Below are 57,671 nucleotides of genomic sequence, written 5' to 3'. Positions count from 1 at the left end.
GAGGACAACCGGTTCATCATCGCCCGCATCCCGCTGGTGACCGGCGCGGACGGCCTGCCCGAGGTGACCGCCGCCGACGGCGACCGCACCGCCGCCGTGCTGGGCGGGCGCCAGGACTCCCTCACCGACCTGCTCGCCGGCGACCCGCACATCGCGCCGTTCCTGCAGATCCCCAGCAAGGACAACGGGATCGACATCGAGGGCATCGCCGCCCACGGCGAGCGCCTCTACGTCGGCTTCCGCGGCCCGGTGCTGCGCGGCTGGGCGGTCGTGGTGGAGATCCATCCCGAGACCGACCCCGACGACCCGCGCCGGCTGCGGCTGCGGCCGATCGGCGACGACGGCGAGCGCTACCGCACCCACTTCCTGGACCTGGGCGGCCTGGGCGTGCGCGATCTGTGCCCGCACGGCGACGACCTGCTCATCCTCACCGGCCCGAGCATGGACCTGGACGGCCCGGTCCGGGTGGTCCGCTGGCCCGGCGCCGTCACCGTCGACGCCGCCGGCATCGTCCCCGCCGAGGACCTGCAGGTGGTCGGCCCCCTCCCGTACGGGGACGGCGACGACCACGCCGAGGGCATCGCGGTCCTGGACGAGACCGACCACGACGGCCGCCCCAAGCTCCTGGTCGTGTACGACAGCCCCGCCGAGGACCGGCTGACGTCGGGGGGCGGCGTGCTGGCCGACGTGGTGTCGTTCGAGAAGTGACGGTCCCGGCCACCCGAGTAAGGGCTTGCTTTCACTCTGTGCTTGGATGGACGCCCCACCAGGCCGAGAGTGAGGCAACGCGCGCATGATCGAGTGGTCCGACGAAGATCTGATGATCCGGGACGCCGTACGCGGCTGGATCGAGGCCGAGGTCCGGCCCCAGTCCGAGCGGCTGGAGTCCGGCGAGCTGCCCCCGTACGACCTCATCCGGAGCCTCTACAAGACCTTCGGCATGGACGAGCTGGCGCGCTCGTCCTTCCAGTCCCGCCTGGAGCGCGAGGAGGCCGGGACCGGAGCCGGCGGCCAGGACGGCGAGGACGAGGACGGCGGGGCGCGCGGCGGCAACGCGGCGATGTCCATGCTGCCGGTCATCGAGCTGTGCAAGGTCGCGCCGGGGATGGTGTCGGCGATGGGCGTCAGCCTCGGGCTGGCCGCCGGCACCATCACCAAGCGCGGCAACGCCGAGCAGAAGCGCCGCTGGGCGCTGGACCTGCTCACCTTCGACAAGATCGGCGCGTGGGCGATCACCGAGCCCAACTCCGGCTCCGACGCGTTCGGCGGCATGCAGGCCACCGCCCGCCGGTCCGGCGACGGCTACGTGCTCAACGGCAGCAAGACGTTCATCACCAACGGCCCGTACGCCGACACGATCGTCTTCTACTGCAAGCTCGACGACGGCTCCCAGCCGCGCGACCGGGAGATCCTGACGTTCGTGCTGGACCGGGGCATGCCGGGGCTGGACCAGAGCAAGCCGCTGCGCAAGATGGGCCTGCACTCCTCCCCCACCGGCGAGCTGTTCCTCAACGACGTCCAGGCGGGCCCCGACCGGCTGCTGAGCTCCGGTTCCGGCAGCGGCAAGGAGTCGGCCAAGCAGAACTTCGTCACCGAGCGCGCCGGCGTCGCGGCGATGTCGCTGGGCGTCATCGAGGAGTGCCTGGCGCTGTCGGTCGACTACGCCAAGAAGCGCGAGCTGTGGGGCCAGCGCATCGGCGACTTCCAGCTCATCCAGCTCAAGCTGGCCAAGATGGAGGTCGCGCGGCTGAACGTGCAGAACCTGGTGTTCCGCCACATCGAGATGCAGCGCGCGGGCCGTACGCCCACCCTGGCCGAGGCGTCGGCGATGAAGCTGTACGCGGCGCAGGCGGCCTCCGAGGTCGCGATGGAGGCCGTCCAGCTGTTCGGCGGCAACGGCTACATGTCGGAGTACCGCGTGGAGCAGCTGGCCCGCGACGCCAAGTCGTTCCAGATCTACGCCGGCACCGACGAGATCCAGGTGACCCACATCGCCCGGGACCTGCTCGCCCGCTGAGTTCGCGCACGATCCCCTGGCACGGGAGAATCGACCCGAACTTCCGGTGTCCGCGGGCCGTCCAACAAGCGGAGGGCGGGTGGAAACGATCACCCGTTCTCCGCTCGGCGGCTCTTCTGGACAGGCGACGACGGGATCTGGATACTCACAGCTATGGACGGTCAGCCCGCGTTTCCGGTGAGAGCGTCCGATATGGAACGCGACCGTGTGCTGCGCGCGCTCAGCGACCGGGTGGCCGAGGGCCGGATGTCGCACGAGACGTTCGAGCGGCGGGTCGATCTGGTGCTGCGCGCCCAGAGCCAGTCCGAGCTGGCCGACATCGTGCACGACCTGCCGCCCACCAACCGGGTGGTCGGCCGGCTGACCGGGCTGATCTCCTCGGTGTCGCAGGTGACCGCGCGGTTCGAGGCGGCCTGGCGGGCGCCGCGGCTGCCCCGCTTCATGCTGCCGCCACCCGGGCTGACCCGGATCGTGGTGGGCCGCGCCCCGGGCTGCCAGTTCATCCTCACCGATCTGACCGTCTCGCGGTTCCACGCCGAGATCTACCGCTCCGACGAGGAGTGGATGATGTCGGATCTGGGCTCGATGAACGGCACCCGGCTCAACGGCTGGCGGCTCACCGGGCCGACCCGCGTCCGCCCCGGCGACGAGGTCGGCTTCGGCAACTCCACCTTCATCGTCGCCGCCTCCTGACCCTCGCGCGGCTGCTTTCATGGCGGTGTGGCAGATGATCGAAAAGCGAGCACCTGGGCCGCGGCGGCGATCCGGCGGCTCACCGCCGAACGCGACGCGCACGGCCCCACTCCCCTGATCCCCTTCCCCCTGCACGGCGACCTGGGCGTCACGCTCCTGTTCAAGGACGAGTCGGCGCATCCCACCGGCAGCCTCAAGCACCGTACGGCGCGGGCCCTGTTCCGGCACGCGATCGCCTCGGGCCGCATCACCGAGGGCGCCACCGTGGTGGAGGCGACCGGCGGCAACGCGGCGGTGGCGCAGGCGTACATGGCGCGGCTGCTGGACCTGCCGTACGTGGCGGTGATGCCGGGCCGCGAGGATCCGGCCAGGGCCGCGCCGATCGAGGCGCTGGGCGGGGAGTGCCGGTTCGTCACCCCGCCCCTGGCGATCTACGACGAGGCGCGCCGGCTGGCCGCCGATCGCGGCGGTTGCCACCTCGACCAGTTCACCTGGGCCGAGCGCGCGATCGACTGGCGCGGCGACGATCTGGCCGGCGAGCTGTTCGCGCAGGTCCCCGATCCGGCCTGGGTGGTCGTGGGCGCCGGTACGGGCGCGACGGCGGCGAGCCTGGGGCGGCACATCCGCTGCCACGGCCTCGGCGCGCGGCTGGCGGTCGTCGATCCGGAGAACTCGGCGTACCTGCCCGGGTGGGCGACGGGTGCCCACGACTACGCCACCGGGATGCCGACGCGGATCGAGGGCATCGGGCGCCCCCGCATGGAGCCCGGCTTCCTGCCGTCGCTGATCGATCTGATGCTGGCCGTACCCGACGCCGCCAGTGTCGCCGGAGCGCGGGCGATGCGCGCCGCGACGGGCCTGCCGGTCGGCGGATCGACGGGCGCCAACCTGTGGGGCGCGCTGCGCCTGGCCGCCCGGCCGGCCGAGGACGGCGTGCGGGGCACCATCGTGTCCCTGGTGGCCGACGCGGCCGATCGGCACCTGTCCACCGTCCACGACGGCGCCTGGGCCGAGGGCAAGGGCCTGGACCCCGCCCCGCACGCGGCGGCCATCGAGGGGTTCCTGGCCACCGGCGAGTGGAACGGTCCTTCTCGGTAGAGTCGCAACCGCGCGCCAGGACAGCGCCAGTGAACGGGCCAGTGAACGGGGAGGAACATCGTGCTCATCGGGTTCGCCGTGCCGGTGTCGGGGGGCTGGTCCACGCCGGCCAACCAGGTGCAGGTCGCCCAGCAGGCCGAGGAGCTCGGCTACCACTCGATCTGGACGCTGCAGCGCCTGCTGAATCCGGCCGGTGACAGCGGCATGCCGTACCGGGCCGTCCCGGATCCGCTGGTGACGCTGGCCTACCTGGCGGGCCTGACCGACCGGGTGCGGCTGGGCGTGGCGATCGTGAACGTGCCGTTCTACTCGCCGGCGCTGCTGGCCAAGCAGGCCGCCACGCTCGACCATGTCGCCTCGGGGCGGCTGGACCTGGGGCTCGGGCTGGGCTGGATGCCCGAGGAGTTCGCGGCGGCGGGCGCGCCGATGGAGCGCCGGGGCGCCAGGGCCGAGGAGTTCATCGCCGCGATGCGGTCGCTGTGGGCGGGGGCGGGCGAGGGGTTCGACGGCGAGTTCTACCGGTGGCCGCCGGTGGTGATGGAGCCGGCGCCGCTGCAATCGCCCGAGCCGCCGATCCTGCTGGGCGGGGCGGCCGAGCCCGCGCTGCGCCGCGCGGGGCGGCTGGCGGCCGGCTGGGTCAGCGCCAGCCGCGCCGATCCGTCCTCGCTCGGCACGTCGATCGCGATCGTCCGGGAGGAGGCGGAGAAGGCCGGGCGCGACCCGGCCGCGCTGCGCTTCGTGTGCCGGGCGGCGGTCCGGGTCCGGGAGGCGGCGCGGCGGGACCGGCGCCCGCTCACCGGGTCGCACGACGAGATCCGCGCCGACTTCGACGACCTCGCCGCGCAGGGCGTGACCGAGCTGTTCGTGGACCTCAACTTCGACCCGGAGATCAGCGGGGCGGACGCGGACCCGTGGGACGCGCTGCACCGCGCCCGCGAGGCCCTGCACGCCTTCGCCCCCGGCGCCTGAACGGGCGCCGGACGGGATCCGGACGGGTGCGGAGACACCGCTCCCCCGCGGGCCGGGCCCGCGGGGGAGCCGGATCGTTATCCAGCTGTCGGGCTATCCAGGTCGTGCTTTTCCAGGTGTTCCTTACAGGCGGGTCGTTCCTTACAGGGCCGGACGGCGGTTCTCCCAGGGGGTGCTGAGAACGACGGTGGTGCGGGTCGCGACGTTGGCCGCCGCGCGGATCTGCTGGAGCAGGTCCTCCAGCTCGTTGGGGGAGGTCACCCTCACCTTGAGGATGTAGCTCTCCTCCCCCGCCACCGAATGGCAGGCCTCGATCGCGGCCACGCCGGCCAGCCGCTCGGGTGCGTCGTCCGGAGCGGACGGGTCGATCGGTTTGATCGACACGAACGCGGTGAGCGGCAACCCGATCTGCTCGTTGTCCAGCAGTGCCGTGAACCCCTTGATGACGCCGCGCTTCTGCAGCCGCCGCACTCGCTGGTGCACGGCCGACACCGACAGGCCGGTCTCCTTGGCCAGATCGGTGAAGCTCATCCGGCCGTCGTCGGCCAGCAACGCCATGATCTGACGATCGATCTCCTCCACCCGGGAAATCTAGCGTGTCGGCGGGGCCCGTGCAGGGGCAAGGGCGATCACGGCGGAGCCTTCTTCGCGCCGCGGGCGCGGTGCCCTGCTCAGCCGGAGCGGCCGGGCGCCCGGCCGCCGCGCGGCGGGCCGCAACTGCCGCGCACGACCAGCTCGGCGGGCAGCAGCACCGGGCCGCCCCGGCCGCGGCGCGCACGGTCGCGCAGCAGCAGCTCGCAGGCCCGGTAGCCGATGTCGTGGCCGGGGCGGGCGACGGCGGTGAGGGGCGGGTCGCACAGCTCGGCCCAGGGCACGTCGTCGACCATCGCGATGGACACGTCGGCGGGGACGCGCAGGTCCAGCTCGCGGGCCACCAGGACGGCCGCCTCGCCGAGCAGGTGCCCGGCGGCCAGCACGGCGGTCACGTCCCCGCGCCGCTGCAGCAGGCCGGCGGCGGCGGCGTAGGCGCTGTCGCGTTCGGGACGGGCCGCCACGATGAGGTCCTCGTCGGTGGAGGCGCCCATGGCCTGCAGGGTGTCGCGGAACGCGCGCTCCCGTACACCGGCGGGGACGCCGGGGGCGGCGGCACCGAGGAAGGCGATGCGGCGGTGGCCGAGGCCGACCAGGTACTCGGTGAGGGTGCGCACGCCGGAGCGGTCGTCGGCCAGGACGGCGGGGATCTCGGGCAGGCCCGGCAGCACCCGGTCGGCGAACACGACGCCGGCCCCGGGGCCGGTGCCGGCGGCCCTGCGCCAGCCGGCGGCGTCGCCGGCGGGCAGCGCGATGACGCCGGCGACGCGCTGCTCGGCGAGCCGTTCCACGATCTCGGCCTCGCGGGCGGGGTCGCCGCCGGTGGTGTCCAGGATGACGTGCTCGCCGAGGCTGCGCGCGCAGGTCAGCACCCCGGCGATCAGCTCGGCGCAGAACGGGTCGGTGACGTCGGGGACGATCAGGCCGATGCCCGAGGCGCGCTGGAGCTTGAGCCCGCGGCCCAGGGCGCTGGGGCGGTAGTCCAGCTCCCGGGCCGCGGCCAGCACGCGTTCGCGGGTGGCCGCGCTGACCGAACCGGTGCCGGTGAAGGCCCGCGACACGGTGGCGATGCCCACCCCGGCCGCCGCCGCCACGTCCTTGATCGTCGCCGCTCGCCCGTTCGCCATCGTCTCCCGCCTCCGCCCGGCCGCCGTCCGGCGGCCGCCCGCCACCTTTTCACGATCTTCCATTTCCTGGAAACGTTTCCATGATGTTGACTCCATCCACTAGGTAAAACGCCTGGTGGGCGGTCAGGCGTTGGAAACGTTTCCACTTCAAGGGGTTCGAGATGGCCGAGATCGTGCTGGAGCAGGTCGACAAGGTGTACGGCGGCGGCGTCAAGGCCGTGGACGGCCTGGACCTGGAGATCCGCGACGGCGAGTTCATGGTGCTGGTCGGCCCGTCGGGCTGCGGCAAGTCGACCGCGCTGCGGATGATCGCGGGGCTGGAGGAGATCAGCGGCGGCAAGATCTCCATCGGCGACCGGGTGGTGAACGACCTGGCGCCCAAGGACCGCGACATCGCGATGGTGTTCCAGAACTACGCCCTGTACCCGCACATGACCGTCGAGCAGAACCTGGCGTTCGGGCTGAAGCTGCGCGGGGTGTCCAAGGAGGAGCGCGGCAAGAAGGTCCGCGAGGCCGCCAAGATGCTCGGCCTGGAGCAGTACCTGTCGCGCAAGCCGGCCGCGCTGTCGGGCGGGCAGCGGCAGCGGGTCGCGATGGGCCGCGCGATCGTCCGCGAGCCGCAGGCGTTCCTGATGGACGAGCCGCTGTCGAACCTGGACGCCAAGCTGCGCGTGTCGATGCGCGCCTCGCTCAGCCAGTTGCACGAGCGCCTCAAGGTCACCACCGTGTACGTCACGCACGACCAGGTCGAGGCGATGACGCTGGGCAGCCGGGTCTGCGTGCTGCGCGAGGGCAAGCTGCAGCAGGTCGACACCCCGCAGCGGCTGTTCGACAACCCGGTCAACCTGTTCGTCGCCGGGTTCATCGGCTCGCCGTCGATGAACTTCGTCTCGGCCGAACTGGTGCGCGACGACGACGGCGCCCGCGTCTCGTTCGCCGGCCACACGCTGCCGGTGCCCGACGACCTGGTGGCGGCCAAGCCGGGCCTGGAGGGCTACTTCGGCCGCTCGCTGATCCTGGGCGTGCGGCCCTCGGACTTCGAGGACGCCGCGCACGCCAAGCCCGACTGGGCGCCGATGCCGGCCACCTGCACGGTGACCGAGGAGCTGGGCAGCGAGATCAACGTGATCTTCACGATCGACGCCCCGCCGGTGGAGCACAAGGACACCGCCGACCTGGCCGAGGACGCCTCCGAGGGCGACCAGGAGATGGCGATCCCGCTGGCCGAGAACAAGGCGCTGTGGACGGCCCGCGTCAACGCCCGCTCGCACGTGCGGCCCGGCCAGGACATCGAGCTGGCGGTCGACACCCGCCGGCTGCACTTCTTCGACCCCGACAGCGGCCTGGCGATCGGCGCCCTGGCCTCCGCCTCGGATCCGGCCCCGGCTCCGGCCGACGGCGGGATCACCGGGTCCGGCCGGGTCCAGAAGGGCTGATCCGGTGCGGTGGTCCCCGGGCCGGGGCGAGGCCCGGGGATCACCGCGCGGTCACTTGACCGAGCCGGCTAGCACGCCCTGCACGAAGTAGCGCTGGAACGCGAAGAACACCGCCAGCGGGATGAGCAGCGACAGGAACGCGCCCGGCGCCAGCACGTCGATGTTGCCGGTGAACTGCCGCATCTGCGACTGCAGCCACTTGGTCATCGGCTGCGAGGCGGTGTCGGCGAACACCAGCGCGACCAGCAGGTCGTTCCACACCCACAGGAACTGGAAGATGCCCAGCGAGGCGATCGCCGGGCCGCCCAGCGGGAAGATCACCCGCCGGAAGATCGTCCACTCCGAGCCGCCGTCCATCCGCGCCGCCTCCAGCAGGTCGCGCGGGATGGCGGCGAAGAAGTTGCGCAGCAGGAAGATGGCGAACGGCAGCCCGAACGCCACGTGGAACAGCACCACGCCGGTGACCGAGCCGAACATCTGGAAGCCGCCGAAGTCGATCCGCCCGTACAGCTCGGCGACCGGGATCAGCGCCACCTGGACCGGTACCACCAGCAGCGCCACGACCAGCAGGAACAGCCAGTCGCGGCCGGGGAACTCCAGCCACGCGAACGCGTACGCGGCCAGTGAGGCGATCGCCACCACCAGCAGCGTGGACGGCACCGTGATCAGCACGGTGTTCCAGAACGAGGCGACGAAGTCGGGCTTGTCCAGCAGCGCCGTGTACGCCTGGCCGGTCAGCTGGGTCGGCGCGGTGAACACCTGCCACCAGCCGCCGGCGTTGTTGTCCTCGTTGGAGCGCAGCGAGGCCATCAGCAGGCCGAACGTGGGGACCAGCCAGAACAGCGCCACCACGGCCAGCATCGCCTGCGCCACGCCGCCGCCGAGCCGTCCGATCACCCGCGCGGCCACGCTCCGCCGGGGCGCGCCCGCCGCGCCCGCCGCGTCCTTCGCGCCCGCCTTCTTTTCCGTACGGGTGGGCTCGCGCTCGGCGCTGTCCGGCGCGGTGTCCGGTGAACTCATGACCGCTCCTGCCGCAGGCGCCGGATGTTGAACAGCATGGCGGGCACCACCAGCAGGAACAGCAGCACCGCGATCGCGCTGCCCGAGCCCTGGTCGTTGCCGCCGCCGAACGACTCGGTCCACATCCGCAGGGCCAGCACGCTGGCGTTCGGATCGCCGCCGCCGATGATGAACACCAGGTCGAAGACCTTCAGCACGTTGATGACCAGGGTCACCAGCACCACCATCAGCACCGGTGCCAGCAGCGGGATCGTCACCCGCCGGAACACCTGCCATTCGGTGCCGCCGTCGACCCGCGCCGCCTCCAGCGCGTCGCGGGGGATGGCGGCCAGCCCGGCGGCGATCAGCACCATCGCGAACCCCGCCCACACCCACAGGTAGGACCCGATGATGGCCGGCGTGATCAGCGTGCCGCCCAGCCACTCCGCGCCGCCGTAGGCGGCGGTGAAGGTCTCGGGGGGCACCGTGACGGTGAACGTCCCGGCCCGCAGCCCGGAGATCGTGAACGTGCCGTCCGCGCGGGTGGTGGCCTCCCCGGCGACGATGTCGCCCTGCTTGGCCTGGACGGTGACGCCCGGCAGGCCGGACTCACCGGCGTTGGGCTGGTTCAGTGCCCCGCCGCCGCCCTTGGTGAAGTCGAACCACACGGTGCCGGTCACCTCGCCGGCCTTGGCGGCCGGTGGCGCCGCCGCGGGCTCGGCGTCCTTGGGCAGGTGCTCGGCCTTGACCCGCACCAGGGGGACCAGCGCGCTCTGCCCGGCGGCCACGGGGGCGGTGACGGTGACGGCGCCGCCTTCGGCGCGGACCGGCTGCTTGTCCCCGGTGCGGGGGCCCGCGCCCGGGTAGCTGGCGTCCGCGGCGAAGGTGTCGTGGACGGCGACCATCGCGGCGTTGGCCACGCCCTTGTCGGGGTCCTGCTCGTACACCAGCCGGAAGATCACCCCGGAGGCCAGGAACGAGATCGCCATCGGCATGAACACCACCAGCTTGAACACCGTGGCCCAGCGGACCCGCTCGGTGAGCACGGCGAAGATCAGGCCGACGATGGTGACCAGGCTCGGCGCCACCACCACCCAGATCGCGGTGTTGCGGACCGCGACCAGGTTGTCGTGGCCCTGGAACACCCCGATGTAGTTGTCCAGGCCGGCGAAGCCGCCGGAGGCGTCGAAGAAGCTGCGGATCACCGAGTAGACGATCGGATAGACCACCAGGAAGCCCAGCAGCAGCAGGGCCGGCAGCAGGAACAGCACCGCGAACCAGGACGGCGGGGCGATCCCGCCCCGCCCCCGGCCGGTGCGGGCGGGACGGGCGGGCTCGCCGCCCGCCGCGGCGGAGGCGCCGCCGGCCGGACCGGCCGGCGGCACCTCGTCGTCGTGATCGACCTTCATTCGGGGGTTCCGGCCCTAACTCTTGTAGGCCTTCGCGGCCTCGGCCTCCAGCTTGGCCTGGGTGCCCTTGACATCGGAGGGCTTCTGCACGAAGCCGCGCAGCGCCTCCCACATGCCCTTGCCGGGCGTGCCGCCGAACGCGGCCGGGGTCAAGTCCGACATGTCGTAGCGGGCGGCGTCGCCGGCCTGCTGGAGCTGGGCGATGAGCTGCTTGGCGACCGGGTCGGCGTAGGCCTCCGGGGGGACGCCCTTGTTCGGCGACAGGTAGCCGCCCAGGCCCGCCCAGATCTTGCCGGCCTCGGGCGAGGCCAGGAACTTCATCAGCTCCATCGCGCCCTTGCCGTCCTTCAGCGCGACCGCGATGTCACCGCCCAGCATCGCCGGGGCGGTGTCGCCCGCCTTGGGGAAGGCGAACACCTTGGCGTCGGTGCCGACCTTGGACTTGGTGGTGCCGATGTTGGCGGCGGCGAAGTCGCCGCCGTAGACCATCGCGGCCTTCTGCTGGCCGAACACCTCGGTCACCGAGGCGTCGAACTTGGTCTTGGTGGCCTGCGAGACGCCACCGGCGAACAGGTCCGGCTTGCCCCAGATCTCCGCCAGGGTCTCCAGCGCCTTGGCCACCGACGGGTCGGTCCACTTGATCTCGTGCTCGGCCAGCTGGTCGTACTTGTCCGGCCCGGCCTGCGACAGGTAGACGTTCTCGAACCAGTCGGTGAGCGTCCAGGCGTCCTGCGGGCCGGCGGCCAGCGTGAACGGGGTGGTGCCCGAGTCCCGTACGGTCCCGGCCGCCTTCACCAGGTCCGCCCAGGTCGCCGGGGGCTGCACGCCGGCGTCGGAGAACACCTGCGGCCGGTACCACATGATGGACTTGTAGGCGGCCTTGATCAGCACGCCGTAGGTCTTGCCCTCGGCCGAGCCGAGCTCCTTCCAGTACGGCGTGAAGTTCGCGTCGATCTGCTGGGTCACGTCGGTGCCCAGCGCCTTCAGCGAGCCCTTGGCCGCGTACTGCTTCATCAGGCCCGGCTGCGGCAGGATCGCCACGTCCGGCGGCTGGTTGGCCTGCAGCCGCGGGCCGAGGAAGGCGTCGGTGTTCTCGCCGGTGGACGCGTACGCGACCGTCGCGCCGGTCTTCTTCTCGAACGCCTTGAGGACCTCGCGGAAGTTCTTCTCCTCCGGCCCGGTCCACTTGGCGGCGACCTCGACCTTGACGCCCTTGAGCGCGCCGCCGCCCGGCAGGGTCTCGTCTCCCCCGCCGTCGTCGCCGCCGCAGCCGGCCGCCGACACCAGCAGCCCCGCCGCCACGGCGGTGCTCAACACTCGCCTGCTGACCCTCATCCCTCATCCTCCCTGGACGATCCGGCGCCGTCCGATCCCCAGATCGACGCGCCGGTCTCGATATCGAAGAAATGCAGCCGGCCGGTATCGACCCGGACCTCCACCGGGTCGCCGACCTTGACTCGGGTGCGCGGGCTGAACCGCGCGACCAGGTCCGTACGGGGCGCGTCCAGGACGCCGAGCACGTCGGTGCCGGCGTCGCGGGCGAGTTCCCGGGTGTCCTCGGTGACGACGCGCTCGGCCTCGACCGCGAAGTGCACCAGCACGTCCGAGCCCATCGCCTCGACCAGGTCGGCGGTGGCCGCCAGCCGGGCGCCGCCGCCCGCCTCGGCCAGTTCGGCGTCCTCCATGTCCTCGGGGCGGATCCCGACGACGACGTCGCGGCCGAGGTAGGGGGCCAGCGCGGGCCGGTCCCGCAGCGCGCCGGCCGGCAGCTCCAGCGTCTGGCCGCCGACCTCCAGGCGCGCGGCGCCGGCGTCGCCGGCCAGCCGGGCCTGGAGCAGGTTCATGGCGGGCGAGCCGATGAAGCCGGCCACGAACAGGTTCGCGGGCCGGTCGTACAGCTCCTGCGGGGGCGCGACCTGCTGCAGCTCGCCCTTCTTCATCACCGCGACGCGGTCGCCGAGCGTCATCGCCTCGGTCTGGTCGTGGGTGACGTAGACGGTGGTGACGCCGAGGTCGCGCTGGATGCGGGCGATCTCGGCGCGCATCTGGACGCGCAGTTTGGCGTCCAGGTTCGACAGCGGCTCGTCCATCAGGAACGCCTGCGGCTCGCGGACGATCGCGCGGCCCATCGCGACCCGCTGCCGCTGCCCGCCCGACAGGTTGCGGGGCTTGCGGTCCAGGTGGTCGGTGAGGCCCAGGATCCGGGCGGCGTGCTCGACCTTCTCCCGGATCTCCTTCTTGGGCATCCGGCGCAGCGACAGCCCGAAGCCGATGTTGTCGCGTACCGACAGGTGCGGGTAGAGCGCGTAGCTCTGGAACACCATCGCCACGTCCCGGTCGCGGGCGGGCACCCGGTTGACCACGCGGCCGCCGATCACGACCTCGCCCTCGGAGATCTCCTCCAGGCCCGCGACCATCCGCAGCGCGGTGGTCTTGCCGCATCCCGAGGGACCGACCAGGACCAGGAACTCCCCGTCGGCGACCGACAGGCTCAGGTCGGTCACGGCCCGGGTGCCGTCGGGATAGACCTTCCCGACACTGGTGAGGGCCACCTCTGCCACACCGTCTCCTTTCGCCCGAACGCCGCGCGCGCAACCTTCGGAACATGCGTGGGCAACCCCTGCGGGACAATGCCTAGGTTCGTACAGGGCGGGGCGACCGGGCCGCAATAGGGCCCCGCCGGGTGGCCCAAACGGTGTACATATCGTTATCCAGACGTACATAAGGAACGAATGCAGCGGCGGGGGGGGGGGGCGGGGGCCCCCCCCCCCCGCTGCGGGTCGCGCGTCAGTGCACGAACGAGTGCGGACGCGTCAGTGCACCGTCAGTGCACGATGACCGTCTCCCGGGTGGTGAGGTTCAGCCGCTCGGCCCCCGTCTCGGTGCACACCACGATGTCCTCGATCCGCGCGCCGTGCGGCCCCGGGTAGATGCCCGGCTCGACCGAGAACGCCATCCCCGGCTCCAGCGGCTCGGTGTTGCCCGCCACGATGTAGGGCTCCTCGTGCGTCTCCAGCCCGATGCCGTGCCCGGTCCGGTGGAAGAAGTGCTCGCCGTACCCGGCCGCCTCGATGATGCCGCGGCCCGCGGCGTCCACGGCCTCGGGCGTGGCCCCGGGCCGTACCGCCGCGCACGAGGCCTCCTGCGCCTCGCGCAGCACGTCGTAGTACGCGACGTAGTCGGCCGGGGGCGTGCCCACGCAGTAGTTGCGGGTGGAGTCGGAGCAGTAGCCGCTCGGCATCGTCCCGCCGATGTCGACCACCACCGGCTCGCCGGCCCGGACGGGGCGCTCGGACGGCTCGGCGTGCGGGTTGGCGCCGTTGGGCCCCGCGCCGACGATGACGAAGTCCACGCTCGCGTGCCCCTCGGCGATGATCGCGTCGGCGATGTCGCGCGCGACCTCCCGCTCGGTCCGGCCCGGCTTCAGGAACTCCGGGACGCGGCGGTGCACCCGGTCGATCGCCGCGCCCGCCTCGCGCAGCGCCGCCACCTCGGCGGCGCTCTTGCGCATCCGCAGCCCGCGCATCACCTGCCCGGCCGCGACCTGCTCGGCGCCCGGCATCGCGGCACGGAACCGCAGCGCCATCGCCGCCCACATCCGGTCGGCCACCGCCACCTTCGCCGCGTCCCCCGGCAGCCGCGCCGCCACCAGCGCGAACGGGTCGTCGGTCTCGTCCCAGGGCACCAGCTCCACGCCGAGCGCGCCGGCCGGCGACTCCTTCGCCGCGGGCAGCTCCAGGCGCGGCACCACCAGGAACGGCTCGCCCGCCGCCGGCACGACCAGGCAGGTCAGCCGTTCCAGCTGCAGCGCGTCGTAGCCGGTGACGTACCGCAGATCCGGCCCCGGCGTCAGCAGCAGCGCGCCGAGCCCCGCCGCTCCGGCCGCCTCCCGTACCTGCGTGAGGCGCTCGCGCGGATACAACGACTCTGTCACGTCCGTCTCCATCCCTGTTCGTCTCCACCCCGCCGGCCGCCCGGCCGGTCGGCCCGGCCCGCCCGCACCGCGTACGGGACCAGCATCGCAAGGGCGGGCCGGCGGTGTCGCACCGGCGTGCGACGATGTGGGAATGAGCGGGCTGATGCTGCTGGACACGCCGTCGCTGTACTTCCGCGCCTTCTTCGGGGTGCCCGAATCGGTCAAGGCGCCCGACGGGACGCCGGTGAACGCCGTCCGGGGGCTGATCGACATGATCGCGCGGCTGGTCCAGGACCGCCGGCCCGAGCGGCTGGTGTGCTGCATGGACGCCGACTGGCGGCCGGCGTTCCGGGTGCAGGCGCTGCCCTCGTACAAGGCCCACCGGGTCGCCGAGACCGGCGGCGACCAGACACCGGACGCGCTGGAGGCGCAGCTGCCGGTGATCGACGCGGTGCTGAAGGCGTTCGGGCTGGCCGTCGTGGGAGCGGCGGGGTACGAGGCCGACGACGTCATCGGCACCCTGGCCGTACGCGGCGCGCCCCAGGGGCCGGTCGACATCGTGACCGGCGACCGCGACCTGTTCCAGCTCGTCGACGAGCGCGGCCCGGTGCTGGTGCTGTACACCGCGCGCGGCATCCGCAACCTGCAGGTGATGGGCGAGAAGGAGGTCGCGGACAAGTACGGCATCCCCGGCCGCGGCTACGCCGACTACGCCACGCTGCGCGGCGACCCCAGCGACGGGCTGCCCGGCGTTCCGGGCGTGGGCGACAAGACCGCTGCGGCGCTGGTGACCAGGTTCGGGTCGCTGGAGGGCATCCTGGCCGCGCTGGAGGCCGGCACGACCGAGGGGTTCCCCGCCGGCGCGCGCCGCCGGATGGAGGCCGCGCACGACTACCTCGCGGTGGCCGAGACCGTGGTCAGGGTGGTCACCGACATCGGCGACCCGGCGCTGCGCGACCTGGACGACCGGCTGCCCGCGACGCCGCGCGATCCCGAGGCCCTGATCGCGCTGGCCGACGAGTGGAACCTCACCGGCCCCGTCAACCGGCTGCTGAACGCGCTCGCCCCGTCCTGACCCCGGAGCTGACCCGAAGGTAAGGCCGGCGGCGCCCAATGTGTCAGATGACGCAGACAGCGCGTGCCCGCGGGAGCACCATCGTGATCAATGACGGGGTTTCCTGGGAGATGTGGACAGCAGCACGCACACATGGCCGCCGGAGCATCGCGGGCCGCCCGCTGAAGGCGGCCCGCGGTCGCCGGCGCACGAGCGGGCCGGTGCCCGCGGCACTGGGCCTCACCGCCCCACTCCCCCCAAATGCCGCGGGCACCGGTTCCCCGACGACCCTTCCGGCGGGGCGCTTGCCATACCGGCGCGCCGCCTGTCCACTGGAGTCACCCTCACTCAGGCCCCAGAGCCCGCCCGCCGGGCGGGCCCAGGAAACGGACCTCCCGTGACCGAACGGATCTCCCCGCCGCGCGACGGCGTGCCCAACGGGCGCCGCGACGGTTTCTGGGACGCCCTCGACCAGGTTCAGCGCGACGCCCTGCGGCAGGTCGCGCGGCGGCGCCATTACCCCGCCAAGAAGCCGCTGTGCTACCAGGGCGAGGAGTCGGACCACATCGTCATCATCGAGGAGGGCTGGGCGAAGGTGACCTCCTCCACCGAGGACGGCCACGACGTGGTGCTGGCCGTGCGCGGCCCCGGCGATCTGGTCTGCGAGAGCGCGGTGCTGGGCAGCCGGCAGCGGTCGGCGACCGTCACCGCGCTGAACCCGATCCGGGCGCTGGTGGTGCCCGCCGCCCGCTTCACCGGCTTCCTGGACGCGCACGCCACGGTCTGGCGGCTGGTCAGCGGGACGTTCGTGCGCCGCCTCGACGACGCCGACCAGCGGCTGCAGGCGCACGTGTCGGCCAAGGGCGACCAGCGGCTGGCCCAGCTGCTGGCGGGCCTGGCCGAGCTGTCGGCCCGGCACGCACCGCCCGAGCCCGACGGCAGCATCGAGATCGCCCCGCCGCTGTCGCAGGAGGAGCTGGGCAGCTGCATGGACGCCTCGCGCGAGACCGTCGCCCGCGCGCTCAACAGCCTGCGCGCGCTCGGCCTGGTCCGTACCGGCTGGCGGCGGATCATCGTGGAGGACCTGCCCGGCCTGCGCGAGTACGCGCAGGGCCGGCCGGAATCGTGACCGGCCGACCCCTTTACATTGTAGATCAGTAGCGCGTGCGGTCAGCGGCGGGTGGTGCGGCGGCGCGACCAGCCGCGGCTGCGCCAGTCGGTCCCGCCGCCGATGCCGGCCAGGTGCAGGGCGAGCAGCAGCAGGCCGACGGTGATGAGCGTCTGGTAGTCGAACGGGTCGGACGCCACGTCGGCCAGGTCGAACAGCAGCGCCAGGCCGAAGACGACGGCCGCGACGATCGCGAGCATGGAACCTCCTAGGTCGGGTGTCCCCGGGTCGCAGCAGCGATGTCCGCGCAGCCGCCCGGCAAACGCCCGCCGGTTATGGCGCGCGAAAACCGCATGCGGGCGGATGTCCGAAACCGGTACGGTCGTTCCGTCCGATCAGGAGGAAACGTGCCGAAGCTCAACCAGATCATCGCCGTCGAGAAGGGCGTGAAGGCCAAGTCGCTGCGCGACCTGACCGACGCCCACCACGGCCTGCAGAAGCAGCCCCTGCTGTCGGGCATCTCCCGTACCTACCAGCCCAGGGACGAAGACGGCGAGCAGCTGCCGCCCGAGTCGACGCGGGTCCAGGTCAAGACCGAGGAGGTACTGCGGCGGACCGCCGCCACGCTGACCCGGCTGTTCGACGTGACCGCGACCAAGGACTGGACCAACTGCGTCGCCCGCGCCGACGTCACCGTCGACGGCCGGACCCTGCTGCGCGACGTGCCGGTCACCTACCTGCTGTTCCTGGAGAAGCAGCTGGTCGACCTGCACACCCTGGTCAAGAAGCTGCCGGTCCTGGACGCCGCCGAGTCGTGGGTGTTCGACGCCTCCAGCGACGGCTGGAAGACCGAGCCGGTCCGCACGGTCAAGACCAAGAAGGTGCCGTTCAACCACGTCAAGGCCGAGGCGACCGACAAGCACCCGGCCCAGGTCGAGGTGTTCTACGAGGACGTCGCGGTCGGCTACTGGACGACGGTCAAGTTCTCCGGCGCGCTGCCCGCGCGGCGCGTCAACGAGCTGCTGGACCGCGTCGACCGGCTGCAGCAGGCGGTCAAGTTCGCCCGCGAGGAGGCCAACGCCACCGAGGTGGACGAGCGGAGCGTCGGCGAGGTGGTCTTCGGCTACCTTTTCGAGTAAAGTCACAGACTCCCCGCCCGAGCAGCGGGGAAATACGCGCTCAAAAAGCGCGGAACCTGAAACTGAAACGTCAGACTGAACCGCACGGTTTCATGGGGGTTCGAGTCCCTCCCCCGGCACCACACGCCGGGGTGGCCCAACGGTAGAGGCGGCCGTGTTCAAGCTCAGACTATCGCTCCAGATTCAGTATTCACCGCCGATCGCCGGATCGCCCGGGTACGGGCGTTGATCCCCGCAGTGCCGGTTCAACTCCGGCCCGCGCCTCTCCATGGCGCGGTAGCTCAACCGTAGAGCACGGGGACATGAGGACTGACCCGTACCCTTAAAAGTGCCGGCGTGCGCACGTGGGCGGTAACCAAGGGGCCCGGAGGCCGGGTAAAGCCTCCGGGCCCCACCTTTTTCTCCGCGTTCTCCCGCATTCCCTCGTGTTCCCCGCGCCTCGTCCCGTCCCACCCGCTCCCACCTGGGACGCCGCGCCGGGTGATGCATCATATAAAGCCGCGGGCCGCGCTTTGAATCCGCCCGGACGCGGGGACATTCCCATTATCGCCGCAATTGGACGGGCGGCCGGATTCACCTTCCGTTCCCTTCCTGCACGCCGAACCCCTTTCTTTCGGCCGCCTCGTTCAGCGGATGCGCCAACGCGCGCCCACTCCCCGCCCCCGCTGTTCGAGCGCTCCCGAAAGGCTCCCTGCATTGGCACGTCGCATCACCCCTGCCGCAATGGCGGGGGCCCTCATGCTGCTCTTCACCCTCTTCGCCACCGCGCCCGCACCCGCCCGCGCCTCCACGGCTCCGGCGCCGGCCGAGGCGCGGGTCGTCGCCGAGACCGCCGCGGGCCCGCGCGCGATCGACCTCACCGTCCGGTCTCCGGCGCTGGGCCGCCAGGAGAAGGTCCGCCTGCTGCTGCCCTCCGGCTGGTCGCGCGACGCCGCACGCACCTGGCCGGTGCTGTGGCTGCTGCACGGCGGCGCCGACGACTACACCGCGTGGACGCGCGAGACCGACGTCGAGCGGCTCACCGCCGGTTCCGGCGTGCTGGTCGTGATGCCCAACGGCGGCCGCTGCGGCAACTACTCCGACTGGTGGAACTACGGCGACGGCGGCTCACCCGCCTGGGAGGCCTTCCACATGGGCGAGGTCCGGCGGATCCTGGAGCGCGGCTACCGGGCCGGGCCGCGGCGCGCGATCGCCGGCAACTCCATGGGCGGCCTGGGCACCATGCTGTACGCGGCCAGGTTCCCCGGAACGTTCCGTGCGGCGGCGGCGTTCAGCGGCTACCTGCACACCCGCTACGGGCACCGGCCGGGCGACGACTCGATCGGGTGGGGGCCTTCCCTGGTCTGCCCGGGCACCGACTGGCGCCGCGTGTGGGGCGACCCCGACGACCAGGCGGCGATCTGGCACGCGCACAACCCCTACGACGTGGCCGGGAGGCTGAAGGGCGTGCGCCTGTGGGTCGCCTCGGGGAACGGGCGCGCCGGGTCCCTGGGCGGGATGCCGTTCACCGATCCCGTCGAGTCGGGCACCTACGACCATGCCCGGGCGTTCACCGGCCGGCTGCAGAGCCTGGGCATCCCCGTGACGGCGCGCTTCTACGACGGGCAGCACGACTGGCCGTACTGGCAGCGGGAACTGCACCGCGCCTACCCGGCGCTGCTGGAGGCCCTGAACGGCTGAACCGCGGGCCGGAAGATCCCGTACAGCAGGCAGACCGCATCTCCCGCCCGCGGAGGGGAGGCTCCTTTGGGGTCAGGTCCACGATGACCGGGCCGGACGGCACCGGCGATCTCTGGGAGCGGCTGCTGCCCGCGCTGGAGGCCCCCTGCCCGGCCTGCGAGGGCACGGGAACGGTGTACTCCGGTGACTGGCGGGCGTGGCACGAGCGGGCCGGTGAGCTGGTCCGGGTCGCGCAGGCCGCCCGCCGGGCCACCGACCTGCACCTGGCCCGCGCGGCCCTCGCCCGGCCGGTCCCGCACGGTGCCCGGCCGAACGCTACCCAGCAGAACGGTGCGCAGCCGAACGGTGCCCAGCCGACGGTCCCCGAGGGCATCCCGCAGATCTCCCAGGACCCCGATGCCGCCCAGGGATCCTCCGGCGCCGCGCGGGAGATCGGGACGCCGGCGATCGTCACGGTGATCGACCGCGCCATCGGCGATCACATGAGGTCGCGCCCGGACGGTCCCGAGCGGGTCCGGTGCGCGACCTGCGGCGGCTGCGGCCGGACGCTGACGGCGGCCGGGGCCGGGCTGACGGAGTTCCTGGCGCGGCACGGGCTCGCTCCGGGCGAGCCGTGCCCGCCGGCCGTGAACGCGCACGGCGGCGGCGCCGTACAGCCGGACGAGGATCCCGTACCCGACACTCCGCGAGGGCGACGTGAGCATTGACGGCAGGCCGGGCCCGGCGCTCATGACGACCCCCCGCGCGCCCGGCGGGCGGCCGCTGACGCCGTGGCCGGCGGCGGCCGGCGCGGGCGTGCTGGTGCTGGCGCTGGTGCTGCGGTTCGGCGGCGCGCTGGGCGGGGAGGCCGTGCCGGGACTGACCCGGGCGGGCGCGATGACCAAGAGCGGGCTGGCCCTGGCCGAGTTCGCCGCGACCATGTGCGGGGCCGTGACCGTCGGGTGGCTGCTGCTGGCGGCGGTGTTCCTGCCGGGCCGGGCACCTGCGGCACTGGTACGGCGCCACCTGCGCGCGGCGGCCCTGTGGGCGACGGCGTGGGCGCTGGCGATGCTGATGGTGATCATGTTCTCGGCGGCGGACCTGTTCGGTGTCCCGGTGACCACGGGCGTCACGGGCAACATGCTGCGGACCTTCCTGCTGGAACTGCCCCAGGGGCGGGCGCTGCTGATGGTCGCGGCGGCGGCCGTGCTGGTGGCGGTGGCGTCGCGGCCGGTGTCCACGCCGGGCGGCGCCGGGTACGTGCTGGTCCTGGCCCTGGCGGGAATGCTGCCGCCGGTGTTCACCGGGCACGCCACCGGTACCTCGCATCACACGGCAGCCGTCTACAGCCTCGCCGCGCACATCGTCGGCGCCGCCCTGTGGGTCGGGGGGCTGGTGGTCCTGCTGGCCGCCGCCCGCGACGCCCGCGCCCTGGACGGGTGGCTGCCCGCCGTCGTGACCCGCTACAGCCGCCTGGCGGCGGTGTGCCTGGCCCTGGTCGCCGCCAGCGGGCTCGTGAACGCCTGGATCCGGCTGGACGGCCTGGACCTCGGGTCCCGGTACGGGGCACTGGTAGCGGCCAAGACGGCGGCGCTGGCGGCGATCGGCGGCCTGGGCTGGTGGCACCGGCGGGCGAGCATCCCGGCGCTGCGCGAGCATCCCGGGCGGCCGGGGCGGCGGGCCTTCGTCAGGATCGCCACCGTCGAGGTCGTGGTGATGGCCGCGACGATGGCGCTGGCCACGGGCCTGTCCCGGACGCCGCCCCCGGAGGTCTCCCAGGGGACGCTCGATCTGGTGACGCTGCGGCTGGGGTTCCCGCTGCCCGGCCCGTTCAGCTGGACCTCGGCCCTGACCGGCTGGTCGGCCGATCCGCTGTTCGTGAGCCTGATCGTGGCCTGCGCGGCCCTGTACGCCACCGGGGTGGCCCGCCTGCGCCGCGGCGGGTCCCGGTGGCCCATGGGCCGTGTCATCGCCTGGTACGCGGGCCTGGCAGCCCTGCTGGTGGTCACGTGCGGGGGCCTGGCCCGATACAGCATGGTGCTGTTCAGCGCGCATGTCGTCCAGCACCTGGTGGTGAGCCTGCTGGTGCCCGCCCTGCTGCTGCTGGGGGCACCGGTCACGCTCACGCTGCGGGCCCTGCCCCGGGACAGTGCCGGCGGCGGCCGTACGGTCCGCGAGCTGCTGGTGGCGGCGCTGCGGAGCCGGGCGCTGCGGGTGGCGTGCCATCCGCTGGTCGCGCCGGCGGTGTTCGTCGCCGGGCTGTACGGGTTCTACCTGACGCCGCTGTTCGAGGCGTCGCTGCGCAACCACGCCCTGCACGCGTTCAGCATGGCGGTGTTCATGGCGTCGGCCGGGTGCTACCTGTGGCCGATCATCGGGCGGGATCCGCTGCCGGGGCGCCCGCCGCTGGGCGCGCGGTTCCTGCTGGCGGCGTGCGTGGTGCCGTTCCACGCCCTGTTCGGCGCCGTGATCATGGGCTGGGGCGGGGTGCTGGCCGGGGACTGGTTCACCGGGCTCGGCCGTACCTGGGGTGCCACCGCGCTGCGGGACCAGCGGGCGGGCGGCGGGCTGGCCTGGGCGCTCGGCGAGGCCGCCGCCCTGGTGATCATCATGGCGCTGGCGCACCGCTGGATCCGCGACGACCCGCCCGCCGCCCGCCGCGCCGACGCCGACGCGGCCCCGGCGCGCGAGCCGCGGGCGCGCGCCGGGACCGCCGGCGTCGGGTGACCCCGTGTCAGGGCCCGTATCAGGTGACCGGTGTCAGGTGACCGGTGTCAGGTGACCGGTGTCAGGTGACCGGGTCTCAGGTGACGGAGGTGTAGGCGACGACGCCGCGGCGCATCGAGTCCATGGCGCGGCGGGCGGTCTTGCGGATGTGGCTGTTGGGCGGGGCGGCGTCGGCGACCTGCCCGAGCAGGTCCAGCAGCTGCTTGACGGCCCGGACGAAGTCGCCGGCGGTCATCCCGGTCTCCAGCAGCACCTCGTCCAGGTCCTGGCCCTTGGCCCACTGGAACGCCGTCCACGCGAACCCCAGGTCGGGCTCGCGCAGGAACGACACCCGGTTGTCCCTCTCGACGCCGTCCAGCTCGCCCCACAGTCCCACCATCGCCGCCAGGGCGTCGCGGGTGGGCCCGGTGGGCGTCATCGGCGGGGTGGCGTCGTCGGGCTGCCGCGACTCGAACACCAGCGCCGACACGCACGCGGCCAGCTCGGCGTGGTCCAGCCGCTCCCAGATCCCCGCGCGCAGGCTCTCGGCGGTCAGCAGGTCCAGCTCGTTGTAGATGCGGCCCAGCCGGCGGCCCTCCTCGGTGACGGTGTCGCCGGACAGGTAGCCGAGCTGGTCCAGGACGGCGCAGACCCGGTCGAACGTCCGCGCGATGACCTGCGAGCGGCCCTCCACGCGCCGCCGCAGCTGGTCGGTCTCGCGCTCGAGCCGGAAGAACCGCTCGGCCCAGCGGGCGTGGTCCTCGCGCTTGTCGCAGCCGTGCACCGGATGCGAGCGCAGCTCGGCGCGCAGCCGGGTGACCTCGCCGTCGTCGACGATGGGGGTGTCGCGCCCGCCGCGCCGCTCCCGGGCGTCGTCGGGCACCTTGTTGCGCAGCGTGGCGGCCAGGTCGCGGCGGTCCTGCGGGTTGCGGGGACTGAACGACTTGGGAATCCGGATCCGCTCGATCGGCTCCACCGGGCGCGGGAAGTCCTGGATCGACAGCCGCTGCACCGACCGGCTGATCGTCAGCACCAGCGGGGCCGCGCCGTCGGACCGGCGCCCCAGGCCCGGGTCCAGCACCACCGCGACACCCGACCGGCGCCCCGACGGGATCAGGATGACGTCCCCGGGCCGCAGGTGCTCCAGGGAGCGGGCGGCCTCGGCGCGCCGCGACGTGGACCGCTCGCGCGCCAGCTCGGCCTCGCGGTCCGACAGGCGCCGCCGCAGCGCCGCGTACTCCATGAAGTCGCCCAGATGGCAGTCGGCGGCCTTGGCGTACCCGGCCAGGGCCTCCTCGTTCTTGCGGACCTGCCGGGCCAGGCCGACCACGGCACGGTCGGCCTGGAACTGCGCGAACGACTGCTCCAGCAGGTTGCGGGCCCGCTCGATACCGACGGCGCCGACCAGGTTGACCGCCATGTTGTACGACGGCCGGAAGCTGGAGTTCAGCGGGTAGGTGCGGGTGCCGGCCAGCCCCGCGACCGAGTTCGGGTCGACGTTGGGGCTCCAGATGACGACCGCGTGCCCCTCCACGTCGATACCGCGCCGCCCGGCCCGCCCCGTCAGCTGCGTGTACTCCCCCGGCGTGAGATCGACATGGGCCTCGCCGTTCCACTTGTCGAGCTTTTCGATCAGGACGGTCCGGGCCGGCATGTTGATGCCCAGCGCCAGCGTCTCGGTCGCGAACACCGCCTTGGTCAGCCCGCGGGTGAACAGCTCCTCCACGATCTCCTTGAACGTGGGCAGCATCCCCGCGTGGTGGGCGGCGATGCCGCGTTCCAGCCCGGCCAGGAAGTCGTCATAGCCCAGGATCCGCAGGTCGTCGCGGGCCATGTCGGCCGTGCGCAACTCGGCGTGCGCGCGGATCTCCTCGGCCTCCTCCTTGGAGGTCAGCCGCAGCCCCGCGGTCAGGCACTGCAGCACCGCCGCGTCGCAGCCCGCCCGGCTGAACACGAACGTGATCGCCGGCAGCAGCCCGGCCCGCTCCAGCCGCTCGATCACGTCGGGCCGGTACGGCGGCCGGAACCGCTGCGGCCGCGGCGCGCGGCGCCGGCCCGTACGGCGGCCCTGGTTGACCTTGTTCCGCCGGACCTCCTCCACCGCCATCCGCTGCAACTGCGGATTGATCTTCGCCTGCCGGTCGCCGCCCTTGCCGGTGTCGACGAACAGGTCGTACAGCCGCGTCCCGACCAGCATGTGCTGGTACAGCGGCACCGGCCGGTGCTCGTCGACGATCACGGCGGTGTCGCCGCGGACCTCCTGCAGCCACTCGCCGAACTCCTCGGCGTTGCTGACCGTCGCCGACAGCGCCGCGATCCGGACCGACTCCGGAACGTGGATGATCACCTCTTCCCAGACGGCGCCGCGGAACCGGTCGGCCAGGTAGTGCACCTCGTCCATCACCACGAACGCCAGGCCGGCCAGGGTCTGCGACCCCGCGTACAGCATGTTGCGCAGCACCTCGGTCGTCATCACGACGATCGGGGCCTCGCCGTTGACGCTGTTGTCACCGGTGAGCAGCCCGACCTTGCCGGGGCCGTAGCGGCGGACCAGATCGGCGTACTTCTGGTTCGACAGCGCCTTGATCGGCGTGGTGTAGAAGCACTTGCCGCCGCCGGTGAGGGCCAGATGGACGGCGAACTCCCCCACCACCGTCTTGCCGGAGCCGGTGGGCGCGGCGACCAGCACGCCGCTGCCGCCCTCCAGCGCCCGGCAGGCCTCGATCTGGAACGGATCCAGCGCGAAGTCGTAGAGGGACTGGAAGTCCAGCAGGGCGGGGCCGTTGCCGTCGGTGCGCTGCCGGAAGGCCGCGTACCGCTGCGCCGGGGAGTCGGCGGCCGACTGCGTGTCGGGGGTGGTCATACATCGAGCCTCGGTTCGGACCGGCCCGATACCGAATTCGGGCCCCTACTTCTCCGGCCGGGCGTCGCCGTCGGGCCCGTCCTTCGCCGGCCCGTCCTTCACCAGCCGGTCCTCGTGCAACTCCTCGTCCAGCCGGTCGTGCCGCGAGCCCTTCTCCAGCTCGGCGTCGATGGCCTCCAGATCCAGCGGAGACGCCTCGTCGTCGGCCAGGCCCGCGTACGGGTCGGGGCGGCGGGAGCGGCGCCGGTCGTTGAAGAACGCCAGCAGCGCCGCCAGCTCGAACAGCAGCACCGTCGGCAGCGCCAGCGCCAGCATCGTGAACGGATCCGCGCTCGGCGTGGCCACCGCCGAGAACACGAAGATCCCGAAAATGATCATCCGCTGCGACTTGCGGATCTTCGCCGAGCTGAGCACCCCGGCCATGTTCAAGATCACCACGAACAGCGGCAGCTCGAACGTCAGCCCGAACACCAGCAGCATCGCCAGCACGTAACCCAGGTAGTGGTCCACCGTGATCAGCGCGGCCACATCGTCCGGCACGAACCCCAGGAAGATCGACAGGCCCTTGTCGACGGTCACGTACGCCAGCGCGGTGCCCACGAAGAACAGCGGGATCGCCGCACCCATGAACACATACGTCCAGCGCCGCTCCTTGCGGTACAGCCCCGGCGTGACGAACGCCCACAGCTGGTACAGCCAGATCGGCGAGGACACCACCAGCCCCAGGATGAACGCGATCTTCAGCCGCAGGAAGAACGAGGAGAAGATCCCGTTGACCACCAGCGAGCAGCTGCCGTTGAGGTCCTTGGAGGCCGGCAGCGCGCAGTAGGGCTCCTTGAGGAAGTCCCAGACCGGGCTGAAGAACAGCCAGCCGACGACGGTGCCGACCAGCAGCGCCCCCATCGCCACGATCAGCCGGTTGCGCAGCTCGCGCAGATGGTCCATCAGGGGCATGCGGCCATCGGGATCGGCGGCCTGCCGCGTCATCAGCTTCATGTTGGGCACTCTGAGGTCTGCTCTGGCCGGTCCGTTTCGGGAGGGGGCGGGCTGGATCAGGTGGTCTTGCGGGCGTTGTAGTCGGCGACCGGCACACCCTCGATGGGCTGACCGGACGGCAGCGCACCCTGGCGCGGAGCCGCGCTGCGGGACTGGTCCCGGCCGGCGGCCTCACCCTCGAGCCGGGCGGCCTCCTCGCGCAGCCGGGCGGCACGCTCGCGCGCGTCGTCGGCCGGGGCCTGCGCCGCCGCGGGCGCCGCGCCCTTGCCCGCTTCGGCGTCCTCGTCCTTGTCGTCGTCGCGCAGGCCCTTGGTCTCGGCCTTCAGGATGCGGGCCGACTTGCCCAGCGACCGCGCCAGCTGCGGCAGCTTGGCAGATCCGAAGATCAGAAGCACGGCCACAAGGATGATGAGCATCTCGGGGGTCCCGATGTTCGGCATAGCGAGTCCTCTTCAGCAGCGTGGTACTTACGACGATCGTACGCCGTCGTCCGGCTCCTGCGCCTCACGGGCTTCCTGGAGGTTTCGGAGTTCATCGCGCAGCGCGGAATGTTGGGGACCCAGACGCCGCCGGGCCCGCTCCAGTTCACGCCCCAGCCGCCGCACGCCCAGATACACCCGGAACGAGCACACCGCCAGAACGGCCAGGCCGGCAAAGCCCAGCACGACCGAAACCCCACCCCACGCCACGACCGTCACGGTAGCCGAAAACCTCAAACCGTGTCGTACTGCGCCAGCGCGCGCGCCGCGTCCGCACGGACCGTCCCGGCCAGCTCGGCCGGCGCGGTGATCCGCCCCTGATCGCCCAGCCGCAGCGCCAGACCCCGCACCCACCGCGTGTCAGGGGTCCGCAACTCGATCCGCAGCCGCCCCTCCCCCAGCTCACGCACGCTCTCGCACGGGTAGTAGTCGGCCACCCAGCGGCCCTGCGCGGTCAGCTCGAACGTCACCAGGACGTCATCGGGCGAGGGCAGGAACAGCCCCGCGTCGACATCGCGCGGCTCGGCTTCCGCCGGCACCTCCGCGGGCGTCTCCAGCACGCTCAGCCGCGTGATCCGGTCCAGGCGGAACAGCCGCACCGCCTCCGCCCGCCGGCACCACCCCTCCAGGTAGGTGTTGCCCTCCACCACCAGCAGCCGCATCGGATCGACATCGCGCTCGGTGTTCTCGTCCCGCGCCGGCACGTAGTACGACAGATGCACCCGCCGCCCCGCGCCGATCGCCCCGCGCAGCAGGCCCAGCGTCTCACCGCGCGCGTCGACCTCCACCGCCACCTGGCTGCTGACCGCCGCCGCGGCCCCCGCCGCCGCCTCCAGCTTGGCGATCACACGGCTCAGCGCGTCCCGGTCCTGCAGATCGGGGATCCCCGCCAGCATCCGCAGCGCCACCAGCAGCGCGCTCGCCTCGTCCACCTTCAGCCGCAGCGGCCGCGCGATCGACTCGGCCTCCGTCACGATGATCTCGCCGCCCTCGTAGGACAGGTCGATCGGGCAGTACGGGTCCGGCGCCCGCAACTCCACGCACCACAGCAGATTGAGATCGTCGATCAGCTGCTTCTCCGACACCCCGAACGCCGCCGCCGCCTGGTCCAGCGCCACCGAATCGCGGCTCACCACGTACGGCACCAGCGCCAGCAGCCGCCCCAGCCGCTCGGTCGACGTCGACGAAGGCCCCTTGGCCTTACCGGCCGCGGCCTTGCCCGCCGCCGCCCTGTCACCCGTCCTGGCGTTCGTCACGTCGTCCTCACGGGAGTCGTCGTCTCGTCATCGCGCCCACCATCGGGAACGGTCGCCAAGATCGCCTTCAGCTGCTGGATGACCGCCTCCCGCAGATCCGGCGGATCCAGCACCACCACATCATCGGCGAACCGCGCCAGATACGGCGCGAAACGGTCCACATCACGGAACGTCAGCGTCGCCGCGTCCCAGCCCGCCTCACCCGACGCCCGCACATCCTTCGCCCAGCGCCGCAGCCCCTGCGCCGCACCGGCCCGCAACCGCACCGCCGCCGGACGCGGCTCCGTCACCGGATCGCCCATGTCGAACGCCAGCCGCCGCACGTCCACACCCTCCGGCACCGCCACCGAACCCACCGGCCCCACCGCACGCACATCCCCGGTGATACGGCTCAGCCGGAACACCCGCGTCTCACCCCGGTCACGGTCATGCCCCACCACGTACCACCGCCCGCGGCGGCTCACCACCCCCCACGGCTCCAGATGGCGCCGCGCCACCGACGTCCGCCCCACACCCTGGTAGTCGAACGTCACCGGACGGCCGTCCCGGACCGCCTCCCACAACGCCGGGAACGACGGATCCTCGGCCCCCACCCGCGGCTCGATGCCCACCGCCGTGTTCGCGTCCGTCTCCACCCCCGCCGCACGCAGCTTCAACAGCGCACCCGAGGCCGCGTCCGCCATGCTGGCCCGCTGCCACACCCGCGCCGCCAGCCCCAGCACCGCCGCCTCGTCGGGCGTCAGATGCAGCTCGGGAAGCTCGTAGGCCTGCGGCGGGATCCGGTAACCGATCTCCTCACCGCCACCGCCCTGCTGGTCGCTGCCCACCTCCAGCGGCACACCCAGCTCGCGCAGCTCCTCCTTGTCCCGCTCGAACATCCGCTTGAACGCCTCGTCGGAATCGGGATAGCCCGGCACCGCCCGCCGGATCTGCTCCGCCGTCAGATAACGCCGCGTGGCCAGCAGGCACACCACCAGGTTGAGCAGGCGCTCGGTCTTACGCCGCGACACTTCGCCACCACCTCTCCGTCGGGTGAAACCTCGCCACCGGCGGACGCCGGCGCCGCCCGTCCCCGCCTCCCCCGGCTCAGGACGCTACCGTTTCCTGGTGATCCGATGGCGCAAAGGCACCGTGGAAAGCGTCCGCCGGGAATGGCCGGGGGCGGTCGAACTGGACGTCACGATCGGGGGTGACGGCCCGCACCGGGCCCTGGCCTACCCCGCACTCGTGGGACGTCCCGAACCGGGCGACACCGTCCTGCTCAACACTACGGCCTTGGCGATGGGCCTCGGGACGGGCGGCTACGCGATGGTCGTCGCCGTCCCCGACCGGCTCCCGCCCGACCCCACCGGCCCCGGACACCTGGTCAAGGCCCGCTACACCCCCCTGCAGGCCACCGTCCTCGGCGCCGACGAGCAGGACTCCCCCCACCACGCCCTCCTGCGCGACGCCGACTCCCTGCACGGCACCCCCGTGATCGTCGCCGACCTGCACTCCGCGCTCCCGCCCATCCTCGCCGGCCTGCTCGCCGCCCGCCCCGGCACCCGCACCGTGTACGTGATGCCCGACGGCGGCGCCCTGCCCTCCTGGTTCTCGATGTCGATCGCCCGGCTCAAGGACGCCGGCGCCCTCACCGCCACCGTCACCACCGGCCAGGCCTTCGGCGGCGACCTCGAAGCCGTCACCGTCCACACCGGCCTGCTCGCCGCACACCTCGTCCTGAACGCCGACGTCATCGTCCTCGCCCAAGGACCCGGCAACCTCGGCACCGGCACCCGCTGGGGCTTCTCCGGAGTCACCGCGGGCGAAGCGGTCAACGCCGCCGCCGTCCTGTCAGGACGCCCCGTCGGCTCCCTCCGCGTCAGCGAAGGCGACCTGCGCGAACGCCACATCGGCGTCTCCCACCACAGCCTTACCGCCTACGGCCGCGTCGCGCTCGCCCGCGCCCAGATCGTCGTCCCCGAACTCGGCGGCGAATTCGGCACCCGCGTCGCCGCCGAAGCCGCCCCCCTCGGCGACCGCCACGACCTCGTCCCCGTCACCGTCGACGGACTCCACGAGGAACTCCGCGCGGCCGAGAAGGACTGGGGCCTGCGGCTGTCCACCATGGGACGACGGCTGGACCAGGACCTGCCCTACTTCCTCACCGCGGCCGCCGCCGGACGCCACGCCGCCACCCTCCTTTGAGCCCGAGGGGCTCTCTTGGGGGCTTCAGGAGTCTCTTGGAGCGTCATGGGGCCACAGGGAGCCGCTTGGGGGCTCAATCGCTTCGGGGTGTTCAGTGGGCGCCGAGGACGTCCACGACGAACACCAGCGTGTCATCGCCCTTGATCCCCGCCTGCGCCAGCCCCTTCTCGCCGTACCCGAGCGCCGGCGGCACCACCAGCAGCAGCCGGCTCCCGACCTTCTGCCCCACCAGCGCCTGATCCCAGCCCTTCATCACCTGACCGGTCCCGATCGTCGCCGCGAACGGCCGGCCCGCCTTGTACGAGGAGTCGAACGCCTTCCCGTCCCGCCAGAACAGACCCACGTACTGCAGCGCCAGCAACTGCCCCGAACGCACCTGCGCGCCCTCGCCCTGCACCAGCGTCCGGACCTCCGGCTTCGCCGGCGCCGCCACCCGAGGCACCGTCACCGACGGCCCCTTGCCCGGCTGCACCGCCCCCACCTTCGGCAGCTTCGGATCGTTCAGCGGCTGAGCCTTGCCCTTCGCCGCCGCCGACTTGGGATAGACCGCCCGCACGTCCAGCACGTACACCAGCGTGTCCCCCGCGCCCACCTGCAAATGGGCCGCGCCCTTGTCGCCGTACCCGTCCTTCGGCGGAATCTCGGCCACCACCCGGTCACCGGCCCGCGCACCCGCCAGCGCCTTGTCCAGCCCCCGAACCAGCCGCCCACTCGGGAACGCGCCCGCCTTGCCCGACTTGTAGCTGCTCGCCAGCAGCTTGTTACCGTCCTTGTTCCACCGGTAACCCACATAATCGGCGATCACCAGATCGCCCTTGGCCGCCTCCGGCCCCTTCCCCTCGGTGACCGTCTCGACCGCCAGCTCCTTGCCCGGCGCCTCCTTGGGGAACGACACCTCCGGACGCGAGCCGAACTCCCCCTTCACCGCCACCTCGATGCCACCCGAACCCGAACAGGCACCGGTCAGCAGCAGCGGAACGGCCAGCACCAGCGCCGCGGGCAGCGCGGAGAACGCGGGGAATCGACGGCTCATACGGGTCCTTCGGGGGAGAGACGAGCGGAACCGAACGCTCACACTACCGCCTCGTACCCGCCAGTAGCCCCCCATCCACCGGGGAACTCACCGAACACGTCACCCGCCGACCCCGCAGCGTCACCACACCCGGCCGCATCCCGCCGCGGCGCCGTTCCGGACTGCCCCAGCCCCGTCACAGCCCTGCCCTGCCCGGCCCGGCCCGGCCCCGGAGCGTCACCACTCCGGGACCGGGCCTCAGGTCCAGGCGCCGGGCATCACATCCCGGAGATCAGCTTGTCCACCCGCTCATCCACCGAACGGAACGGGTCCTTGCACAGCACCGTCCGCTGCGCCTGATCGTTCAACTTCAGATGCACCCAGTCCACCGTGAAATCACGACGCTTCTCCTGCGCCCGCCGGATGAACTCACCCCGCAACCGCGCCCGCGTCGTCTGCGGCGGCACCGACTTCGCCTCGAAGATCTTCAGATCCTGCGCCACCCGCTCCACCGACCCCCGCTTCTCCAGCAGGTAGTACAGCCCACGCGTGCGATGCACATCGTGATACGCCAGATCCAGCTGCGCCACCCGCGGCGACGACAGCGGCAGATCGTACTTGCGCCGGTACCGCTCGATCAGCTTGTACTTGGTCACCCAGTCGATCTCCCGCGCCACCAGATCCAGATCGCCCGTCTCCACCGCCCGCAGCGTCCGCTCCCACAACTCCAGCACCCGCATCGTGATCGCGTCACCGCCACGCCGGTCCACGAAGTCCTTGGCCTTGCCGAAGTACTCCTTCTGGATCTCCAGCGAGCTGGCCTCGCGGCCGTTGGCCAGCCGCACCTTCCGCCGGCCCGTCATGTCATGACTGACCTCCCGGATCGCCCGGATCGGGTTCTCCAGCGTCAGATCACGCATCACCACCCCGGCCTCGATCATCCGCAGCACCAGATCGGTCGCCCCGACCTTCAGCAGCATCGTGGTCTCACTCATGTTCGAATCGCCCACGATCACATGCAGCCGCCGGAACCGCTCCGCATCCGCATGCGGCTCGTCCCGCGTATTGATGATCGGCCGCGACCGCGTCGTCGCCGACGACACACCCTCCCAGATGTGCTCCGCCCGCTGCGACACGCAGTACACCGCACCACGCGGCGTCTGCAGCACCTTGCCCGCCCCGCAGATGATCTGCCGCGTCACCAGATACGGGATCAGCACATCGGCCAGCCGGCCGAACTCCCCGTGCCGCCCCACCAGATAGTTCTCATGACAGCCGTAGGAGTTCCCCGCGGAGTCGGTGTTGTTCTTGAACAGGTAGATGTCGCCCGCGATGCCCTCTTCGCGCAGCCTGCGCTCGGCATCGACCAGCAGCCCCTCCAGGATCCGCTCGCCCGCCTTGTCATGCGTCACCAGATCCACCACGCTGTCGCACTCCGGCGTGGCGTACTCCGGATGGCTGCCCACGTCCAGATACAGACGCGCGCCGTTACGCAGGAAGACGTTGCTGCTCCGCCCCCACGACACCACCCGACGGAACAGATAGCGCGCCACCTCATCAGGTGACAACCGCCGCTGCCCGCGGAAGGTACAGGTGACGCCGTACTCGTTCTCAAGCCCGAAAATACGCCTGTCCACACCGCGACCCTATGCGCCCGGGCACCGACTTGGCAGTCTCTGAAGCCCCTCGTTTCACTGGAACCGGAGAGACCAACATCGCGCGCCCCGCAACGTGTACCACCGCCACACCCGCCACCCGCACACCGGAGGACACAAGCCGAAGGGGCCCGCCGGATCCCGGCAGGCCCCCACCAAGCCCCTGCTGCTCCGAACTCCGGCTACTCGGACTCGTCCGCTGAACTCGCGCCGCCGGCACCGCCCGCGGGCCCCGACTCCTCCACCTCGACCTCGGACTCGGCCTCCGCCTCGTTCAGCAACCGCCCGATCCGCGACGCCGCAAGCGCCTTGAACAGACGATGCTCCCGATTACGGTCCAGCACCGCCACCTCGAGCGACTTCGCCTCCAGATGCCGATCCGCGTCCTGCGCCTCCAGAGCGCTCACCGCCACCCGCAGCGCCTCCGCCAGCGGCATGCCCTCCCGGTACCGATCCTTCAGCACCTGAGCCACCGCCTCGGCCTGACCGCCCATCGCCACATAACCGTGCTCATCGGCCACCGAGCCATCGAACGTCAGCCGGTAGATCTGATCCGTCTCCGCACCGTCACCCACCTCCGCCACGACCAACTCCACCTCATACGGCTTGTTGGTCTCGGTGAAGATCGTTCCCAGCGACTGCGCGTACACGTTCGCCAGCCCGCGCGCCGTCACATCCCGGCGGTCGTACTGGTACCCGTTCACATCCGCGTACCGCACCCCGCCCAGCCGCAGATTCTCGAACTCGTTGTACTTCCCGACCGCCGCGAACGCGATCCGATCGTAGATCTCACTGATCTTGTGCAGCGCCCGGGACGGATTGTCGGCCACGAACAGGATGCCGTCGTCGTACTGCAGCACCACGACACTGCGACCCCGCGCGATCCCCTTCCGCGCGTAATCCGCCTTGTCCTTCATCTGCTGTTCGGGCGACACATAGAACGGCATGGACACCGGTCTGGATCCCTTCTATCGCAGCGGAGCGGTCGGACCGCCCGGAGAGTCGTAACGTCCGTCGACCACGGTCTGCGCCAGCGCGCTCACCTCATCCTCACCGAGCCGCCGATAACCATCCGCCGACACCGACGCCACCACCGGGAAGATCCGGCGCGTCAGATCCGGCCCCCCCGTCGCCGAGTCGTCATCGGCCGCGTCGTACAACGCCTGCACGCACACCAGCGCCGCGTCCTCCGGCGACAGATCCGCACGGAACAGCTTCTTCAGCGCACCCCGCGCATACACCGACCCCGACCCGATCGAATGGAAGTCGCGCTCCTCGTACTTGCCCCCCGCCGGGTCATAGGAGAAGATCCGACCCCCCTCGACCTCCTCGTCGAAGCCCGCGAACAGCGGCACCACCGCCAGCCCCTGCATCGCCATGCCCAGGTTCCCCCGGACCAGCGTCGCCAGCCGGTTCGCCTTACCCTCCACCGACAGCGTCCGGCCCTCACGCTTCTCGTAATGCTCCAGCTCCACCTGGAACAGCCGGACCAGCTCCATCCCGATACCGGCCGTACCCGCCATCGCGATCGCCGAGAACTCATCGGCCCGGAACACCTTCTCGACATCCCGCGACGCGATCACGTGCCCCGCGGTCGCCCGCCGGTCACCCGCCATCACCACACCGCCGGGGAACGTCACCGTCACGATCGTCGTCGCATGCGGGAGATCCTCCCCCACCGAACCCGCCGGCAACGACCGCCGGCCAGGCAGCAGCTGCGGACTGTAGGCCCCCAGAAATTCCGTGAACGACGACGTACCGGGGTCACCGAACAACCCCGGCAGACGCCCGGTGTGCCAATCATGGGACGCCACGCGACTCCTTCCCTCCATCACGGCACCGGTCTCCCCTCACAGAACCCACCGGCGCTGACCACACAGACCCTACTGTTCAAGCGGCGCCCACCGCATGCCACGCCGACCCCGTCCAGTCCGCCCACGGCGAACCCCCCGCCCGCCCATTACGATGACCACGTGGTGTTGGGACCCCCAGGCCGGCCGAGCCGGCCAAGCCCCCTCGAGCAACCGACCTGGCCGAGCGCGCCCGGACAACCCGGATGGCCCCCGCGACGGCCCCCCTACAGAGCGCCGATCACCGAAGACGACATCGTCCTGCCCACCGACGCCGACCCCTTCACCACCGCCGAACACCTCACCCGCACCGCCGTCACCGCACCCTGGTGGCCCGCCGCCACCCCCGAACAACGACGCCGGGCACTCCACCCGCACCTGCTCACCCTCACCGACCACAGCTGGTGGCTCTTCGCCGCCTGGACCCGCTGGTACCGCTGGCACCCCGCCGACGGCCGCTGGTTCCCCTCACCACCCCCGCAAGCCACCCACACCCGCCGAACAGCCGCACACGGCCCCACACCCCCACCTGTCCCCACCGAAATCCTCCCCACCGGCGCCGACTACCTCACCGACTACGGCCCACCCCTCGCCATGGTCGGCACACCCCTCCCCGGCGCCCTCACCTACCGGCTCCGCTCCGTCCTCTCCGAAGCCGCCCAAGCACCACCCGCCGACTACCCCCTCGGCCTCGGCCACTTCCTGCACGGCACCCCCAGCACCATCGCCGCCACCTGGAGCACCCTCCTGTGGTGCGCCTCCGTCCCCCTCTTCGACCCCGGACTCGGCCTCCTCGACCTCTGGAAACCCCACCTCGCCCCCTCCCCGGTCCCCGCCCCGACCTCAGAAGGCCCCGGCACAGGCGGCGAACTCCGCTGGCTCCCTCCCCCACCCCTGCACACCCTCATCGGCCTCTACGCCGAACGCCTCCGCGCCGGCCGCGCCAACGCCGCCGCACAACTCGTCCGCTGCATGGTGATGACCGCCCAAGCACTCCGCGACGACCCGCGCTTCCGCGTCCGCGCCTCCGCACTCCTATCGATGATCGAACCCCTGCAGGGCAACCCCACCCTCGACCACCGCGCACTCCCCTACGGCGACCAAGTCCTCGAACGCGAATGGCGACAACGCTGCCCCGCACCCCTGTCCGCCACCCTGTTCGCCGACTCCGCCCCAGGCGAATGCCTCCAACTCGCCTTCTACGACCTCGCCACCGCCCTGCGCCCGCTCTGCGGCGACCCCGGCGACAGCAACACCCACATCGAACCCCGCCACGCCGCAACAGCCCTCCTCGCCGCCGACATGGCCGCCTACCGTCCCGATCTGGCCACACCCGTCGGCCGCTGGCTCGACCCCGAACTCCGCGCCCTGCTCACCGACATCCTCAACGACGACGGCCACCCGCTACGCGAACTCTGGCCCGCACTCACAGGCGACGACCCCAAGACCACCATCGAAGTCCTCAGCGCCTCCGCCGCACTCGGCTTCGCCTGGTGCCGCCTCGCCGGCGGAATCCCCATCCCCCCGGCCGGACTCACCGTCACCAACGCCCTCACCGCCCACCTCGACACCCTCACCGGCTCCTGACAGCTCTCCCGAGGCGTTCAGGGCCGTGGAACGACTGGGGCTGCGGGCAACCCAGGGCGGCGTTGCCGCGGCTACGGAAGCAGCGCCGCTACCCGGCGCTCCAGCGACGGCCTGCCGGACTCCCCGTTCACCAGCCCGGCGAAGGGACGCCGGCAGGACTCCGGCTTCTCGATGACGACCTGGAGCCCAGGGAAGCGGTAGCGGTACCTCCGCGCCTCCAGCTCCAGGAACAGCCTTCGATGCTCCCCGTCCTTCGCGCGGTAGGACTCCCAGGCCCCCAGCGGAACGGTGACCGGGTCCACGTCCGGCGACGTGAAAGAGAGCCGGAGGCCCCCGTCCTCTGCGGGCACCCTCCTGAGGAGGTTGCCCTGCACATAGTCGGCCGCACGGCGGAGCGCCACGGGATCGTCCCCGAGCTGGCCCATTCCCGTATTGCAACCACCGCACAGGATGCCTCGCACCGCACCGGTGGCGTGATCATGATCCACATGCTCGGCAGGCCGATCGCAGCAGATCGCGCACAGGTCCCCCTGCAGCCGCAGCAGGTCCCGGACGTCCTCCTCGCCGATGCCGTAGCGGGCTCGCAGATGATCGTCACGTACGGTGCCAGTACGCCTGAGTTCACCGGACAGGCGCCGCTGGTGCCGACTGGAGTGACCATCGATCGTCAGCACTCCGAGTTCCAGCATCATCACCCGCGAATGCGAATTCCGGCCCTCCAGATAGTCGGCGGCTTCGCGCAGGCGCCACGGATCGTCCTCGTATTGACCGAGCGCGCCATTGCAACTGAAGCACAGCACGGCCCTGAAGAGGCCCGTCATGTGGTCATGGTCTACGTGCTTCGCCGCCGCACTTAGGCAGATCACGCAAACGCCGCCCTGTAGGCGTCGATGCTCATCGACCTGCTCGACAGTGAGCCTGTAGCGCAACTTGAACAGGTAATTCCGCGAACTACCATGGTTGCGGCGCCTGTTCTCCGCCACCACAATGACATAACACGGCTTGCAATAATTCGCGAGACCACCCGATTGAGAACGGTTCCGGCCGAACTCTGCCTTCGCTTTGTTCTCCTTGCATCGAGGACAGTACTTCATGCCCTCTGGAACGGCCGACCACCTTCGGTATGGCCTGACCGTCTTACCCTGCTCTGCCGCGCGCTTGCGCTTGGCAGCGGCATTACGGAGCCCGAAGCACTCTTTGCAGTACAGCGCCAAGCCATCTATCGACGCCTTGCGCTTCCAGAATTCAGTGGCCGGTTTGACCAAGCCGCAGTCACGGCACTCTTTAACAGACACGGCCCCGACCCTACCGCCCACGTCCGTGCCTTGGCGCGCTTTTCGACTTGGTCAATCACTACGAGAAGAAGGCCACTCCTTATTCCTTATGTCCGATATGTTGGATAGCGTCACTCTCCTCCCTTTTGTACGAAAGCGCGCACGAATTCCTCTGCATTCTCTTCGAGAACTTCGTCAATTTCGTCGAGAATTGCGTCGACATCGTCGCCGAGCTTTTCCTGGCGCTCCTGCACGTCCTCGGTCGGCGCGTCCTGGGTCTCCTCGACCTCTTCGGTGCGCCGCGGGGCCTGCTTCTGACCGCCCGAGTTGTCCTTCGTGGCCATCCGTACCTCCCGTTTCGCCGGTCCCCCAACCCTATCTCCGATCACCGACGCCGAGCGGATTTCGATGCTTCGACGGCGCGGGGGCCTGCTGGGGTTATCGCCGTTCCGGGAACCAGTGAAACGGGCAAAGCGGTCACGAATGTGCGGCGTGTCAGCCCTGACCGGTGAGGGTGGCGACCAGTTCGGCCGCCGTACGGCAGCGGTCCAGCAGACCGCCCACGTGCTCCTTGGTGCCGCGCAGGGGCTCCAGGGTGGGGACGCGCTGCAGGGACTCGCGGCCGGGGACGTCGAAGATGACCGAGTCCCAGGAGGCCGCGGCCACCGAGTCGGCGTACTGCCGCAGGCAGCGGCCCCGGAAGTAGGCCCTGGTGTCCTCAGGGGGCTCCTCGATGGCGGCCTGGACCTGGGCCTCGGTGGCGATGCGGTCGACCCTCTCGCGGTTCACCAGGCGGTTGTAGAGGCCCTTGTCGGGCCGGATGTCGGTGTACTGGAGGTCGACGAGCTGCAGGCGCGGGTGCGACCATTCCAGGCCGTCGCGTTCGCGGTAGCTCTCCAGGAGCGAGAGTTTGGCGACCCAGTCGAGTTCGCGGGACAGCTGCATCGGGTCGTCGCCGAGGCGGTGCAGGACCGATTCCCAGCGGTCCAGGACGTCCTTGGTCATCTCGTCGACGTCGGCGCCGAAGCGGTCCTCGACGTATTTGCGGGACTGCTCGAGGTATTCCATCTGCAGCTGGACGGCCGTCATCTTGCGGCCGTCGCGCAGGGTGAGCAGGTGCTTGCAGGACGGGTCGTGCGAGACCGCGCGCAGTGCCGCGACGGGCATGTCGACCGACAGGTCGACGGTGAGGAAGCCGTCCTCGATCATCGCCAGGACCAGGGCGGTGGTGCCGAGCTTGAGGTAGGTGGAGACCTCGCTCATGTTGGCGTCGCCGATGATGACGTGCAGCCGGCGGTACTTCTCGGGGTCGGCGTGGGGTTCGTCGCGGGTGTTGATGATGGGGCGCTTGAGGGTGGTCTCGAGGCCGACCTCGACTTCGAAGAAGTCGGCGCGCTGGCTGATCTGGAAGCCGTCGCCGCGGCCGTCGACGCCGATGCCGACCCGTCCGGCGCCGGTGACGACCTGGCGGGAGACGAAGAAGGGGGTGAGGTGGCGGACGATGTCGGCGAAGGGCGTCTCGCGCTTCATGAGGTAGTTCTCATGGCAGCCGTAGGAGGCGCCCTTGTTGTCGGTGTTGTTCTTGTAGAGCTGGATGGGGTGGGTGCCGGGGACCATGGCGGCGCGCCGCATGGCGTCGGCCATGACGCGTTCGCCGGCCTTGTCCCAGATGACGGCGTCGCGGGGGTTGGTGCATTCGGGCGCGGAGTATTCGGGGTGGGCGTGGTCGACGTACAGGCGTGCGCCGTTGGTGAGGATGACGTTGGCGAGGCCCAGGTCCTCGTCGGTGAGCTGGCTGGGATCGGCGACTTCGCGTGCCAGGTCGAAGCCGCGGGCGTCCCGGAGTGGGTTCTCCTCCTCGAAGTCCCAGCGGGCGCGTCTGGCCCGTGCCGCCGATGCCGCGAGGTAGGCGTTGACGACCTGTGAGGAGGTCACCATCGCGTTGGCCCCTGGCTGCCCGGGTACGGAGATGCCGTACTCGGTCTCGATGCCCATCACCCGCCGAACACTCATATCGACGAGCCTATCGGGGGCGAGGGGGTGGAGCCATGGGGCTCCTGGTCGTGGGGCGCGGGTGTTTCGGCGCGGGGTTGCGTTTCGTCGGTGGGCGGTGTGTTCCGGGGCGTGTCGCGGGCGGTGCGGTGGCGGGGGGTTTCGTCGCGGTGGCGGCGCGTGTCGGTGGGCCGCAGGCGGTCGAACGAGTCGCGCAGGCGTGGTTTGAGCCAGCGGGCGAGTGGTTTTTCGATGAGGCGGTGGATGAGGTAGGCGGTGATGAGGACGATGGCGGCGATCGCCGCGGTGGCGGGCCAGTACGGGAGGGCGGGGTGCAGGAGGCGTGCCAGGGGTGGGGCGAGTTCGTAGTGGATGAGGTAGGTGGGGTAGGTGAGGAGGCCGAGGGTGGCGAATCCGCGCCAGTTGAGGCGGTGGAGTTTGCCGGTGGCGACGAGGGCCATGGTCGCGTAGATGAGGGTGATGAGGATGGGGATCGCGGGCCAGGCGTTGGAGGGGGCGATGTTGTAGGGCTCGCTGGTGCCGATGGGGAGGGCGTAGCGGATGGATACGGCCCAGGAGAAGGCGGCGAAGCCCCAGAGCAGCAGTGAGGGGCCGAAGCGGTGGATGAGGTAGAAGGCCATCCCGGCGATGAAGTAGGGCGCGTATTCGGGGATGAGGAGCGCTTGGAGGGCCTGGACACCGGTCTCCTCGGCGAAGACGGCCAGGACGGTCCAGGTGGCCATGAAGGTGATGCAGCGCTGGTAGGTGACGCCGGTGAGGACGAGGAGGGAGATGAGGGCGTAGAAGTGCATCTCGGTCCAGAGGGTCCAGAAGACTCCGCTGGCGTTCTGTACGCCCATTCCCTGCTGGAACATCGTGAGGTTGGGGATGATGTTCTCGGGTTTTCCGCGTCCTTCGCCGGTGGTGAGGTAGAGGGCGGCGATGAGGAGGACGGCGAACCAGTAGGCGGGGTAGAGGCGGGTGATGCGGGAGATGGTGAAGTCGGCCATGGTGCGGCCCCATGCGCTCATCAGGATGACGAAGCCGCTGATGAGGAAGAACAGTTCGACGCCGAGGTAGCCGAACTGGGTGAGGAGGGTGGGGGTGCCGAGGAGTTCGCGGGCGTTGTCCTGTTGCCAGGGGCCGCCGATGGTGCCCGTGTAGTGGTAGAGCAGGACGGCGATGGCGGCGAGGAAGCGCAGGAGGTCGAGCTCCCGGAGCCTTGCCGCCGGGGTTTGGCGGGTGGGGTGGTTCTGGGAAGACATCGAGGTCGAGCCTAGGGGGACGGTCCGGATGGTCGTGCCGGGGCCGTGGAACACGGCACGGCGGCCACCTGTGCGGGGTGGCCGCCGTGCCGTCGGTCGGTCGTCGTGCGGTTGTCTGCTCGTGCAGTGTCGTCTGCTCGTGCTCTGTTGTGTGTTCGTGCTCGTGTGTTCCCCGCGGTACTGGGTCGTCCGCGGGTGGTGCTGGTTCTCGGGTACCGGTTCTAGAGGTACTGGCCGGTGTTGGCGACGGTGTCGATGGAGCGGCCGGCTTCGGTGCCCTGCTTGCCGGAGACGAGCGTGCGGATGTAGACGATCCGTTCGCCCTTCTTGCCGGAGATCCGGGCCCAGTCGTCGGGGTTGGTGGTGTTGGGGAGGTCTTCGTTCTCGCTGAACTCGTCGACGCAGGCGGCGAGGAGATGGGTGACGCGCAGGCCCTTTTGGCCGGTGTCGAGGAACTGCTTGATCGCCATCTTCTTGGCCCGGTCGACGATGTTCTGGATCATCGCTCCGGAGTTGAAGTCCTTGAAGTAGAGGACTTCCTTGTCGCCGTTGGCGTAGGTGACCTCCAGGAAGCGGTTCTCCTCGGTCTCGGTGTACATGCGTTCGACGACGCGCTGGATCATGGCGTCGACGGTGGCGATGTCGTTGCCCCCGTGTTCCTTGACGTCGTCGGGGTGCAGGGGGAGCCCGGTGAGGATGTACTTGGAGAAGATGTCCTTGGCGGCTTCGGCGTCGGGGCGTTCGATCTTGATTTTGACGTCGAGCCGGCCGGGGCGCAGGATCGCGGGGTCGATCATGTCCTCGCGGTTGGAGGCGCCGATGACGATGACGTTCTCCAGTCCTTCGACGCCGTCGATCTCGCTGAGCAGCTGCGGGACGATGGTGTTCTCGACGTCGGAGGAGACTCCGGATCCGCGGGTGCGGAAGATGGAGTCCATCTCGTCGAAGAAGACGATCACGGGGGTGCCCGCGGAGGCCTTCTCCCTGGCGCGCTGGAAGACCAGGCGGATGTGGCGCTCGGTCTCGCCGACGTACTTGTTGAGCAGTTCGGGGCCCTTGATGTTGAGGAAGAAGCTCTTGCCTTCTTGGCCGGTCTTCTCGGCGACCTGTTTGGCCAGCGAGTTGGCGACGGCCTTGGCGATGAGGGTCTTCCCGCAGCCGGGGGGGCCGTAGAGCAGGACGCCCTTGGGCGGGCGCAGCTGGTGCTCGCGGAACAGGTCCGCGTGCAGGTAGGGCAGTTCGATCGCGTCCCGGATCATTTCGATCTGTGAGCCGAGGCCGCCGATCTCGCTGTAGGAGATGTCGGGGACCTCTTCGAGGACCAGTTCCTCGACCTCGGCCTTGTGGATCTTCTCGTAGGCGTATCCGGAGCGGGATTCGAGCATGAGGGAGTCGCCGGCCCGCAGCGGTACCCCGCGCAGCGGTTCGGCGAGCATGATGACGCGCTCTTCGTCGGCGTGCGCGATCACCAGTGCGCGTTCGCCGTCGGCGAAGACCTCCTTGAGCATGACGACTTCGCCCTGCTCTTCGAATTCGAGGGCTTCGACGACGTTGAGCGCCTCGTTCAGCATGACCTCCTGGCCACGCTGTAGTTCTTCGGCGTCCACCGCCGGACTGACGTTCACCCGCAGCTTGCGTCCGCCGGTGAAGATGTCCACGGTGCCGTCGTCGCGGGCCTCCAGGAACACTCCGTAGCCGGACGGCGGCTGTGCCAGCCGGTCGACCTCCTCCTTGAGCGCCACGATCTGTTCGCGGGCTTCTTTGAGTGTCCCCACAAGGCGCTCGTTCTGGCCTGTCACGGCAGCCAGATTGGCCTGTGCCTCATGGAGACGTTCCTCCAGAACACGTACTTGGCGCGGGGTTTCCGCGAGTTTGCGGCGCAGCACGGAGATCTCCTCCTCCAGGAAGGAGATCTGCGTTTGGAGGTCTCTGACCTCCTTGTCGTGCTGCGCCCTGCGCGCCCCTGCATCGTCACGAGCGGCCACGCCCCGTCACCTCCTCACGAAGAGCCGACGACCTACAGAGACCCTACCTATCTGGAGGGCTTCCGTAACCTGCCCTTTCGGTGCTCGTGTCGTGGGCGCCGGGTCTCGGCGGGTCGGAGCGGGGGCGGTGGGGGCGGTACGGAATGTCCGTAGCGGGCGGGAGGGGCGCCGAAACGGCGGATTCCGTTGTGTGCGGGGGTGGGTTCGGCGCTTTCCGTGCCTGGTGGCCGGAGGTGTGGGGGGCGTGGCGCGGGGGTGTGAATTCCGTGTTGCTTCGTGGGCGGTGGTGTCCGCGGCGGGTGGGGCGGGGCTGCGGCGACGGCGGGTGTGGTCTAGGGCGTGTTTCAAAGTCCCGGCCCACGGTGCTCGCCTGGCGGCTCGCACCGTGACCGGTTCTTGGGCGAGCGCGGCATCGCTTCGCGATCTGGCCGGTGAGGCTCGCCTCCGGCATCGCCCCACCGGCCAGGTAACGCGCTCGCGCGGTGGCCGAGCCACTATGAGACAGGCCCTAGGGCTCGCGGGTTTCGGCGGTCGTGTCGCCGGGCGTGGCGGGCTCGGCGGGGGGCGTGGCGGGGGCGGTCGGCTGGGCGCCCTTGGCGGGGCGGCGGCGCCGGGCGGGCGGGGTGACGCCGTCGGCGAGGCGGCGGGCGGTGACCAGGAAGCCGGTGTGGCCGATCATGCGGTGGTCGGGCCGTACGGCGAGGCCTTCGACGTGCCAGGAGCGCAGCATGGTCTCGAAGGCGTAGGGCTCGGCGAAGGCGCCGTGGCCGCGCAGTTCTTCGACGATGCGTGACATCTGGGTGGTGGTGGCGACGTAGGCGCAGGCCATGCCGCCGGGGATGAGGGCCTTGGCGATGGCGTCGACGCATTCCCAGGGGGCGAGCATGTCGAGGACGACGCGGTCGATCTCGGTTTCGGCGAGGGCGTCCTCGAGGGAGCCGACGGTGATGCGCCAGGAGGGGTGGGGGCCGCCGAAGAACTTCTCCACGTTGGTGCGGGCGACGTCGGCGAAGTCGGGGCGGCGTTCGTAGGAGGAGACGATGCCGTGTTCGCCGACGGCGCGCAGCAGGGAGCAGGTGAGGGCGCCGGAGCCGGCGCCGGCCTCGACGACGCGGGCGCCGGGGAAGATGTCGGCCATGGCGACGATCTGGGCGGCGTCCTTGGGGTAGACGACGGCGGCGCCGCGGGGCATCCGGACGGTGAAGTCGGCCAGCAGGGGGCGGAAGGCGAGGTATTCGACGCCGCCGCTGGAGCGGAAGACGGTGCCTTCGGGGCTGCCGATGATGTCGTCGTGCGGGATGGCGCCCTTGTGGGAGTGGTAGTCCTTGCCGGGCTGGAGGGTGATGGTGTTGATCCGGCCCTTGGGATCGGTGAGCTGAACCTGGTCGCCGGCGCGGAACGGCCCGTGCGGGATGCGGCCTGTGGTGGGGGCCGTGGGGCCGGGGGCGGGGGTCGGCGGAGTGGTTTGGCTCATGGGTGTCAAGGCTAGCCGCCTGCGGGTACCGCTCCGGCAGGGCGGAGGCGGGCGGGGAGCGGGGCCGGGGCTGGTCAGATGCCGGTGAAGATGCGGTCGACGTCGCCGGCGGTGAGGACTCCGTAGACGCGTCCGTCGGGTTCCAGGAGGAGGTATTCGGAGGCGGGGGCGCGCCGCAGGGCGGTGAGCAGTTCTTCGCCGGCGAGGTCGGCGGGGAGGGTGAGGCCGTCGTCGATGCCGCGGGACAGTTCGCCGACCTGGATCCAGGGGCGGCGCTTGTCGGGGGTGGCGGTGACGGCCTTCTCGCTGACCAGGCCGCGGGGGCGGCCGTCGTGGTCGACGATGACGAGTGCGCCGGAGTGCTGGTCGTGGGCGCGGCGGATGGCTTCGGCGAGGGGGACGTCGGCGGTGACGAGGGTGGCGCGGCGGGCGAGGCCGCGGGCGTGGAGGGCGGGGATGCGGTCGCGGACCTTCTCGGCGCGCAGGGCCTGGGTGGCGCCGACCCAGATGAAGGAGGCGACGAGCGCGGACCACAGGAGGGCGAGCCAGCCGAAGCCGGGGCTGTCGCCGGTGCCGGGGTAGCTGGCCATGAAGGCGCCGGCGGCCAGGCAGAGGATGGCCAGGCCGCGGCCGATCCAGCCGGCGACGATGGCGCCGCTGCGGCTGCGGCCGGTGATCTTCCAGACGGTGGCGCGGACGAGGCGGCCGCCGTCCAGCGGGAGTCCGGGCAGGAGGTTGAACACGCCGACGAGGAGGTTCGCGAAGGTGAGGGCGTCGACGAGGAGGAGGGCGACGGGTGGGAGCGGGAGCAGCAGGTGGGCGAGGAGGCCGAGGGCGGCCAGGACGAGGTTGACGACGGGGCCGGCGAAGGCGATGAGGAATTCGCGGCCGGGTGTGGGGGCCTCCTTCTCGATGGAGGTCTCGCCGCCGAGGATGTGCAGGACGACGGAGCGGACGGGGAGTCCGAGGGCGCGGGCGGTGACGGCGTGGCTGAGTTCGTGGACGAACACCGAGGCGTAGAGCAGGACGGCGTAGGCGAAGGCGACGGCGAAGCTGGCGGGTCGGGCGACGATGCCGTCGACCTGTCCTTCGAACATCACGGTGATGACGATCGCGACGAGGAACCAGCTGGGTGAGACGTAGACGGGGACGCCGAAGGGCCGTCCGATGAAGAGGCCGGGGTCGCGGGCCGGGGCGGCGCCTCCGGGGCCCCCGCCGCGGGTCTTGTCCTGGGTGGGGGGTTCGGTCGGAGGTGCGCTGTCTGCCACGCGGTCGATGCTACGGCCCCGGCGGGGATGTTCGGTGATCAGGCGGCCGGGGGGCGTGGTTTCGTCGGGGGCGTCCTTTAGTCTGCTGGCCATGACGACCACCGAGGCGGGCCATGGGGCGGGCGAGCGGACGGGACCGGGTCCGGTGGTGATCGGTTCGCTGTCGCCGTCGCGGGCGGGGGATTTCATGACGTGTCCGCTGCTGTACCGGTTCCGGGTGATCGATCGGATTCCGGAGCGGCCGAGTGCGGCGGCGGTGCGGGGGACGCTGGTGCACGCGGTGCTGGAGCGTCTGTACGATCTGCCGGCCGAGCGGCGGGTGGCGCCGGAGGCGCTGGAGTTGCTGGGGCCGCAGTGGGAGCGGCTGCTGGCGGCGGAGCCGGAGTTGTCGACGCTGTTCGATGAGGGCGCGGCGGGCGAGGCGGAGCGGGCGGCGTGGCTGGATCAGGCCCGGACGATGGTGGAGCGGTATTTCACGTTGGAGGATCCGCGGCGGCTGGAGCCGGCCGAGCGGGAGTTGTTCGTGGAGACGGTGCTGGAGTCGGGGTTGAAGCTGCGCGGTTATATCGACCGGGTGGATGTGGCGCCGTCGGGTGATGTGCGGATCGTCGACTATAAGACGGGGTCGGCGCCGCGGGCGGATTTCGAGGCGCGGGCGCTGTTCCAGATGAAGTTCTATGCGCTGGTGCTGTGGCGGCGGCAGGGCCGGGTTCCGCGGTTGCTGCAGTTGATGTATCTGGGTAACGGCGAGGTGCTGCGGTACGAGCCGGACGAGGCGGATCTGCTGGCGACCGAGCGCAAGGTGGAGGCGTTGTGGGCGGCGATCCGGCGGGCGATGGAGACGGGTGAGTGGCGGCATCGGACGAGCCGGCTGTGCGACTGGTGTGATCATCAGTCGCGGTGTCCGGCGTACGGGGGGACGCCGCCGCCGTTGCCGCGGGTTCCGGTGGATCGGCCCTCCCCCGCGGATCTGGAGCCGGCGGGGCGCGAGCGGGACGATCTTTGAGGTCGGTGGCGGGGTCGTGGCCTGCGGTGCCGTGCCGGTGCCCTGGCGGGTTAGGGCGGGTGCGGGGGCGTCATCCTTGCGGAGGATCGCGGTTCGGCGTTCAGGAGGGCTCACGACCTGGCATGACCTCCTAGGGTGAGTCTTGTGTCACCCCGCATCCGAGGTCTGCGTACCTGCCGTGCCTGGCTCCAGGCGCGTCCGCAGGCGTCCGATGCTGCGCTGGCGCTGGCGTTGCTGCTGGTGGGGTTGCCGCAGCTGTATCTGGAGGATCTGCCGCGGGGGCTGAACGGGCACTACGCCGATACCGATCCGTGGCATCTGCTGCTGGTGGTGGCGACGACGATGGCGCTGGCGTTCCGGCGGACGCGGCCGCTGGCGGCGCTGCTGGTGATCGCGGCGGGCGAGTTGGTGATCACGGGGGCGGGGTATCCGCCGACGGTTCCCGATCTGGTGGCGTTCCTGGTGGCGATCTACAGTGTGGCCGCGCATCGGGGGCTGGCGGTCGGCGCGGTGGGCGGGCTGGTGGCGCTGACGGTGCTGAACGCGGTGCTGCTGGCGTTTCCGGCCGACATCGGGTTGATCAATTACATGACCAACAACGCGCTGGTGGTGGGGGTGTGGGTGCTGGGCCGCAATCTGCGGCTGCGGCGGGCCTATTTCACCGAGCTGGAGGATCGCGCGGCGCGGCTGGAGCGGGCGCGGGGCACCGATGCGCGGGCGGCGCGGGTGGAGGAGCGGTCGCGGATCGCGCGGGAGCTGCATGATGTGGTGGCGCATCACGTGAGCGTGATGACGGTGCAGGCGGGCGCGGCGCGGCGGATCATGGATCGGCATCCGGCGGGGGCGCGGGAGGCGATGACCACGATCGAGGAGGTCGGCCGTACGGCGCTGAGCGAGATGCGGCGGATCGTGGGGGTGCTGCGTACGGAGCGGGACGCCGAGACGGCGGGGGCGGAGCTGGCGCCGCAGCCGGGGCTGGGTGATCTGGGCGAGTTGCTGGACCATGTCCGGGAGACGGGTCTGTCGGTGCAGTTGTGGATCGAGGGTGAGGCGCGGACGCCGTCGCCGGGGGTGGACGTGGCGGCCTTCCGGCTCATCCAGGAGGCGCTGACCAATACGCTCAAGCATGCCGGTCCGCAGGCGCGTGCCTGGGTCCGGCTCCATTACACCGACGGGGATCTGACCGTGGAGATCGAGGACGACGGGCGTGGCACCGCGACGATCATCGCCGACAACGGCGACAATCCGGGTCATGGCCTGGTCGGCATGTACGAGCGGGTCGCGCTGTACGGCGGCGAGTTGCGGATCGGCCCGCGGGTCGGCGGGGGTTTCGGTGTCCGCGCCAGGTTCCCCCTTGAGGCTTAGTGAAGAGGCGAAGTGATGAGCGCGAGCGGCCGGGCGGCAGCTGGACTGAGGAGCGCAGGGAGCCTGCGACCGGAGCGACGAGGCCGAGGGGGTCGGCGGGGTCGGTGGGCCGGGACCGGCACGCCGGCGCCTCAGGCGGCCGCGAGCCGCCGAGCGGGGGCGGGGCGATGAACACCGTACGGGTGTTGCTGGTCGATGATCAGCCGCTGTTGCGGACGGGGTTCCGGCTCATCCTGGAGGCCGAGCCGGATATCGCGGTGGTGGGTGAGGCGGGGGACGGCGCGGTCGCGGTGGAGGCGACGCGGTCGATGATGCCGGATGTGGTGCTGATGGACATCCGGATGCCGGGGATGGACGGGATCGAGGCGACGCGGCGGATCGTGCGGGACGGTGCGGCGTCGCATGATCCGCGGGTGCTGATCCTGACGACGTTCGATCTGGACGAGTATGTGATCGAGGCGGTGCGTGCGGGGGCGAGTGGTTTCCTTCTGAAGGATTCGCCGCCGGAGGATCTGGTGACGGCGATCCGGATCGTGGCGCAGGGGGACGCGATCGTGGCGCCGAGTGTGACGCGGCGGCTGCTGGACAAGTTCGCGACGCGGTTGCCGGCGGTGCGGGACGCGACGCCGCCGCCGGGGTTGAGCACGCTGACGGAGCGGGAGCGGCAGGTGCTGGGGCATGTGGCGCGGGGGCAGTCGAACGCGGAGATCGCCAGGGAGCTGGTGGTGAGCGAGACGACGGTGAAGACGCATGTGGGGAACGTGCTGGCCAAGCTGGGGCTGCGTGATCGGGTGCAGGCGGTGGTCTACGCCTACGAGACGGGGTTGAGCCGGCCGGGCGGGCAGGGCTGACCCGCGGGGTTACCGGGGTTCGGTCTGGTCCCCTTGGGGGTCCCCTTAGGGGTGGTGCCCTCCTCAGGGATGACGGTCGGCGGGGGTTCTCCTGCGAGCGGCGGAGCGTGAAGTCCCTTCCCGGGGATCATCCGCCGGGGGCGCGGGGCTTCTAGAGTTCTGTGTGCGAGGGCGGCCGGGCGGAGGCGTTCGGGCGCGTCATCGGGCCTCGCCGGTGACGGATACATCGTGAAGGCCCCGGCCGTGCCGGGGCCTTCGGTGCACGACGGGCACGTACGGCATGCGGGATGACGGCATGCGGGACATCGACGAGACAACGCTGACATGGGAGTTTCACTGTGACGAACACCGCCCCTTCGACCGCCGGCGCTCACTCCGCGCCGGGGGCGGGCGATTTCGCGGCTCGGGCCGATCGGGTCGCCAAGGTCTACGGTTCGGGGGACGCGCAGGTGGTGGCCCTGGACGGGGTGAGCCTGGACGTGCCGCGCGGCCGGTACATGGCGATCATGGGGCCGTCGGGGTCGGGGAAGTCGACGCTGATGCACTGCATGGCGGGGCTGGACTCGGTGGATTCGGGGGAGGTCCACATCGGCGGTACGAAGGTGACGGGGCTGAAGGACAAGCAGCTGACCCGGCTGCGGCGCGATCATGTCGGGTTCATCTTCCAGGCGTTCAACCTGGTGCCGACGCTGACGGCGCTGGAGAACATCACGCTGCCGATGGACATCGCGGGCCGCAAGCCGGATCGGGAGTGGCTGGACCATGTGGTCGACACGGTGGGGCTGCGGCCGCGGCTGAAGCACCGGCCGAGCGAGCTGTCGGGCGGGCAGCAGCAGCGGGTGGCGTGCGCGCGGGCGCTGGCGTCCCGCCCGGAGATCATCTTCGCGGACGAGCCGACGGGGAACCTGGACTCGCGGTCGGGTGCGGAGGTGCTGGGGTTCCTGCGCGATTCGGTGCGGGAGATGGGGCAGACGATCGTGATGGTCACCCATGACCCGTCGGCGGCGGCGTACGCCGACGAGGTGGTGTTCCTGACCGATGGGCGGATCGTGGACAGCATGACGGGGCCGACGGCCGAGCGGGTGCTGGAGCGGATGAAGGGCTTCGATCTGCCGGGGGTCGGCGCCCGATGATGGGGAAGGTCACGCTCCGCAATCTGGCGGCGCACAAGATCCGCCTGGTGCTGACCGCGGTGGCGGTGATCCTGGGGGTGGCGTTCGTGGCGGGCACCCTGATCTTCACCGACACGATGAACCGGCAGTTCGACGATCTGTTCAACGGGATCGGCAAGGGCGTCGCCGTCGATGTGCGGGCCAAGCAGGTGGTGGACGATCCGGCCGACACGGGCCAGTCGGCGCAGCCGGTGCCGGCGTCGGTGCTGGAGACGCTGCGCGGGGTCGAGGGGGTCAAGGACCCGGTCGGCAACGTCACCGGGTACGCGGCGGTCGTCGGTAAGGACGGCAAGATCGTCGGTACGGGGCAGCAGGGCCCGCCGCAGATGGGCGTGAACTGGACGGCGTCGGGCGACTTCACGATGGTGACGGGGAAGGCGCCGGCGAGCGGGGCGGAGGTGGCGCTGGACTCCTCGACGGCCGAGAAGGGCGGGCTGAAGGTCGGCGACACCGTCCAGGTGCTGACGCAGGGCCCGCCGCAGCGGATGCGGATCTCGGGGGTGTTCGACGGCGGCGACATGATGGGCGCGTCCATCACGGCGTTCGACACCGCGACGGCGCAGCGGCTGATGCTGAAGCCGGGGTTCTTCACCGACATCCAGATGGGGTCCAGCGGGCCGGCGGAGGCCGAGCTGCGCGCCGCGGTGGCGAAGGTGCTGCCGGGCGACATGGAGGCGATCACCGGGACGCAGCTGCGCGAGGACGCCAAGAGCGACATCGCGACGTTCCTGGGGTTCTTCCGGACGTTCCTGCTGGTGTTCGCGCTGATCTCGATCTTCGTCGGGGCGTTCATCATCTTCAACACGTTCTCGATGCTGGTCGCGCAGCGCACCCGTGAGCTGGCGCTGCTGCGCGCGATCGGCGCGGCGCGGTCGCAGGTGACGCGGGCGGTGATCGGCGAGGCGGTGGCGGTCGGCGTGGTCGGCTCGACGCTGGGGCTGGCCGCCGGCGCGGGGCTGGCGGCGCTGCTGCAGGCGCAGGTGATGGGCGATGCCGGCGGCGGGCTGGTGCTGACGGCCACGCCGGTCATCTGGTCGTACGTGGTCGGGATCGTCGTCACGGTCGTGTCGGCGTACTTCCCGGCGCGGCGGGCCGCGAAGATCCCGCCGGTGGCGGCGATGCGCGACGATGTCGCGCTGCCGCAGCGGTCGATGCGGATCCGGCTGGCGCTGGGCACGCTGCTGACGCTGATCGGCGCGGCCCTGATCGGGCTGGGGCTGGCCGGTGGCGGCGGCAATCCGGCGATCCCGGTCGGGGTGGGCGCGTTCGCGGTGTTCATCGGTGTGACGCTGCTGGCGCCGGTGATCAGCATTCCGGTGATCCGGGTGCTGGGGGCGCCGGCGGCGCGGCGGCTGGGCGCGCCGGGGCGGCTGGCGCGGCAGAACGCGCTGCGCAACCCGCGCCGGACGGCGGCGACGGCGTCCGCGCTGATGATCGGGCTGGCGCTGATCACGACGGTGAACGTGCTGGGCGCGTCGATGCGGTCGTCGGTGGAGGCGCAGGTCGACAACCAGCTCGGGGCCGACTACATCGTGATGCCGACCGGGATGGGCGGGCTCAGTTCGGACGTGGTGGACCGGGTGAAGGCCACGGCCGGGGTGCAGAGCGCGGCGGCGTACTACACCGGCAACGCCAACATCAAGGGCGAGCGGGCCGCGTACGTGGCCGGGGACGCCGCCGCGCTCGCGCAGGGCACCCGGCTGAAGCTGGTGTCGGGCGGGCTGGAGACCGGGCGGGACGGGATGCTCGTCGACGAGGACACCTCCCGCGCCCAGGGCTGGACGGTCGGCGTCGCGGTGCCGGTGCAGTTCACCGACGGGAAGACCGAGAATCTGAAGGTCACCGGGGTGTACGCCAAGAACGACTTCCTCGGTCCCCGGCTGATCAACGAGCAGGCGCATCGGGCGCACGCGGCCCGGACCACGGTCGGTGCGGTCATGATCGACGCCGGCGCCGCGAACGCGTCGACGATGAAGGCGCTCGAGCAGGCGCTGCGTGATCATCCGAACGCGGAGGTGCAGGATCAGGCGGGGGTCAAGGAGCAGGCCCGCCAGCAGGTGGACGGGTTCGTGTCGTTCCTCACCGTGCTGCTGATCATGTCGGTGATCATCGCGGCGGTCGGGGTGGTGAACACGCTGGCGCTGTCGGTGATCGAGCGGACCCGGGAGATCGGGCTGCTGCGGGCGATCGGGATCAGCCGGCGGCAGCTGCGCCGGATGATCCGGCTGGAGTCGATCATGATCGCGGTGTTCGGGGCGGTGCTCGGCATCGGGATCGGGGTGTCGTTCGGTGCGGCGCTCCAGCGGGCGCTGCGCGAGGACGGTCTCAGCGTGCTGAGCATCCCCACCGGCACTCTGGTCATGTATCTGGTGATCGCCGCCGTCATCGGTGTGCTGGCCGCGCTGTGGCCGGCGTGGCGGGCGGGGCGGATGGACGTCCTGAAGGCCATCTCCACCGAGTGACACCGCTGTACCGGGTGGCACCGGTGCGGGTCGGGTGAGGGCGCCTCGTACGGTCCGCGGACCGTGCGGGGCGCCTTCATCGTCGGGCGGGGCGTTCCGCGTCCTGGGGCGGGTGGACGGTGCGGCGCACGCGGGCGAGGCCGCCGCGCAGGCACAGCGCGGTGGCCAGGGTCGCGGTCCCGGCCAGGGCGATGGCCTGGCCGATGTCCAGGACCTCCGCCAGGCCGCCGAACAGGACCGGCCCGGCGCCCTGCAGGGTCATCACGCCGGTCGACAGGAGCCCGAACGCCTGCCCTCGCGCCGCCGGGGGCACCGCGTCCGCGAAGGGGCGCTGCAGGCCCAGTTCGTAGGCGAATCCGGCGCCGGTGACGGCCAGCAGGCCCGCGGTGACCGGCAGCGGGAGCGTGGCCACCAGCGGCAGCAGCGGCAGGCCGAACAGCGCCATCAGGGGAACGACGAGCCGCTCGCGGGTGGCCGGGCGCAGCATCCGGCCGCCGACCGCGTTGCCGGCGATCATCCCCACCGGCAGCGCCGCCAGCAGTAGCGCGCCCGCTCCCTCCGGGTGGCCGCGGGCCTGCGCGTACGGGATGAGCAGGCTTTCGGCGCCCGCGACGAACGCCACCGGGAGCCACTGCGCGAGCAGCATGACGCGTACCGCCGGGTCTGCCCACAGCCGCCGGTTGACCGCCCGGCTCTCCCCCAGGACCGACCGCCGCGCGCCCGTCTTCGCGGCGGCGGGCGGCGGGTCGTCCAGCAGCAGCCGGACCAGGACGGCCGCGGCCGCGTACGCTCCGGCGGTGGCCAGCAGCGCGTGCCGCTCCCCCACCGCGGCCACCGCGATCCCGCCGGACGCCAGCCCCAGCAGCTGCGCCGCCGACGCCGCGATCATCATCAGCGAGCGCCCCAGCACGAAGCCGTCCCCGGGCAGCACCTCGGCGGCCAGCCGGTTCACCGCGCCCGACACCACCGGCGTCACGCACGCGATCGCGGCGACCAGCGCCAGGCACGCCGCGATCGGCAGGTCCAGCAGCGCCAGCGCGGCCGCGACGGCCGCCTCCGCCGCGTACACGGTGGTGATCAGCGGCCGGGGCCGCAGCCGGTCGGCCAGCGCACCCAGCAGCGCGCCGCCCGCCACCTGCGGCAGGAACCCGATGCCGAACGCGATCGCGGCCAGCAGCGGCGAGCCCGTCCGGCCGTACACCAGCACCGACAGCGCCACCATCCGCAGCGTGTCGGCCGCGATGACCAGCGACCGGGTCCCGAACAGCACCCGGAAGCGGGGCTCGGCCAGGATCCGCCGGTACGTGACGCGCGGGGAGTTCGCGATCATGCCGGCCACGCTGCCCGGCCGGGCTCGGCGGCACCAGCTTTACGTTCCTGGACGTAAGGTCGCGTAGGGTCCGGTCGTGATCCGTTTCGAGATGCGGACCGAGGACCTGCTGCACAGCCGGTTCGCGCTGTCGCCGCTGTTCGAGCTCGACTGCCTGCTGCGGGCCCTCAGCGGGCTGCCCGGGAGGCGGCCGCCGGCGGCGTGGGCCGCGCGCCTGGATCCGGTGTACGGGCGGCTGCTGGCCGAGACACCGCTGAAGGCCGTCCTGGCTCTCCAGTCCCCCGTCTACGGCGCGGGGTTCACCGCCCCGCCGCCGCGGCGGGGCCTGGCGCAGACGATCGAGGACGATCTGGAACAGGTCCGGGCCACGCCGCTCGAGCTGGCCCGCCGCGAGATCGCCGAATCACTGCGGCACCGCCGCGACGTCCCCGAGTCCACGGCCGCGCTGCTGCGCGACCCGGGCGTCGTCGGGCTGGTCGCCGCGACGCTGGAGACCGCCTGGCGTGAGCTGCTGGCGCCCGGCTGGCCGCAGCTGCGCGCCATCTGCGAGCGCGACGTCGTACACCGGGCGGGACGGCTCGGCCAGGGCGGCTGGGAGGCCGCGCTCGCCGACCTGAACGCCCGGGTCCGGTGGCGCGACCGGGGCGTGGAGATCCTGCGCACCCACGGCCGCGAGACCGTCGCGGTCGGCGGCCGCGGGCTGCTGCTGATCCCCTCGGTGTTCCTGTGGCCGCGCGTGGCCGCGCACACCGAGGACCCCTGGCCGTACACGCTGATCTATCCCGCGCGGGGCGTCGCCGCCCTGTGGGAGGACACCGCCCGCCCCGAGCCGGGCGCCCTGGCCGGCCTGCTGGGGCGGACCCGCGCCCGCGTGCTGCTGGCGCTGGAGGACCCGGCCGGGACCACGCAGCTGGCCCGCGCGCTGGGCATCGCACCCGGCGCCGCCGGCGATCACCTCACCGTGCTGCGGCGTGCCGGGCTGCTGGAACGGGCCCGTTCCGGGCGCCGCGTGCTGTACCGGCGCACCCCGCTCGGGGACGCGCTGGCCCGCGGCGCCCAGGACGAATGACCCGGTCGGCCGTCAGTCGTCGTCGTCGGCCTTGCCCTTGACCTTGTCGAGCAGCACACCGGACTCGGGCGGCTGGCCCTTGAGCGCGGCGGTCTGCGCGGCCACCAGGTCGGTGGCGCTGACCGTGGTGTTCTCGGGGAAGTGGCAGGCCGCCTCGTGCCCGGGGCTGAGCTCCACCAGCGGGGGCTCCTTCTCCTTGCAGATGTCCTGCGCCTTCCAGCAGCGGGTGTGGAAGCGGCACGCCGGCGGCGGGTCCAGCGGGCTGGGTACGTCGCCCTGCAGCCGGATCCGCTGCCGGTTCTCGCGCTCGGCGGGGTCGGGGATCGGCACCGCCGACAGCAGCGCGTTGGTGTAGGGGTGCATCGGCCGCTCGTACAGGTCGTTGCGGTCCGCCACCTCGACGATCTTGCCGAGGTACATGACCGCGACCCGGTCGGCGATGTGCCGCACCACCGACAGGTCGTGCGCGATCACCACGTAGGTGAGGTCGAGCTCGTCCTGCAGGTCCTCCAGCAGGTTGATCACCTGGGCCTGGACCGACACGTCCAGCGCCGAGACCGGCTCGTCGGCCACGATCAGCTTGGGCCGCAGCGCCAGCGTGCGGGCGATCCCGATGCGCTGCCGCTGGCCGCCGGAGAACTCGTGCGGGTAGCGGTTGTAGTGCTCGGGGTTGAGGCCCACCAGCTCCAGCAGGTCCTGGACGGCCTTCTTCGTCGGGACCTTCGTCTGGATCTTCTGCAGCCGGAACGCGGCGCCGACGATCGCGCCGACCGTCTGCCGCGGGTTCAGCGACGAGTACGGGTCCTGGAAGATCATCTGGATGTCCCGGCGCATCGGGCGCAGCTTGCCCTGGGACATCTTGGTGATGTCCCGGCCCTCGAAGACGATCTGGCCGAAGCTGGGCTCCAGCAGCCGCATCACCATCCGGCCGGTGGTGGTCTTGCCGCAGCCCGACTCCCCCACCACGCCGAGCGTCTCGCCCTTGCGCACCGAGAACGACACCCCGTCCACGGCCTTGACCGCGGCGACCTGGCGGCGCAGCAGCCCGGACTTCACCGGGAAGTGCTTGCCGAGGTTGCGGACCTCCAGCAGCGGCTCCCCGTCGTTCACCGGCCGCCGCGCCGCGGCGACCGCCGCGTCCGTCGCGCCGGACTCGGCCGCGCCGGGCTCGGCGGTGTCCGAGCCGGGACCGTCCTGCGCGGGACGCTTGTCGTCGGTAGTGCTCACGATGTCTCCACTGCTCCCGTCACAGCTTGGGAGCGATCTCGTCGGTCCAGATGCGGCGCCGCTGCTCGACGGCCAGATGGCAGGCCACGCTGTGCCCGGGCGAGGTCTCGCGCAGCTCGGGACGCTCGGTGGTCCCCTTGCCCTGCGTGAGGTCCTCGAACGCGCAGCGCGGGTGGAACGCGCATCCGGTCGGCAGGTTGATCAGGCTCGGCGGGGTGCCCTTGATCGGCATCAGCCGCTCGGACGGCGGCCGGTCCAGCCGCGGCATCGAGCCGAGCAGGCCCCAGGTGTAGGGGTGCTCGGGCCGGTGGAACACATCGTCGACCGGGCCGTACTCCACGCACCGGCCGCCGTACATCACCAGGATGTCGTCCGACAGCTCGGCGACCACCCCGAGATCGTGGGTGATCATGATGATCGCGGAGTTGAACTCCTGCTGCAGGTCCCGCAGCAGGTCCAGGATCTGCGCCTGGACGGTGACGTCCAGCGCGGTGGTGGGCTCGTCGGCGATCAGCAGCTCGGGGTCGCACGACAGCGCCATCGCGATCATGGCGCGCTGCCGCATCCCGCCGGAGAACTGGTGCGGGTAGTCGTCCACCCGCCGGTCCGGCCGGGGGATCCCGACCCGGCCCAGCATGTCGATCGCGTGCTTGCGCGCCACGCCCTTGGAGACGTTGTTGTGGACTCGGTACGCCTCGATGATCTGGTTGCCGACCGTGTAGTGCGGATGCATCGCCGACAGCGGATCCTGGAAGATCATCGCCATCTCGCGGCCGCGCAGCCGGCGCACGTCGTCGGGCGGCGCCGCCACCAGTTCGGTGCCGTCCAGCCAGATCTCGCCCGACACCTCGGCGTTGCGCCGGTTGTGCAGGCCGAGGACGCCCAGGCTGGTCACGCTCTTGCCCGAGCCCGACTCCCCCACGATGCCCAGCGTGCGGCCGCGGTCCAGCTGGAACGTCAGCCCGTCCACCGACTTGACCAGGCCGTCGTCGGTCGGGAAGTGAATACGCAGGTCGCGCACGTCCAGGAAGGACTTCGCCCCGTCCACTGTGCCTCCCGTCTGCTCGTCCATCAGCTGTGCCTCACCCTCGGGTCGACGACGCCGTACAGGATGTCGACGACGAGGTTGGCGATGACGATGAAGACCGCCGCGACCATCACCACGCCGAGCACCACCGGCAGGTCGCTGCCGATCACTCCGTCCAGCGCCAGCCGTCCCAGCCCCTTGAGCGAGAAGGTCTGCTCGGTGAGCACCGCCCCGCCCAGCAGCAGCCCGATGTCCAGGCCGAACAGGGTGAGCAGCGGCGTCAGCGTGGCGCGCAGCGCGTGCTTGGTGATGACCTTGTTCTCTTTGAGCCCCTTGGCCCGCGCGGTACGGATGTAGTCCTCGTTGAGGGTCTCCAGCATGCCCGCCCTGGTCATCCGCGCGTACATCGCCGCGTAGAGGAACGCCAGGGTCACCCAGGGCAATATCAGGTTACTCGCCCACGAGAACGGGTTGTCCAGGAAGCCGACGTAGTTGACCGGTGGCAGCAGCCCCCAGGAGTGCACCACGAACGTCAGCGACAGCAGCCCGGTGAAGAAGATGGGCAGCGACACGCCGGCCAGCGCCACCATCATCGCCGCGCGGTCGAAGAACGAGCCGCGGCGCAGCGCCGACAGCACCCCGATCGAGACACCGATCGCCAGCCACAGCACCGCCGCGCCGACCACGAGTGACATCGTCACCGGGATCCGGTCCACCAGCTGCTCGGTCACGCTGGTGTTGGTACGGAAGGAGTACCCGAAGCACGGCGCGGGACAGTCGATCTTCTCGGTGCCGGTGTCGTAGGTGTCACCGGCGACGATGGCCTTGATGAACTCCGCGTACTGCACGGCGATCGGCTCGTCGAACCCGAACCTCTCCTTGACGGCCTGGATGGTCTCGGGCGTCGGAGCCTTGCCGGAGAACCGGGCGGCGAGATCGTTGCTGGTGGTGCCGGCCAGCCGGGGCAGCAAGAAGAAGATCGAGAAGGTCACCGCGCTGATGACCAGCAACAGCGCGATCGCGCCCACGAACCGGCGAACGATAAATGCGATCACGGTCTGCGGCGGTGGGCGGCCTCCCGGGGCCCGTGCCCCGGGC

The 57,671-nt window shown here is 71.4% G+C and carries 49 protein-coding genes (1 of these 49 running past the window's edge); 20 read left to right on the top strand and 29 right to left on the bottom strand.

Annotated features, from left to right (window positions below):
- The 5 genes from ACH34Q_RS37235 to ACH34Q_RS37215 all read left to right on the top strand — a co-directional run.
- Window positions 1–708, top strand: partial view of a DUF3616 domain-containing protein gene (locus ACH34Q_RS37235; protein ID WP_395987871.1) — the 3' portion only. Its footprint begins 375 nt before the window's first position; 708 of the gene's 1,083 nt are visible here — the last part of the coding sequence; its start codon lies beyond the left edge, outside the window; its stop codon occupies window positions 706–708.
- Between the two features lie 85 nt (window positions 709–793).
- Window positions 794–2,017, top strand: a complete 1,224-nt coding sequence (locus ACH34Q_RS37230; protein ID WP_395987870.1) for an acyl-CoA dehydrogenase family protein — start codon at window positions 794–796, stop codon at window positions 2,015–2,017.
- Window positions 2,018–2,170: 153 nt separating this feature from the next.
- Entirely contained in the window at window positions 2,171–2,710 is a 540-nt protein-coding gene (locus tag ACH34Q_RS37225; RefSeq protein ID WP_395987869.1) for an FHA domain-containing protein, read from the top strand.
- A gap of 27 nt (window positions 2,711–2,737) precedes the next feature.
- Complete coding sequence (locus ACH34Q_RS37220) at window positions 2,738–3,808, top strand: PLP-dependent cysteine synthase family protein (RefSeq protein ID WP_395987868.1); 1,071 nt, start codon at window positions 2,738–2,740, stop codon at window positions 3,806–3,808.
- Window positions 3,809–3,868: 60 nt separating this feature from the next.
- Entirely contained in the window at window positions 3,869–4,777 is a 909-nt protein-coding gene (locus ACH34Q_RS37215; RefSeq protein WP_395987867.1) for a TIGR03619 family F420-dependent LLM class oxidoreductase, read from the top strand.
- Window positions 4,778–4,918: 141 nt separating this feature from the next.
- On the opposite strand, the gene ACH34Q_RS37210 is transcribed toward ACH34Q_RS37215, so the two are convergent.
- Both ACH34Q_RS37210 and ACH34Q_RS37205 read right to left on the bottom strand, forming a co-directional pair.
- Window positions 4,919–5,359 (bottom strand): Lrp/AsnC family transcriptional regulator, encoded by a 441-nt coding sequence (locus ACH34Q_RS37210; protein WP_395987866.1) that lies wholly within the window; start codon window positions 5,357–5,359, stop codon window positions 4,919–4,921.
- 89 nt (window positions 5,360–5,448) lie between these two features.
- Window positions 5,449–6,558: a LacI family DNA-binding transcriptional regulator gene (locus ACH34Q_RS37205; RefSeq protein ID WP_395987865.1), complete on the bottom strand. Its 1,110-nt coding sequence runs from the start codon at window positions 6,556–6,558 to the stop codon at window positions 5,449–5,451.
- A gap of 98 nt (window positions 6,559–6,656) precedes the next feature.
- Here ACH34Q_RS37205 and ACH34Q_RS37200 point away from each other — a divergent pair, with 98 nt between their 5' ends.
- On the top strand, window positions 6,657–7,931 hold the full coding sequence (locus tag ACH34Q_RS37200) for an ABC transporter ATP-binding protein (protein ID WP_395987864.1): 1,275 nt from the start codon (window positions 6,657–6,659) through the stop codon (window positions 7,929–7,931).
- 51 nt (window positions 7,932–7,982) lie between these two features.
- Here ACH34Q_RS37200 and ACH34Q_RS37195 read toward each other — a convergent pair whose 3' ends face one another.
- The 5 genes from ACH34Q_RS37195 to ACH34Q_RS37175 form a co-directional block, all read right to left on the bottom strand.
- Window positions 7,983–8,951 (bottom strand): carbohydrate ABC transporter permease, encoded by a 969-nt coding sequence (locus tag ACH34Q_RS37195; RefSeq protein ID WP_395987863.1) that lies wholly within the window; start codon window positions 8,949–8,951, stop codon window positions 7,983–7,985.
- Window positions 8,948–10,339: an ABC transporter permease subunit gene (locus ACH34Q_RS37190; RefSeq protein ID WP_395987862.1), complete on the bottom strand. Its 1,392-nt coding sequence runs from the start codon at window positions 10,337–10,339 to the stop codon at window positions 8,948–8,950. Before ACH34Q_RS37190 ends, ACH34Q_RS37195 begins: the two co-directional genes overlap by 4 nt.
- A gap of 15 nt (window positions 10,340–10,354) precedes the next feature.
- Window positions 10,355–11,674, bottom strand: coding sequence for an ABC transporter substrate-binding protein (locus tag ACH34Q_RS37185; protein WP_395987861.1), 1,320 nt, complete (start codon window positions 11,672–11,674; stop codon window positions 10,355–10,357).
- Entirely contained in the window at window positions 11,671–12,900 is a 1,230-nt protein-coding gene (locus ACH34Q_RS37180) for an ABC transporter ATP-binding protein (protein ID WP_395987860.1), read from the bottom strand. Before ACH34Q_RS37180 ends, ACH34Q_RS37185 begins: the two co-directional genes overlap by 4 nt.
- A gap of 263 nt (window positions 12,901–13,163) precedes the next feature.
- A complete protein-coding gene (locus tag ACH34Q_RS37175) occupies window positions 13,164–14,273 on the bottom strand; it encodes a M24 family metallopeptidase (RefSeq protein ID WP_395987859.1) in 1,110 nt (369 codons plus the stop codon).
- Window positions 14,274–14,406: 133 nt separating this feature from the next.
- Between ACH34Q_RS37175 and ACH34Q_RS37170 the strand changes: the two genes are divergently transcribed.
- Both ACH34Q_RS37170 and ACH34Q_RS37165 read left to right on the top strand, forming a co-directional pair.
- Window positions 14,407–15,330, top strand: coding sequence for a 5'-3' exonuclease H3TH domain-containing protein (locus ACH34Q_RS37170; protein WP_395987858.1), 924 nt, complete (start codon window positions 14,407–14,409; stop codon window positions 15,328–15,330).
- Window positions 15,331–15,706: 376 nt separating this feature from the next.
- On the top strand, window positions 15,707–16,438 hold the full coding sequence (locus ACH34Q_RS37165; protein ID WP_395987857.1) for a Crp/Fnr family transcriptional regulator: 732 nt from the start codon (window positions 15,707–15,709) through the stop codon (window positions 16,436–16,438).
- Window positions 16,439–16,479: 41 nt separating this feature from the next.
- On the opposite strand, the gene ACH34Q_RS37160 is transcribed toward ACH34Q_RS37165, so the two are convergent.
- A complete protein-coding gene (locus ACH34Q_RS37160) occupies window positions 16,480–16,677 on the bottom strand; it encodes a hypothetical protein (protein ID WP_395987856.1) in 198 nt (65 codons plus the stop codon).
- A 147-nt stretch (window positions 16,678–16,824) separates the two neighbouring features.
- On the opposite strand from ACH34Q_RS37160, the gene ACH34Q_RS37155 reads away from it, so the two are divergent.
- From ACH34Q_RS37155 to ACH34Q_RS37140, 4 genes are all read left to right on the top strand, one after another.
- Window positions 16,825–17,556 carry a hypothetical protein gene (locus ACH34Q_RS37155; protein WP_395987855.1) on the top strand — a complete coding sequence of 244 codons (732 nt, stop codon included), beginning with the start codon at window positions 16,825–16,827 and terminating at the stop codon, window positions 17,554–17,556.
- Window positions 17,557–18,279: 723 nt separating this feature from the next.
- Window positions 18,280–19,236 carry an alpha/beta hydrolase gene (locus tag ACH34Q_RS37150; protein WP_395987854.1) on the top strand — a complete coding sequence of 319 codons (957 nt, stop codon included), beginning with the start codon at window positions 18,280–18,282 and terminating at the stop codon, window positions 19,234–19,236.
- Window positions 19,237–19,319: 83 nt separating this feature from the next.
- Complete coding sequence (locus ACH34Q_RS37145) at window positions 19,320–19,943, top strand: hypothetical protein (protein WP_395987853.1); 624 nt, start codon at window positions 19,320–19,322, stop codon at window positions 19,941–19,943.
- The gene (locus tag ACH34Q_RS37140; protein ID WP_395987852.1) at window positions 19,933–21,942 is read left to right on the top strand and encodes a cytochrome c oxidase assembly protein; all 2,010 of its coding nucleotides are present in this window, start codon (window positions 19,933–19,935) and stop codon (window positions 21,940–21,942) included. The genes ACH34Q_RS37145 and ACH34Q_RS37140 overlap by 11 nt, the downstream gene beginning before the upstream one ends.
- A gap of 76 nt (window positions 21,943–22,018) precedes the next feature.
- On the opposite strand, the gene ACH34Q_RS37135 is transcribed toward ACH34Q_RS37140, so the two are convergent.
- Genes ACH34Q_RS37135 through ACH34Q_RS37110 form a run of 6 tightly spaced genes read right to left on the bottom strand, consistent with a single transcriptional unit; the run spans window position 22,019 to window position 28,525 of the window.
- The gene (locus tag ACH34Q_RS37135) at window positions 22,019–24,784 is read right to left on the bottom strand and encodes a DEAD/DEAH box helicase (protein WP_395987851.1); all 2,766 of its coding nucleotides are present in this window, start codon (window positions 24,782–24,784) and stop codon (window positions 22,019–22,021) included.
- A 45-nt stretch (window positions 24,785–24,829) separates the two neighbouring features.
- Window positions 24,830–25,780: a twin-arginine translocase subunit TatC gene (gene tatC / locus ACH34Q_RS37130; RefSeq protein WP_395987850.1), complete on the bottom strand. Its 951-nt coding sequence runs from the start codon at window positions 25,778–25,780 to the stop codon at window positions 24,830–24,832.
- Between the two features lie 56 nt (window positions 25,781–25,836).
- Window positions 25,837–26,220: a Sec-independent protein translocase subunit TatA gene (tatA, locus tag ACH34Q_RS37125; protein ID WP_395987849.1), complete on the bottom strand. Its 384-nt coding sequence runs from the start codon at window positions 26,218–26,220 to the stop codon at window positions 25,837–25,839.
- A gap of 27 nt (window positions 26,221–26,247) precedes the next feature.
- Window positions 26,248–26,478: a hypothetical protein gene (locus ACH34Q_RS37120; RefSeq protein WP_395987848.1), complete on the bottom strand. Its 231-nt coding sequence runs from the start codon at window positions 26,476–26,478 to the stop codon at window positions 26,248–26,250.
- Window positions 26,479–26,492: 14 nt separating this feature from the next.
- Entirely contained in the window at window positions 26,493–27,515 is a 1,023-nt protein-coding gene (locus ACH34Q_RS37115) for a helix-turn-helix transcriptional regulator (protein ID WP_395987847.1), read from the bottom strand.
- Complete coding sequence (locus ACH34Q_RS37110) at window positions 27,512–28,525, bottom strand: helix-turn-helix transcriptional regulator (RefSeq protein ID WP_395987846.1); 1,014 nt, start codon at window positions 28,523–28,525, stop codon at window positions 27,512–27,514. Before ACH34Q_RS37110 ends, ACH34Q_RS37115 begins: the two co-directional genes overlap by 4 nt.
- Window positions 28,526–28,622: 97 nt before the next feature.
- Between ACH34Q_RS37110 and ACH34Q_RS37105 the strand changes: the two genes are divergently transcribed.
- A complete protein-coding gene (locus ACH34Q_RS37105; RefSeq protein ID WP_395987845.1) occupies window positions 28,623–29,702 on the top strand; it encodes a DUF3866 family protein in 1,080 nt (359 codons plus the stop codon).
- A 91-nt stretch (window positions 29,703–29,793) separates the two neighbouring features.
- Here ACH34Q_RS37105 and ACH34Q_RS37100 read toward each other — a convergent pair whose 3' ends face one another.
- From ACH34Q_RS37100 to prcB, 4 genes are all read right to left on the bottom strand, one after another.
- Window positions 29,794–30,735: an FKBP-type peptidyl-prolyl cis-trans isomerase gene (locus tag ACH34Q_RS37100; protein WP_395987844.1), complete on the bottom strand. Its 942-nt coding sequence runs from the start codon at window positions 30,733–30,735 to the stop codon at window positions 29,794–29,796.
- 257 nt (window positions 30,736–30,992) lie between these two features.
- A complete protein-coding gene (pafA, locus tag ACH34Q_RS37095) occupies window positions 30,993–32,351 on the bottom strand; it encodes a Pup--protein ligase (RefSeq protein WP_395987843.1) in 1,359 nt (452 codons plus the stop codon).
- A gap of 200 nt (window positions 32,352–32,551) precedes the next feature.
- Window positions 32,552–33,316, bottom strand: coding sequence for a proteasome subunit alpha (gene prcA / locus ACH34Q_RS37090; protein ID WP_395987934.1), 765 nt, complete (start codon window positions 33,314–33,316; stop codon window positions 32,552–32,554).
- Window positions 33,317–33,337: 21 nt separating this feature from the next.
- The gene (gene prcB / locus ACH34Q_RS37085; RefSeq protein WP_395987933.1) at window positions 33,338–34,201 is read right to left on the bottom strand and encodes a proteasome subunit beta; all 864 of its coding nucleotides are present in this window, start codon (window positions 34,199–34,201) and stop codon (window positions 33,338–33,340) included.
- Window positions 34,202–34,342: 141 nt separating this feature from the next.
- Here prcB and ACH34Q_RS37080 point away from each other — a divergent pair, with 141 nt between their 5' ends.
- The gene (locus ACH34Q_RS37080) at window positions 34,343–35,806 is read left to right on the top strand and encodes a hypothetical protein (protein ID WP_395987842.1); all 1,464 of its coding nucleotides are present in this window, start codon (window positions 34,343–34,345) and stop codon (window positions 35,804–35,806) included.
- 71 nt (window positions 35,807–35,877) lie between these two features.
- Here ACH34Q_RS37080 and ACH34Q_RS37075 read toward each other — a convergent pair whose 3' ends face one another.
- The 7 genes from ACH34Q_RS37075 to ACH34Q_RS37045 form a co-directional block, all read right to left on the bottom strand.
- Entirely contained in the window at window positions 35,878–37,101 is a 1,224-nt protein-coding gene (locus ACH34Q_RS37075; RefSeq protein ID WP_395987841.1) for an endonuclease VII domain-containing protein, read from the bottom strand.
- A 110-nt stretch (window positions 37,102–37,211) separates the two neighbouring features.
- A complete protein-coding gene (locus ACH34Q_RS37070; protein ID WP_395987840.1) occupies window positions 37,212–37,424 on the bottom strand; it encodes a ubiquitin-like protein Pup in 213 nt (70 codons plus the stop codon).
- A gap of 151 nt (window positions 37,425–37,575) precedes the next feature.
- Complete coding sequence (dop, locus tag ACH34Q_RS37065; protein ID WP_395987839.1) at window positions 37,576–39,093, bottom strand: depupylase/deamidase Dop; 1,518 nt, start codon at window positions 39,091–39,093, stop codon at window positions 37,576–37,578.
- Entirely contained in the window at window positions 39,090–40,337 is a 1,248-nt protein-coding gene (locus ACH34Q_RS37060; protein WP_395987838.1) for an acyltransferase family protein, read from the bottom strand. The genes dop and ACH34Q_RS37060 overlap by 4 nt, the downstream gene beginning before the upstream one ends.
- Window positions 40,338–40,558: 221 nt before the next feature.
- A complete protein-coding gene (gene arc, locus ACH34Q_RS37055) occupies window positions 40,559–42,322 on the bottom strand; it encodes a proteasome ATPase (RefSeq protein ID WP_395987837.1) in 1,764 nt (587 codons plus the stop codon).
- Between the two features lie 508 nt (window positions 42,323–42,830).
- Window positions 42,831–43,796 carry a tRNA (adenine-N1)-methyltransferase gene (locus ACH34Q_RS37050; RefSeq protein WP_395987836.1) on the bottom strand — a complete coding sequence of 322 codons (966 nt, stop codon included), beginning with the start codon at window positions 43,794–43,796 and terminating at the stop codon, window positions 42,831–42,833.
- Between the two features lie 74 nt (window positions 43,797–43,870).
- The gene (locus ACH34Q_RS37045; RefSeq protein WP_395987835.1) at window positions 43,871–45,064 is read right to left on the bottom strand and encodes a site-2 protease family protein; all 1,194 of its coding nucleotides are present in this window, start codon (window positions 45,062–45,064) and stop codon (window positions 43,871–43,873) included.
- Window positions 45,065–45,155: 91 nt separating this feature from the next.
- On the opposite strand from ACH34Q_RS37045, the gene ACH34Q_RS37040 reads away from it, so the two are divergent.
- The 5 genes from ACH34Q_RS37040 to ACH34Q_RS37020 all read left to right on the top strand — a co-directional run bounded on the left by ACH34Q_RS37040 (window position 45,156) and on the right by ACH34Q_RS37020 (window position 51,920).
- Complete coding sequence (locus ACH34Q_RS37040) at window positions 45,156–46,070, top strand: RecB family exonuclease (protein ID WP_395987834.1); 915 nt, start codon at window positions 45,156–45,158, stop codon at window positions 46,068–46,070.
- A 144-nt stretch (window positions 46,071–46,214) separates the two neighbouring features.
- Window positions 46,215–47,435 (top strand): sensor histidine kinase, encoded by a 1,221-nt coding sequence (locus tag ACH34Q_RS37035; protein ID WP_395987833.1) that lies wholly within the window; start codon window positions 46,215–46,217, stop codon window positions 47,433–47,435.
- Window positions 47,436–47,602: 167 nt separating this feature from the next.
- Window positions 47,603–48,286 (top strand): response regulator, encoded by a 684-nt coding sequence (locus tag ACH34Q_RS37030; protein ID WP_395987832.1) that lies wholly within the window; start codon window positions 47,603–47,605, stop codon window positions 48,284–48,286.
- 338 nt (window positions 48,287–48,624) lie between these two features.
- Window positions 48,625–49,419 (top strand): ABC transporter ATP-binding protein, encoded by a 795-nt coding sequence (locus ACH34Q_RS37025; RefSeq protein WP_395987831.1) that lies wholly within the window; start codon window positions 48,625–48,627, stop codon window positions 49,417–49,419.
- Entirely contained in the window at window positions 49,416–51,920 is a 2,505-nt protein-coding gene (locus tag ACH34Q_RS37020; RefSeq protein WP_395987830.1) for an ABC transporter permease, read from the top strand. The genes ACH34Q_RS37025 and ACH34Q_RS37020 overlap by 4 nt, the downstream gene beginning before the upstream one ends.
- Before the next feature lie 76 nt (window positions 51,921–51,996).
- Here ACH34Q_RS37020 and ACH34Q_RS37015 read toward each other — a convergent pair whose 3' ends face one another.
- Window positions 51,997–53,250, bottom strand: coding sequence for an MFS transporter (locus ACH34Q_RS37015; RefSeq protein WP_395987829.1), 1,254 nt, complete (start codon window positions 53,248–53,250; stop codon window positions 51,997–51,999).
- Window positions 53,251–53,326: 76 nt separating this feature from the next.
- Here ACH34Q_RS37015 and ACH34Q_RS37010 point away from each other — a divergent pair, with 76 nt between their 5' ends.
- Entirely contained in the window at window positions 53,327–54,319 is a 993-nt protein-coding gene (locus ACH34Q_RS37010) for a DUF5937 family protein (protein WP_395987828.1), read from the top strand.
- Between the two features lie 12 nt (window positions 54,320–54,331).
- On the opposite strand, the gene ACH34Q_RS37005 is transcribed toward ACH34Q_RS37010, so the two are convergent.
- From ACH34Q_RS37005 to ACH34Q_RS36995, 3 genes are all read right to left on the bottom strand, one after another.
- Window positions 54,332–55,429 (bottom strand): ABC transporter ATP-binding protein, encoded by a 1,098-nt coding sequence (locus tag ACH34Q_RS37005; RefSeq protein ID WP_395987932.1) that lies wholly within the window; start codon window positions 55,427–55,429, stop codon window positions 54,332–54,334.
- Window positions 55,430–55,565: 136 nt separating this feature from the next.
- Entirely contained in the window at window positions 55,566–56,618 is a 1,053-nt protein-coding gene (locus ACH34Q_RS37000) for an ABC transporter ATP-binding protein (RefSeq protein ID WP_395987827.1), read from the bottom strand.
- Window positions 56,618–57,628 (bottom strand): ABC transporter permease, encoded by a 1,011-nt coding sequence (locus tag ACH34Q_RS36995; RefSeq protein WP_395987931.1) that lies wholly within the window; start codon window positions 57,626–57,628, stop codon window positions 56,618–56,620. The genes ACH34Q_RS37000 and ACH34Q_RS36995 overlap by 1 nt, the downstream gene beginning before the upstream one ends.
- Between the last annotated feature and the right edge of the window lie 43 nt (window positions 57,629–57,671).

This window comes from Actinomadura sp. 9N407, assembly GCF_044326315.1.
In the GTDB taxonomy this organism is placed as follows: Bacteria; Actinomycetota; Actinomycetes; order Streptosporangiales; family Streptosporangiaceae; genus Spirillospora.
This window is presented reverse-complemented; position numbering and strand designations above follow the sequence as displayed.

Excerpts from the sequence above, each read along its gene's own strand:
- ACH34Q_RS37190 (WP_395987862.1), bottom strand. The coding sequence starts at position 10,339 with ATGAAGGTCGATCACGACGACGAGGTGCCGCCGGCCGGTCCGGCCGGC.
- ACH34Q_RS37030 (WP_395987832.1), top strand. The coding sequence starts at position 47,603 with ATGAACACCGTACGGGTGTTGCTGGTCGATGATCAGCCGCTGTTGCGG.
- ACH34Q_RS37015 (WP_395987829.1), bottom strand. The coding sequence starts at position 53,250 with ATGATCGCGAACTCCCCGCGCGTCACGTACCGGCGGATCCTGGCCGAG.
- ACH34Q_RS37195 (WP_395987863.1), bottom strand. The coding sequence starts at position 8,951 with ATGAGTTCACCGGACACCGCGCCGGACAGCGCCGAGCGCGAGCCCACC.
- dop (WP_395987839.1), bottom strand. The coding sequence starts at position 39,093 with ATGAGTGTTCGGCGGGTGATGGGCATCGAGACCGAGTACGGCATCTCC.
- ACH34Q_RS37225 (WP_395987869.1), top strand. The coding sequence starts at position 2,171 with ATGGACGGTCAGCCCGCGTTTCCGGTGAGAGCGTCCGATATGGAACGC.
- prcB (WP_395987933.1), bottom strand. The coding sequence starts at position 34,201 with ATGGAGGGAAGGAGTCGCGTGGCGTCCCATGATTGGCACACCGGGCGT.
- ACH34Q_RS37050 (WP_395987836.1), bottom strand. The coding sequence starts at position 43,796 with ATGAGCCAAACCACTCCGCCGACCCCCGCCCCCGGCCCCACGGCCCCC.
- ACH34Q_RS37060 (WP_395987838.1), bottom strand. The coding sequence starts at position 40,337 with ATGTCTTCCCAGAACCACCCCACCCGCCAAACCCCGGCGGCAAGGCTC.
- ACH34Q_RS37150 (WP_395987854.1), top strand. The coding sequence starts at position 18,280 with ATGGCGGGGGCCCTCATGCTGCTCTTCACCCTCTTCGCCACCGCGCCC.
- ACH34Q_RS37170 (WP_395987858.1), top strand. The coding sequence starts at position 14,407 with ATGAGCGGGCTGATGCTGCTGGACACGCCGTCGCTGTACTTCCGCGCC.
- ACH34Q_RS37230 (WP_395987870.1), top strand. The coding sequence starts at position 794 with ATGATCGAGTGGTCCGACGAAGATCTGATGATCCGGGACGCCGTACGC.
- ACH34Q_RS37020 (WP_395987830.1), top strand. The coding sequence starts at position 49,416 with ATGATGGGGAAGGTCACGCTCCGCAATCTGGCGGCGCACAAGATCCGC.
- tatC (WP_395987850.1), bottom strand. The coding sequence starts at position 25,780 with ATGAAGCTGATGACGCGGCAGGCCGCCGATCCCGATGGCCGCATGCCC.
- ACH34Q_RS37185 (WP_395987861.1), bottom strand. The coding sequence starts at position 11,674 with ATGAGGGTCAGCAGGCGAGTGTTGAGCACCGCCGTGGCGGCGGGGCTG.
- tatA (WP_395987849.1), bottom strand. The coding sequence starts at position 26,220 with ATGCCGAACATCGGGACCCCCGAGATGCTCATCATCCTTGTGGCCGTG.
- ACH34Q_RS37100 (WP_395987844.1), bottom strand. The coding sequence starts at position 30,735 with ATGAGCCGTCGATTCCCCGCGTTCTCCGCGCTGCCCGCGGCGCTGGTG.
- ACH34Q_RS37160 (WP_395987856.1), bottom strand. The coding sequence starts at position 16,677 with ATGCTCGCGATCGTCGCGGCCGTCGTCTTCGGCCTGGCGCTGCTGTTC.
- ACH34Q_RS37135 (WP_395987851.1), bottom strand. The coding sequence starts at position 24,784 with ATGACCACCCCCGACACGCAGTCGGCCGCCGACTCCCCGGCGCAGCGG.
- ACH34Q_RS37200 (WP_395987864.1), top strand. The coding sequence starts at position 6,657 with ATGGCCGAGATCGTGCTGGAGCAGGTCGACAAGGTGTACGGCGGCGGC.
- ACH34Q_RS37040 (WP_395987834.1), top strand. The coding sequence starts at position 45,156 with ATGACGACCACCGAGGCGGGCCATGGGGCGGGCGAGCGGACGGGACCG.
- ACH34Q_RS37205 (WP_395987865.1), bottom strand. The coding sequence starts at position 6,558 with ATGGAAGATCGTGAAAAGGTGGCGGGCGGCCGCCGGACGGCGGCCGGG.
- ACH34Q_RS37000 (WP_395987827.1), bottom strand. The coding sequence starts at position 56,618 with ATGGACGAGCAGACGGGAGGCACAGTGGACGGGGCGAAGTCCTTCCTG.
- prcA (WP_395987934.1), bottom strand. The coding sequence starts at position 33,316 with ATGCCGTTCTATGTGTCGCCCGAACAGCAGATGAAGGACAAGGCGGAT.
- ACH34Q_RS37145 (WP_395987853.1), top strand. The coding sequence starts at position 19,320 with ATGACCGGGCCGGACGGCACCGGCGATCTCTGGGAGCGGCTGCTGCCC.
- ACH34Q_RS37070 (WP_395987840.1), bottom strand. The coding sequence starts at position 37,424 with ATGGCCACGAAGGACAACTCGGGCGGTCAGAAGCAGGCCCCGCGGCGC.